The sequence below is a fragment of the Saccharothrix coeruleofusca genome, assembly GCF_014648515.1.
Classification (GTDB): domain Bacteria; phylum Actinomycetota; class Actinomycetes; order Mycobacteriales; family Pseudonocardiaceae; genus Actinosynnema; species Actinosynnema coeruleofuscum.
Genome location: NZ_BMRG01000003.1, coordinates 705,719 through 746,341, shown reverse-complemented (window position 1 = coordinate 746,341; position 40,623 = coordinate 705,719). Strand labels below are relative to the sequence as shown.

Annotated in this window: 44 protein-coding genes and 1 pseudogene; 23 read left to right on the top strand and 22 right to left on the bottom strand. The window is 72.3% G+C overall.

The window, feature by feature from the left end; translation table 11 throughout:
* The 4 genes from IEZ00_RS12140 to infC all read right to left on the bottom strand — a co-directional run.
* Positions 1 to 579 (bottom strand): TrmH family RNA methyltransferase (locus IEZ00_RS12140; RefSeq protein ID WP_229795514.1); only part of this gene is annotated, 579 nt, incomplete at its 3' end.
* On the bottom strand, positions 576 to 965 hold the full coding sequence (rplT, locus tag IEZ00_RS12135) for a 50S ribosomal protein L20 (protein WP_189223269.1): 390 nt from the start codon (positions 963 to 965) through the stop codon (positions 576 to 578). The genes rplT and IEZ00_RS12140, both read right to left, overlap by 4 nt.
* Positions 966 to 1,026: 61 nt before the next feature.
* Positions 1,027 to 1,221: a 50S ribosomal protein L35 gene (gene rpmI / locus IEZ00_RS12130; protein WP_189223268.1), complete on the bottom strand. Its 195-nt coding sequence runs from the start codon at positions 1,219 to 1,221 to the stop codon at positions 1,027 to 1,029.
* A gap of 71 nt (positions 1,222 to 1,292) precedes the next feature.
* Positions 1,293 to 1,892: a translation initiation factor IF-3 gene (gene infC, locus IEZ00_RS12125; RefSeq protein WP_189223267.1), complete on the bottom strand. Its 600-nt coding sequence runs from the start codon at positions 1,890 to 1,892 to the stop codon at positions 1,293 to 1,295.
* Between the two features lie 268 nt (positions 1,893 to 2,160).
* Between infC and IEZ00_RS12120 the strand changes: the two genes are divergently transcribed.
* On the top strand, positions 2,161 to 2,511 hold the full coding sequence (locus tag IEZ00_RS12120) for a DUF1844 domain-containing protein (RefSeq protein ID WP_189223266.1): 351 nt from the start codon (positions 2,161 to 2,163) through the stop codon (positions 2,509 to 2,511).
* 94 nt (positions 2,512 to 2,605) lie between these two features.
* Here the strand turns inward: IEZ00_RS12120 and IEZ00_RS12115 are convergent, their stop codons facing one another.
* Positions 2,606 to 3,208: a hypothetical protein gene (locus IEZ00_RS12115; RefSeq protein WP_189223265.1), complete on the bottom strand. Its 603-nt coding sequence runs from the start codon at positions 3,206 to 3,208 to the stop codon at positions 2,606 to 2,608.
* A 48-nt stretch (positions 3,209 to 3,256) separates the two neighbouring features.
* Between IEZ00_RS12115 and IEZ00_RS12110 the strand changes: the two genes are divergently transcribed.
* Positions 3,257 to 5,545 carry an ATP-binding protein gene (locus tag IEZ00_RS12110; protein WP_189223356.1) on the top strand — a complete coding sequence of 763 codons (2,289 nt, stop codon included), beginning with the start codon at positions 3,257 to 3,259 and terminating at the stop codon, positions 5,543 to 5,545.
* Between the two features lie 110 nt (positions 5,546 to 5,655).
* Here the strand turns inward: IEZ00_RS12110 and IEZ00_RS12105 are convergent, their stop codons facing one another.
* The 3 genes from IEZ00_RS12105 to IEZ00_RS12095 form a co-directional block, all read right to left on the bottom strand.
* Positions 5,656 to 6,036, bottom strand: a complete 381-nt coding sequence (locus IEZ00_RS12105) for a RidA family protein (protein WP_189223264.1) — start codon at positions 6,034 to 6,036, stop codon at positions 5,656 to 5,658.
* Positions 6,037 to 6,133: 97 nt separating this feature from the next.
* Positions 6,134 to 6,883 carry an IclR family transcriptional regulator gene (locus IEZ00_RS12100; RefSeq protein ID WP_189223263.1) on the bottom strand — a complete coding sequence of 250 codons (750 nt, stop codon included), beginning with the start codon at positions 6,881 to 6,883 and terminating at the stop codon, positions 6,134 to 6,136.
* Entirely contained in the window at positions 6,880 to 7,848 is a 969-nt protein-coding gene (locus IEZ00_RS12095; protein WP_189223262.1) for a sugar kinase, read from the bottom strand. Before IEZ00_RS12095 ends, IEZ00_RS12100 begins: the two co-directional genes overlap by 4 nt.
* An 87-nt stretch (positions 7,849 to 7,935) precedes the next feature.
* Here IEZ00_RS12095 and IEZ00_RS12090 point away from each other — a divergent pair, with 87 nt between their 5' ends.
* The 3 genes from IEZ00_RS12090 to IEZ00_RS12080 are packed head-to-tail and all read left to right on the top strand — an operon-like array spanning position 7,936 to position 12,225.
* Positions 7,936 to 9,222 carry an amino acid deaminase gene (locus IEZ00_RS12090; protein WP_189223261.1) on the top strand — a complete coding sequence of 429 codons (1,287 nt, stop codon included), beginning with the start codon at positions 7,936 to 7,938 and terminating at the stop codon, positions 9,220 to 9,222.
* Positions 9,223 to 9,244: 22 nt separating this feature from the next.
* Entirely contained in the window at positions 9,245 to 10,834 is a 1,590-nt protein-coding gene (locus IEZ00_RS12085) for an N-acyl-D-amino-acid deacylase family protein (protein WP_189223260.1), read from the top strand.
* Positions 10,831 to 12,225, top strand: a complete 1,395-nt coding sequence (locus IEZ00_RS12080) for a GntP family permease (RefSeq protein WP_189223259.1) — start codon at positions 10,831 to 10,833, stop codon at positions 12,223 to 12,225. The genes IEZ00_RS12085 and IEZ00_RS12080 overlap by 4 nt, the downstream gene beginning before the upstream one ends.
* Before the next feature lie 67 nt (positions 12,226 to 12,292).
* On the opposite strand, the gene IEZ00_RS12075 is transcribed toward IEZ00_RS12080, so the two are convergent.
* The 3 genes from IEZ00_RS12075 to uvrA form a co-directional block, all read right to left on the bottom strand.
* On the bottom strand, positions 12,293 to 12,619 hold the full coding sequence (locus IEZ00_RS12075; RefSeq protein ID WP_189223258.1) for a hypothetical protein: 327 nt from the start codon (positions 12,617 to 12,619) through the stop codon (positions 12,293 to 12,295).
* Positions 12,620 to 12,749: 130 nt separating this feature from the next.
* Positions 12,750 to 13,232, bottom strand: coding sequence for an SRPBCC family protein (locus tag IEZ00_RS12070; RefSeq protein WP_189223355.1), 483 nt, complete (start codon positions 13,230 to 13,232; stop codon positions 12,750 to 12,752).
* 66 nt (positions 13,233 to 13,298) lie between these two features.
* The gene (gene uvrA / locus IEZ00_RS12065; RefSeq protein ID WP_189223257.1) at positions 13,299 to 16,169 is read right to left on the bottom strand and encodes an excinuclease ABC subunit UvrA; all 2,871 of its coding nucleotides are present in this window, start codon (positions 16,167 to 16,169) and stop codon (positions 13,299 to 13,301) included.
* A gap of 227 nt (positions 16,170 to 16,396) precedes the next feature.
* On the opposite strand from uvrA, the gene IEZ00_RS12060 reads away from it, so the two are divergent.
* A complete protein-coding gene (locus tag IEZ00_RS12060; RefSeq protein ID WP_189223256.1) occupies positions 16,397 to 17,188 on the top strand; it encodes a maleylpyruvate isomerase family mycothiol-dependent enzyme in 792 nt (263 codons plus the stop codon).
* A gap of 101 nt (positions 17,189 to 17,289) precedes the next feature.
* Here the strand turns inward: IEZ00_RS12060 and IEZ00_RS12055 are convergent.
* Positions 17,290 to 18,225: pseudogene (locus IEZ00_RS12055) on the bottom strand (acyltransferase family protein); the annotation flags it as partial.
* A 133-nt stretch (positions 18,226 to 18,358) separates the two neighbouring features.
* Between IEZ00_RS12055 and IEZ00_RS12050 the strand changes: the two are divergent.
* Entirely contained in the window at positions 18,359 to 19,036 is a 678-nt protein-coding gene (locus IEZ00_RS12050) for an MBL fold metallo-hydrolase (RefSeq protein WP_189223255.1), read from the top strand.
* Between the two features lie 63 nt (positions 19,037 to 19,099).
* Here the strand turns inward: IEZ00_RS12050 and IEZ00_RS12045 are convergent, their stop codons facing one another.
* The 4 genes from IEZ00_RS12045 to IEZ00_RS38090 form a co-directional block, all read right to left on the bottom strand.
* A complete protein-coding gene (locus IEZ00_RS12045) occupies positions 19,100 to 20,494 on the bottom strand; it encodes a DUF4365 domain-containing protein (RefSeq protein WP_209621410.1) in 1,395 nt (464 codons plus the stop codon).
* 324 nt (positions 20,495 to 20,818) lie between these two features.
* Positions 20,819 to 21,223 (bottom strand): type II toxin-antitoxin system VapC family toxin, encoded by a 405-nt coding sequence (locus IEZ00_RS12040; RefSeq protein WP_189223253.1) that lies wholly within the window; start codon positions 21,221 to 21,223, stop codon positions 20,819 to 20,821.
* On the bottom strand, positions 21,216 to 21,494 hold the full coding sequence (locus tag IEZ00_RS12035) for a type II toxin-antitoxin system Phd/YefM family antitoxin (RefSeq protein WP_189223252.1): 279 nt from the start codon (positions 21,492 to 21,494) through the stop codon (positions 21,216 to 21,218). Before IEZ00_RS12035 ends, IEZ00_RS12040 begins: the two co-directional genes overlap by 8 nt.
* Before the next feature lie 67 nt (positions 21,495 to 21,561).
* Complete coding sequence (locus tag IEZ00_RS38090; RefSeq protein WP_189223251.1) at positions 21,562 to 22,089, bottom strand: AAA family ATPase; 528 nt, start codon at positions 22,087 to 22,089, stop codon at positions 21,562 to 21,564.
* A 355-nt stretch (positions 22,090 to 22,444) separates the two neighbouring features.
* On the opposite strand from IEZ00_RS38090, the gene IEZ00_RS12025 reads away from it, so the two are divergent.
* Both IEZ00_RS12025 and IEZ00_RS12020 read left to right on the top strand, forming a co-directional pair.
* Positions 22,445 to 23,089, top strand: a complete 645-nt coding sequence (locus tag IEZ00_RS12025) for an ArsR/SmtB family transcription factor (protein ID WP_189223250.1) — start codon at positions 22,445 to 22,447, stop codon at positions 23,087 to 23,089.
* Positions 23,090 to 23,202: 113 nt separating this feature from the next.
* Entirely contained in the window at positions 23,203 to 24,612 is a 1,410-nt protein-coding gene (locus IEZ00_RS12020) for an alpha/beta hydrolase family protein (RefSeq protein ID WP_229795467.1), read from the top strand.
* Positions 24,613 to 24,615: 3 nt separating this feature from the next.
* Here the strand turns inward: IEZ00_RS12020 and IEZ00_RS12015 are convergent, their stop codons facing one another.
* Positions 24,616 to 27,627: an AfsR/SARP family transcriptional regulator gene (locus tag IEZ00_RS12015; RefSeq protein WP_189223249.1), complete on the bottom strand. Its 3,012-nt coding sequence runs from the start codon at positions 27,625 to 27,627 to the stop codon at positions 24,616 to 24,618.
* 127 nt (positions 27,628 to 27,754) lie between these two features.
* On the opposite strand from IEZ00_RS12015, the gene IEZ00_RS12010 reads away from it, so the two are divergent.
* On the top strand, positions 27,755 to 28,009 hold the full coding sequence (locus IEZ00_RS12010; RefSeq protein ID WP_189223248.1) for a hypothetical protein: 255 nt from the start codon (positions 27,755 to 27,757) through the stop codon (positions 28,007 to 28,009).
* Positions 28,010 to 28,014: 5 nt separating this feature from the next.
* On the opposite strand, the gene IEZ00_RS12005 is transcribed toward IEZ00_RS12010, so the two are convergent.
* The 3 genes from IEZ00_RS12005 to IEZ00_RS11995 all read right to left on the bottom strand — a co-directional run bounded on the left by IEZ00_RS12005 (position 28,015) and on the right by IEZ00_RS11995 (position 30,527).
* Positions 28,015 to 28,578 carry a hypothetical protein gene (locus IEZ00_RS12005; protein WP_189223247.1) on the bottom strand — a complete coding sequence of 188 codons (564 nt, stop codon included), beginning with the start codon at positions 28,576 to 28,578 and terminating at the stop codon, positions 28,015 to 28,017.
* A 149-nt stretch (positions 28,579 to 28,727) separates the two neighbouring features.
* The gene (locus tag IEZ00_RS12000; RefSeq protein ID WP_189223246.1) at positions 28,728 to 29,330 is read right to left on the bottom strand and encodes a DUF7711 family protein; all 603 of its coding nucleotides are present in this window, start codon (positions 29,328 to 29,330) and stop codon (positions 28,728 to 28,730) included.
* Positions 29,331 to 29,387: 57 nt separating this feature from the next.
* Positions 29,388 to 30,527, bottom strand: a complete 1,140-nt coding sequence (locus IEZ00_RS11995) for an aminotransferase-like domain-containing protein (protein ID WP_229795464.1) — start codon at positions 30,525 to 30,527, stop codon at positions 29,388 to 29,390.
* Between the two features lie 319 nt (positions 30,528 to 30,846).
* On the opposite strand from IEZ00_RS11995, the gene IEZ00_RS11990 reads away from it, so the two are divergent.
* The 3 genes from IEZ00_RS11990 to IEZ00_RS11980 are packed head-to-tail and all read left to right on the top strand — an operon-like array spanning position 30,847 to position 32,291.
* A complete protein-coding gene (locus IEZ00_RS11990) occupies positions 30,847 to 31,038 on the top strand; it encodes an alpha/beta fold hydrolase (protein WP_189223245.1) in 192 nt (63 codons plus the stop codon).
* 60 nt (positions 31,039 to 31,098) lie between these two features.
* A complete protein-coding gene (locus tag IEZ00_RS11985; protein WP_189223244.1) occupies positions 31,099 to 31,407 on the top strand; it encodes an ArsR/SmtB family transcription factor in 309 nt (102 codons plus the stop codon).
* Positions 31,407 to 32,291 (top strand): SRPBCC family protein, encoded by an 885-nt coding sequence (locus tag IEZ00_RS11980; RefSeq protein WP_189223243.1) that lies wholly within the window; start codon positions 31,407 to 31,409, stop codon positions 32,289 to 32,291. The genes IEZ00_RS11985 and IEZ00_RS11980 overlap by 1 nt, the downstream gene beginning before the upstream one ends.
* 34 nt (positions 32,292 to 32,325) lie before the next feature.
* On the opposite strand, the gene IEZ00_RS11975 is transcribed toward IEZ00_RS11980, so the two are convergent.
* Positions 32,326 to 33,171 carry an ADP-ribosylglycohydrolase family protein gene (locus IEZ00_RS11975; RefSeq protein WP_229795462.1) on the bottom strand — a complete coding sequence of 282 codons (846 nt, stop codon included), beginning with the start codon at positions 33,169 to 33,171 and terminating at the stop codon, positions 32,326 to 32,328.
* Positions 33,172 to 33,267: 96 nt separating this feature from the next.
* Here IEZ00_RS11975 and IEZ00_RS11970 point away from each other — a divergent pair, with 96 nt between their 5' ends.
* The 6 genes from IEZ00_RS11970 to IEZ00_RS11945 all read left to right on the top strand — a co-directional run bounded on the left by IEZ00_RS11970 (position 33,268) and on the right by IEZ00_RS11945 (position 36,335).
* Positions 33,268 to 33,675 carry a helix-turn-helix transcriptional regulator gene (locus IEZ00_RS11970; RefSeq protein WP_189223242.1) on the top strand — a complete coding sequence of 136 codons (408 nt, stop codon included), beginning with the start codon at positions 33,268 to 33,270 and terminating at the stop codon, positions 33,673 to 33,675.
* Positions 33,676 to 33,698: 23 nt separating this feature from the next.
* Positions 33,699 to 34,112: a VOC family protein gene (locus IEZ00_RS11965; RefSeq protein WP_189223241.1), complete on the top strand. Its 414-nt coding sequence runs from the start codon at positions 33,699 to 33,701 to the stop codon at positions 34,110 to 34,112.
* 72 nt (positions 34,113 to 34,184) lie between these two features.
* The gene (locus IEZ00_RS11960) at positions 34,185 to 34,631 is read left to right on the top strand and encodes a DUF309 domain-containing protein (protein WP_189223240.1); all 447 of its coding nucleotides are present in this window, start codon (positions 34,185 to 34,187) and stop codon (positions 34,629 to 34,631) included.
* A gap of 2 nt (positions 34,632 to 34,633) precedes the next feature.
* Complete coding sequence (locus tag IEZ00_RS11955) at positions 34,634 to 35,257, top strand: GNAT family N-acetyltransferase (RefSeq protein WP_189223239.1); 624 nt, start codon at positions 34,634 to 34,636, stop codon at positions 35,255 to 35,257.
* Between the two features lie 43 nt (positions 35,258 to 35,300).
* Positions 35,301 to 35,483 (top strand): hypothetical protein, encoded by a 183-nt coding sequence (locus tag IEZ00_RS11950; RefSeq protein ID WP_189223238.1) that lies wholly within the window; start codon positions 35,301 to 35,303, stop codon positions 35,481 to 35,483.
* A 96-nt stretch (positions 35,484 to 35,579) separates the two neighbouring features.
* Positions 35,580 to 36,335 (top strand): EI24 domain-containing protein, encoded by a 756-nt coding sequence (locus IEZ00_RS11945; RefSeq protein ID WP_189223237.1) that lies wholly within the window; start codon positions 35,580 to 35,582, stop codon positions 36,333 to 36,335.
* Between the two features lie 122 nt (positions 36,336 to 36,457).
* Here the strand turns inward: IEZ00_RS11945 and IEZ00_RS11940 are convergent, their stop codons facing one another.
* Complete coding sequence (locus IEZ00_RS11940) at positions 36,458 to 37,264, bottom strand: S1 family peptidase (RefSeq protein WP_189223236.1); 807 nt, start codon at positions 37,262 to 37,264, stop codon at positions 36,458 to 36,460.
* A 161-nt stretch (positions 37,265 to 37,425) separates the two neighbouring features.
* Here IEZ00_RS11940 and IEZ00_RS11935 point away from each other — a divergent pair, with 161 nt between their 5' ends.
* The 4 genes from IEZ00_RS11935 to IEZ00_RS11920 all read left to right on the top strand — a co-directional run.
* Entirely contained in the window at positions 37,426 to 37,800 is a 375-nt protein-coding gene (locus IEZ00_RS11935; protein WP_276515706.1) for an FKBP-type peptidyl-prolyl cis-trans isomerase, read from the top strand.
* Between the two features lie 121 nt (positions 37,801 to 37,921).
* Positions 37,922 to 38,449, top strand: coding sequence for a YbaB/EbfC family nucleoid-associated protein (locus tag IEZ00_RS11930; RefSeq protein ID WP_189223234.1), 528 nt, complete (start codon positions 37,922 to 37,924; stop codon positions 38,447 to 38,449).
* A 20-nt stretch (positions 38,450 to 38,469) separates the two neighbouring features.
* Positions 38,470 to 38,772 (top strand): type VII secretion target, encoded by a 303-nt coding sequence (locus tag IEZ00_RS11925; RefSeq protein WP_189223233.1) that lies wholly within the window; start codon positions 38,470 to 38,472, stop codon positions 38,770 to 38,772.
* Positions 38,772 to 40,623, top strand: a 1,852-nt coding sequence (locus IEZ00_RS11920; RefSeq protein ID WP_506347063.1) for a WXG100 family type VII secretion target, incomplete at its 3' end; no start/stop codon positions are given. The genes IEZ00_RS11925 and IEZ00_RS11920, both read left to right, overlap by 1 nt.

Below are 40,623 nucleotides of genomic sequence, written 5' to 3'. Positions count from 1 at the left end.
CTCGTCCGCCGACCGCGCGCGGGCCAGCGGCAGGTGGAACACGCTGCCGGTGGACGCCCGCACGCACTTGCCGTTGTGCGGGTCCACCGCGTCGCCCGCGAACACCACGGCGTCGGCCCCGGCCGCGTCGGCCACGCGGACCACGGTGCCCGCGTTGCCCGGATCGGCCACGCCGTGCAGCACCGCGACCAGTCGGGCACCGGGCCGCACCGCCTCCGCGAGCGGCACGTGCACCAGGTCGCACACCGCGATCAGGCCCTGCGGCGTCACGGTCTCCGACAGCGCCGCGGCGGCCTTGTCGGTCACCCCGCTCACCGGCACGCCCGCCTGGACGGCGTCGCGCACCAGCTCCGGGTTGCGATCGGCCGCGACCGCGGTGACGAACAGCTCGTGCACCCGCCCCCGCCCGGCGGCGGCCCAGGTGAGCGCCTCGCGCACCGCCTGGGCGCCCTCGGCGAGGAACCGCTCCGCGCGGTCGCGCCCGGAGCGGCGGGTCAGTCGCCGAGCGGCAACGACCCGGGGTGTCCGCTCGGTGAACGGAGCATCCCCGGGTCGTGGTGCGCGCTGATCGGTGCTCAGGCGTTGTCCTGAGCGGGCGCGTTGACGTCGCTGGGCAGCGCGGCCTTGGCCAGCTCCACCAGCGCGGTGAACGCGGCGGGGTCGCTGACGGCCAGCTCGGCCAGGATCTTGCGGTCGACCTCGATCTCGGCCAGGCGCAGGCCCTGGATGAAGCGGTTGTAGGTCATGCCGTTGGCACGGACACCCGCGTTGATGCGCTGGATCCACAGCTTGCGGAAGTCGCCCTTGCGCGCCCGGCGGTCCCGGTAGGCGTAGTTGAGCGAGTGGAGCACCTGCTCCTTGGCCTTGCGGTACAGCCGCGAGCGCTGACCGCGGTAACCGCTGGCCAGCTCAAGGGTGGTACGGCGCTTCTTCTGGGCGTTCACTGCCCTTTTGACGCGTGCCACGGGTCCATCCTGTCGATCTCATGGGGCCGAAGGCCCCGGTGTTCGGGGGAAAGCGGGTGGATCAGATGCCGAGCAGCTTCTTGATCCGCGACACGTCGTTCTTGGCGACCTCGGTGGTGCCCGACAGGCGCCGCGTCAGCTTGCTGGACTTCTTCTCCAGCAGGTGCCGCTTGCCCGCCTTCTCGCGGACGATCTTGCCGCTGCCGGTGACCTTCACGCGCTTGGAGGTCCCGCTGTGGCTCTTGTTCTTGGGCATTTCCGTCCTCGTCTCATGCAGCCACCAGATGGGGGCGGCCATGCTTGCTCCGGGGCGCAGGGCCCCGGAGGTCACTCCTCGCCGGACTCCTCCGCGGTGCCGCTGTCCTGCTTCACCGGTCGGGTCTTCGTGTTCTTGTGCGGGGCCAGCACCATGATCATGTTGCGGCCGTCCTGCTTCGGGTTGGACTCGACGAACCCGAGCTCCGCGACGTCTTCGGCCAGCCGCTGCAGCAGCCGGTAGCCCAGCTCCGGACGGGACTGCTCACGACCCCGGAACATGATGGTCACCTTGACCTTGTTCCCGTGCGACAGGAAGCGGGCCACGTGGCCCTTCTTCGTCTGGTAGTCGTGCGGGTCGATCTTCGGGCGGAGCTTCTGCTCCTTGATGACCGTCAGCTGCTGGTTGCGGCGGGACTCGCGGGCCTTCTGCGCGCTCTCGTACTTGAACTTGCCGTAGTCCATGAGCTTGCAGACCGGCGGCCGAGCCTGCGCGGCGACCTCGACGAGGTCGAGGTCCGATTCCTGGGCGAGTCGGAGCGCGTCCTCGATGCGAACGATCCCGACCTGCTCGCCGTTCGGCCCGACCAGACGAACCTCGGGCACGCGGATGCGGTCGTTGATGCGCGGCTCGGTGCTCGCGGGAGCACCTCGGTTCGAGGGACTTGTCATTCACGTCCTTTGTGACTCGTTGTGCGCCAAAGACAAGAGGCCCCACACCTGCCCGGTGTGGGGCCCGCTCTTCCGACCGATCGCACAACGAAGGGCGCAGTCCACCCCTCGAGGGACCGGACCCGGCCACCTGCTCGAAGCGGCAGACTCGGGTGGGAGCGGGGCTCCACTTGCCGTCCCCGCACGTGCGGGGACTGGTCGCGGGAGAATAGTAGCAGACGGTCCTTGTCAACCCCGAACCGGCGCGGTGGCGGAGGCGGTTGCGACAATGGCCGACGTGACCGACCTGCCTTCAGACAACGTCCGCGAGCTGTCCGATGTTCCCAGCATCGAGGTGATCAGCAAGGCGGCGATCATGCTGCTGTCCGCCGCCGCCGAGCGCCTCGGCCTGGCCGACGAGGACCCCGACACCAGCCCCCGCCGCGACCTCGACGAGGCCCGCAGGCTGATCACCGCGCTGGCGGGCCTGGTCACCGCCGCGACCGAGTACCTCGGCCCGCACGCCGCCCCGCTGCGCGACGGCCTGCAGTCGGTCCAGCGGGCCTTCCGCGAGGCGTCGGCCGTGCCCGACGAGCCGGGCCAGGGCCCCGGCGAGAAGTACACCGGCCCGGTGTACTGACCGCACCCGGCGATGCCCCCTCCGGTACGTCTGCAAGTACTACCCGAGGGGGCTCGCGCAGGCCGGTGACTACTACCCGCCGGACGCGCTGTGGCTAGCGCGGCGGGCGCAGGCCCGCGGCGGCCAGCTGACCCGCCGCCAGCGCCCGGATGACCTCCGGGTCGCGGCGGCGCCACCCCTCCACCGGGTCGCCGTCGAACGCGGCCAGCCTGCGCAGCGACAGCTCGTTGAGCGCCCGCAGCGCCAGCAGGTCCTCCCGGCCGGTGTCCCGCAAGCGCTTGGCCGCACCCGCGCGGCGGGCGTAGCGCACCCGCAGCGGCAGCCAGCTGACCAGCAGGAACGCCACCGGCAGCGCGATCAGCGCGATGGCCAGCCACTGCGCGGTGCTCTCCACCGCCTCGATCTGGGTCTGCCCCGCGCCCACCATCGACCCGCCCGCGTCCTGCCCCCGGCCCAGCGCGTCCGCCAGCCGCCCGCCCACCAGCGGCACGTCCCGCGCGCGGTCGGCGGCGTCGCGGAAGGTGTCGCTGAGCCCCTGCCCCGCCGACACCAGGCCGTCGCCGGGCGCGCGCAGGCGCAGCACCCCGTCGCGCACCCCCAGCGCCAGGTCGACCCAGAACCACACCCACGCCACGGCCAGCAAGTCCGCCAGCACCTGTCGGCCCAATCGGGCAGGGCGGTCCGCGTACCACGTCATGGCGCAAGCATTACCAGCCCGGCGCCGGCTAGGGTCGGCCGAGTGGCGATGACGTTCGGCGAGCTTCTGCGGGAGCACCGGCTGCGCGCGAAGCTCACCCAGGAGGAACTGGCCGCGGGCTCCGGGGTGAGCGTGCGCGCCATCAGCGACATGGAACGCGGCCGGGCCAAGGGCCCGCAGCGCCGCACGGTGGAGGCGCTGGCCCGGCTGCTGGCGCTGACCGAGCCGCAGGCGCAGGCGCTGATGGCCGCCGCGAAGGAGGGGCGGGCGCGCAAGCAGCTGCCGGTGGCCCCCAGCGCGCTGCCCCCGGACCTGGTGGACCTGACCGGCCGGGAAGCCGAGCTGGCCGCGCTGGCCGACGCCGCGGACCGGGTGCGCGGCACCGGCGTGGTCGTGGTGCACGGCCCGCCGGGCGGGGGCAAGACCAGCCTGGCGGTGCGCGCGGCCTACCAACTGGCCCCGCGCTTCCCCGACGGCTGCTTCTTCTTCAACCTGCGCGGCATGGACGCCCGGCCGCTGCACCCGTCGGAGGTGGTGCACCGGGTGCTGCTGGCGCTGGGCGTCGCGGAGAACCGGATGCCCCCCACCGAGGCCGAGCGCTCGGACCTGTACCGGGAGCTGCTGCGCACCCGCTCCACCCTGACGGTGCTGGACAACGCGTCGGACGAGGCGCAGGTGCGGCCGCTGCTGGCCACCGGCGCGCGGTCGTTGGTGCTGGTGACCAGCAGGCAGGTGCTGGGCGGGTTGGAGGCGCCGGTGCGGCTGGGCCTGGACGTGCTGACCCCGAGCGCCTCGCTGGAGCTGCTGGCGGGCATCGCGGGCCGCGACCGGGTGGCCGCCGAGCCGGAAGCCGCCACCAGGGTCGCCGCGCTGTGCGGGCACCTGCCGCTGGCGCTGCGCATCGCGGGCAACCGGCTGGCCAGCCGCCCCCGGTGGACCGTGGCGCACCTGGCGGGCCAGCTGGGCGACGAGCGGCGCAGGCTGACCGCGCTGACCGCGGGCGACCTGCAGGTGCGCACCGCCTTCGAGATGTCCTACCGGCAGCTCAGCGACAAGGCCGCGGTGCTGTTCCGCAGGCTGTCGCTGGTGCCGGGGGCCGACTTCACCCCCGACCTCGCCGCCGCGCTGGCCGACGTGGACCGGTTCGCCGCCGAGGACACCCTCGACGAGCTGGTGGACATGAGCCTGCTGGACACCGCCGAGGTCTCCGGCCGCTACCTGTTCCACGACCTGATCCGGGTCTTCGCGGGCGAGCGGCTGGCCGACGAGGAACCCGCGCCGGTGGTGGAGCAGGCCAGGGGGCGGATGGTCTCCTGGCTGCTGGCCACCGCCACCGCCGCGGGCGGCTTCTTCGCCCCCGAGGGGCGCCAGTCCCCCGTCGGGAACCTGCGCGACGCCGACGACGCCGACGCCTGGCTGGCCGCCGAGACCGCGAACTGGCTCGGCGCGCTGCGCTGGGCGAGCGAGCACGGCGGGCACGCCGAGGTGCTGGCACTGGCCACCGCCATGCACTGGTACTCCGACCAGCGCGGCAGCGGTCAGACGTGGGCGGAGGTGTTCACCGCGGGCGTCGCCGCGGCGCGGGCGCTGGGCAGCGTGCGCGACGAAGCCGTCCAGCTGAACTTCCTGACCTGGACCCTGGCCGTGCTGCTGCGCAAACCGCAGGAGGCGCTGGCGCTGCACGAGCGGGCGTGGCAGGCCGCGGTGGCCGCGGGCGACGTGCGCGAGCAGGCGTGGGCCATGCACTACCGCGCGGTCTCCCACCTGCGCTCGGGCCGCCTGGAGGAGGCCAGGGACAGCGCGGTGCGGGCGCGGCAGCTGTTCCACGACGCGCGCTACCCGCTGGGCGGGCACATCGCCGCGTCCTGCCTGGGACTGGTGCTCAACGGTTTACAGCGCTACGAGGAAGCCGCCGAGCTGCACCGGGGGCTGGTCGCCGACATGCGGGCCAACGCGCTGGGCCTGGCCCCGAGGATGCGCGACGAGATGGTCGCGGCGCTGCTGGTGCGGGTCGGCCAGAGCCTGGTCGAGCTGGGCGACTGGGAGGAGGTCGCCGAGGTGGCGGGCGAAGCCGCGGAGCTCGCCCGCTCCGCCCACGCGCCGAGCAGCCAGGGCGATGCGGCCTACCTGCGCGGGATCGCCCTGCACCGGCTCGGTCGGCTGCCGCAAGCCAAGACCGAGCTGGAGCGGGCGCTGGCCGTGATGACCGAGCACCGCGATGCGCGCCTGGCACTGGTGCTCGACGCCCTGGCCGCCCTGCACGGCGACCTCGGCGACCCGGACGCGGTCGGGGAGTACCGCGCGCGGGCCGCCGAATCGAGGTCACCCGATCGGTGATGCGTTCTTCGCCATCGCCGTGTCGTCCTTCCATGACATGCGATCCGGGTTACCCCCAGTCAACCGCCGCGAGGGCGCGGGCACCACGCAGAACAACCGGCAGAACTGCGTCAGTCGCCCAGCACGGCCAGCGCGTCGATCTCGACCAGCAGGCCGGCGGGCAGTCCGACGTAGACGGTGGTGCGCGCCGGGTACGGCTCGGACATGAACTGGTTGTAGACCTCGTTCATCTCGGCGAAGTGCGCGGTGTCGGTCAGGTAGACGCGCAGCATCACCACGTCGTCCAGGCTCGCGCCGCCCGCCTCCAGCACGGCCACGACGTTGCGCAGCGCCTGGGCGGTCTGCTCGGCGACGGTCTCGCCCACGACCGCCCCCGTGGCGTCGAAGGCGACCTGGCCCGCCACCTGCAGCACGTTGCCCTTGCGGACCCCCTGGGAGAACTTCGCGACGGGGGCGGGCGCCTGCTCGGTGCGGATCTCGGTCTTGGGCACGAATCCTCCTGTGTTCGATCGACCCGGCTCCGCCGGGTCGGGTGAGGCCGCCTGGAAGTCGGCCTCGCGTGGTGGTTGGGGACGGTGGTCCGGTGGTCTAGGGGCGGGGGGACCAGCCGCACTCGACGGAGGCGGCTCGGGCGGTGGCCAGGAGATCGGGCAGGTGGCCCATGAGGCCGTCGTAGTCCAGCAGGACTTTGGGCACCGACATCGAGACCGCGGCCACCACCTCGCCGCGGGCGCCGCGCACAGGGGCGGCGATGCAGTGGATGAAGTCCTCGTGCTCGGCGTTGTCCACGGCGTACCCGCGCTCCCGCACCTTGGCCAGTTCCGCCAGGTAGGTCTGCGGATCGGTGATGGTGTTGGCGGTCAGCGGCACGTAGTCGATCGCGGCGGCGACCTTGCGGCGCTCGGTCTCCGGCAGGTCCGACAGCAGCACCTTGGCCACCGCCGTGCAGTGCAGCGGCGCGCGTCTGCCGATGCGGGAGTACATCCGCATCGGGTGGGTGCTGTCGTACTTGTCGATGTAGATGACCTCACCGTCCTCATAGGACGCGAGGTGGACGGTGTAGCCCAGCCGCGAGTTCAGCTCGCGCAGCGCGGGTTCGGCGCAGCGCCGCACGTCGCGCTCCTCCAGGGCGCGGTGGGCCAGGTCGAACAGGGCGGTGCCCAGCCGGTAGTGGTGCACGCCGTCGCGCTGCACGAACCGGTGCGCCTCCAGGGTGCGCAGCAGCCTCAGCGCGGTGGACTTGTGCACGCCGATGACACCGGAGAGCTCCTCCAGCGTCTTGGGCCCGGTCGCCAACTGGCCGACCAGCGTCAGCGCGCGGTCCAGGCTCTGGCTCATCGGCGTCTCCTCAGGTGCGCGGCGGCCCAGGTCTCCGGGTCGGCGTCCAGCAGCGGCGTGGTCACCTGACCCGGCAGCGGGTCGCCGACATCCTCTCTGGTCAGCAGCGCCGCGGCGGCTTGGAGGTGACCGGCGCGCAGCCTGCGCGCGGGCGGTTCACCCGCCAGGTGGGCGGCCAGGTACCCGGCGGCGAACGCGTCGCCCGCCCCGACCGGCTCGACCACCTCGACCTTGAGGGCGGGCTGGAAGGTCGTCGTGCCGCCCTCGGCCAGGGTCGCGCCGTGCTCGCCCTGCTTGACCACGAGCGTGCCGGGGCCGGGCAGCAGCCGCCGCAGCCGCGCGGGGTCTCCGGTGCCCCACACCAGCTGGGCCTCGTCGGAGCCGGTCAGCACGATGTCGGCGGCGTCGGCCAGCTCGCGCAGCACCGAGGGGTCGCGGTCGCGCCACAGCGCGGGCCGCCAGTTCAGGTCGAAGGACACCAGCACGTCGCGGGGCCTGGCCACGATCGCGCGCAGCAGCGCCAGGCAGCTGTCCGACAGCGCCGCGGTGATGCCGCTGACGTGCACCAGCGCCACGCCGTCCAGGTCCAGCCGGTCCAGCACCTCCGGGCCCATCGCCGAAGCCGCCGAGCCGCGCCGGTAGTAGCGCACCGGGCTGCCCGCCGCGTCGGCCTCCTTGACGTAGAGGCCGGTGGGCCGGTCGGGGTCCACGCGCACACCGGTGACGTCCACGCCCGCGCCGCCGACGGCGTCCAGCACCGCGCCGCCGAAGGCGTCGTCGCCCACCGCGCCGACCCACCGGCTGCGCACGCCCAGGCGTGCCAGGTGGACGGCCACGTTGGACTCGGCGCCGCCGATCGCCCGCGTCCACGTGCGCGCGGCGCGCACCGGTCCGGGCTCGGCGGGGACGAGGACCGCCATGGTCTCGCCCAGGCACACCACGCCGCCCGAGACGCTGTAACGCATCCGTGTCCTCCGGATTTCACTCGTTGACTGGGCGGCGAGCCGAATGTTACACACGTCCACATCACATCGCGCAATACCCGTTGCGAGATGTGCAACGTGAGGAGCGGACTCGTGGATCTCGACCGCGACGCCGTCGCCGCCATCCGGCAGGAGCGGATCGACTGGCGGTTCAAGGGCGTGCCCGCCGACGCCTTCGGCTCGACCGTCGGTGAGCTGGCCGCGCGCGGGCCCGACCTGTTCACCGACGGCTTCGTCGGCCCGCTGGTGGTGCTGGACGCCGACGCGCTGGAGCACAACCTGGCGGTGATGGCGCGCTGGTGCGCCGAGCACGGCGTCGCGCTCGCCCCGCACGGCAAGACCACCATGGCCCCGCAGCTGTTCGCCCGGCAGTTCGACCACGGCGCGTGGGGCATCACCGCGGCCAACACCAGCCAGCTGCGGGTCTACCGGGCCTTCGGCGTGCGCCGGGTGCTGCTGGCCAACCAGCTGGTCGACCCGGCCGGGCTGCGCTGGCTGGCCGCCGAGCTGGCCGCCGACCCGGCGTTCGAGTTCACCTGCTGGGTGGACTCGGTGGCGTCGGTGGAGCGGATGACCGAGGCGCTGGGCCCGGTCGAGCGGCCGGTGGACGTGCTGGTGGAGCTGGGCGCGCCCGGCGGCCGGACCGGCGCGCGGGACCTGCCGACCGCGCAGGCCGTGGCACGGGCCGCGGCGCAGAGCCCGGCGCTGCGGCTGGCGGGCGTCGGCGGCTACGAGGGCGCGCTGGCGCACGACGCCTCCCCCGCCGCCAAGGCCGCCGTGGACGGCTACCTGGAGTCGCTGCGCGAGCTGACCGTCTCGCTGCGGGAGCTGTTCGAGGTCGACGAGCCCGTGGTCACCGCGGGCGGCAGCGCGTACTTCGACCAGGTCGCGGCGGCGCTGACCCGGCCGTGGCCGTTCCCGGTGCGGCCGGTGCTGCGCAGCGGCGCGTACATCACCCACGACGACGGCTTCTACCGGGGCATCTCGCCGCTGGGGCGCACGCCCGGCGCGCAGCCGTTCCGCTCCGCGCTGCGGGCCTGGGCGCAGGTCACCTCGCGTCCGCAGCCGGACCTGGCGCTGCTGACGCTGGGCAAGCGGGACGCCTCGTTCGACGAGGGCCTGCCCGAGCCGCAGGTGGTGCGCGGCCGCGACGGCGTGCAGCGGCCGCTGGAGGCGGAGGTCACCGCGCTCAACGACCAGCACGCGTTCCTCAGGCTGCCCGAGGACTCGCCGGTCGAGGTCGGCGACTGGATCGGCCTGGGGCTGTCCCACCCCTGCACGGTGTTCGACAAGTGGCAGCTGATCCCGGTGGTGCGCGGCACCACCGTGGTCGACCTGATCCGCACCTACTTCTGAACCTACTCCTCGGGGAGGCCGCGTGGACATCGTCTACCGGGGCGCGCTGGTGGCCGACGGCACCGGAGCGCCCGCCTACCAAGCCGACGTCGGCGTCGCCGACGGCCGCATCGCGGGCATCGGCCGCGGCTTGGGGGGCAAGCGCGTCGTCGACGCGGACGGCCTGGTGCTCGCGCCGGGCTTCATCGACATGCACTCGCACTCCGACCTGCAGGTGCTGGCCGAACCCGAGCACATGGCCAAGGTCAGCCAGGGCGTCACCACCGAGGTGCTCGGCCAGGACGGGCTGTCCTACGCCCCGGTGGACGACGAGGTGCTGGCCACGTTGCGCGGCCAGCTGGCAGGCTGGAACGACGACCCGCCCGGCTTCGACTGGGACTGGCGCTCGGTCGGCGAGTACCTGGACCGGCTCGACCGCGGCATCGCGGTCAACGCCGCCTACCTGGTGCCGCAGGGCACGCTGCGGATGCTGTGCCTTGGCTGGGAGGACCGCCCGCCCACCGAAGCCGAACTGGACCGGATGCGCTCGGTGCTCGCGCAGTCCCTGCGGCAGGGCGCGATGGGCCTGTCCTCGGGGCTGACCTACACGCCCGGCATGTACGCCGGGACCGCCGAGCTGGTCGAGCTGTGCAAGGTCGTGGGCGAGCACGGCGGGTTCTACAGCCCGCACCACCGCAGCTACGGCGCGGGCGCGCTGGAGGCGTACGCGGAGATGGTGGCGGTGTCCAGGGAATCGGGCTGCCCGCTGCACCTGGCGCACGCCACGATGAACTTCCCGGTCAACGAGGGCCGCGCGGGCGAGCTGCTGGCGCTGCTGGACGAGGCGATCGCCGCGGGCGCGGACATCACCCTCGACACCTACCCGTACCTGCCCGGCGCGACCTACCTGTCCGCGCTGCTGCCCAGCTGGGCCACCGAGGGCGGCCCGGAGGCCACCCTGGCCCGCCTGTCCGATGTGGACACCCGTGAGCGCGTCCGCGCGGAGATCGAGGACACCGGCTCGGACGGCTGCCACGGCGTGCCGGTGGACTGGGACTCCATCGAGATCAACGGCGTGCGCCGGGAGGAGAACGCGCACCTGGTCGGGCGCAGCGTCGCCGAGTCCGCGCGCGTGGCGGGCCGCCCGCCCGCCGAGCTGTACTTCGACGTGCTGATCTCCGAGCGGCTGGGCACGTCCTGCCTGATGCACGTGGGCCACGAGGACAACGTGCAGGCGATCATGCGCCACCCCGCGCACACCGGCGGCAGCGACGGCCTGCTGGTCGGCGACCGGCCGCACCCGCGCGCCTGGGGCACCTTCCCCCGCTACCTGGCCCGCTACGTGCGCGAACTGGGCGTGCTGGGCCTGGAGGAGTGCGTGGCGCACCTGACCGGGCGGGCCGCGCGGCGGCTGCGGCTGACCGACCGCGGCCTGGTCCGCGAGGGCTACGCCGCGGACCTGGTGCTGTTCGACCCCGACACCGTGGCCGACACCGCCACCTTCGACCTGCCCCGGCAAGCCGCCGCGGGCATCCCCCACGTCGTCGTCAACGGGGTACCCGTGATCGACGACGGCAGGCGCACCGACGCCCTGCCTGGCCGTTCCCTGCGAAACCCCCGGAGCCGCGCGTGATCGACTGGTTGCAGCACTCGACCGGAGGGCTGCTGACGCTGGCCGCGCTCAGCATCGCCCTCCTGCTGTTGCTGATCATCAGGTGGAAGGTCGAACCCTTCATCGCGCTGATCGTGGTCGGCCTGCTGGTCGCGCTGGCGGCGGGCGTGCCCACCGAGACCCTGGTCGGCTCGGCGCAGAAGGCGTCGGACTCGCTGCTGGAGAAGGGCTTCGGCGGCATCCTCGGCCACATCACCGCCATCATCGGCCTGGGTACCCTGCTCGGGGCGATCCTGGAGGCCTCCGGCGGCGCGCAGGTGCTCACCCGCAAGCTGCTGACGTTGTTCGGGGACAACCGCGCGCCGCTGGCGATGGGCCTGGCGGGCCTGATCTTCGGCGTGCCGGTGTTCTTCGACATCGGCATCTTCGTGCTCGCGCCGCTGGTGTACGTGGCCGCCAAGCAGAGCGGCCGGTCGATCGTGCTCTACGCGATGCCGCTGCTGGCCGGCCTGTCGGTGATGCACGCGTTCATGCCGCCGCACCCCGGCCCGGTGGCCGCGGCGGGTCTGCTGGGGGTCAGCCTCGGCTGGATCATCATCATGGCGCTGGCCGTGGCCATCCCGTCGTGGCTGGTCGGCGGTGTGCTGTTCTCGTCGTGGATCGGCAAGCGGCTGACCGTGCCGGTGCCCGAGGAGATGCTGGCCGCCGCGGAGAAGGCGCGCGGCGAGGGTGCCCGCGACGAGCCGCCGCTGTCGCTGGTGCTGGGCATCATCGCGGTGCCGCTGGTGCTGATCCTGGCGGGCACGTTCGGCAGCATCCTGCTGCCCAAGGGCTCCACGCTGCTGGGCGTGTTCACCTTCTTCGGCACGCCCGCGGTGGCGCTGACCATCGCCGTGCTGCTGGCGTTCTGGCTGCTGGGCTTCCGCCGCGGGATGACCCGCGAGCAGGTCACCGAGCTGTCCGCGGCCTCGCTGCGGCCGGTGGCGATGATCCTGCTGGTGGTCGGCGCGGGCGGGTTCTTCGGCGCGGTGCTCTCGGCCACCGGCGTGGGCAAGGTGCTGGCCACCGAGCTGTCCGACCTCGGCCTGCCGGTCATCGCGCTGTCCTACGTGATCAGCTGCGCGCTGCGGATCGCGCAGGGCTCGGCGACCGTGGCCATCGTGACCACCACCGGCATCGTCGCCCCGGTGGTGGCCGACCTCGGCTACTCGCAGCCGCAGCTGGCGCTGGTGGTCATGGCCATCGCGTCCGGCTCGATCATCGCCTCGCACGTCAACGACGGCGGCTTCTGGATCGTGTCCCGCTACTTCGGGCTGTCGGTCAAGGAGACGCTGCAGACCTGGACGGTGCTGGAGACCATCCTGTCCGTGGTCGGCTTCGCGGTGGCGGCACTGCTGAGCCTGGTGGTCTGAGCGTCCCCCGGCCAACCGCGGAGAACCCCCTGCGCCCTCCCTCGCAGGGGGTTCCCGCCTCCGGGGGTCAGCCCGCCTTCTTCCCCTCCGGAGTGGCGGCGAACCGGCCACCACCCAGGCCGTGGCCATTGGCCTCGCCGCACGACTCGTCGCCGGAAGAGGTGCGGGGCGGCCACTTCACCGCGCACGCACCGTCGCAAGTAGACGCCGAGGGGTTCGCACTGCCCTCGTCGAACCGGTACAGCGTCGTGCTGTCCTTGTCGGTCAGCACGGCGCCCAGGCCGCCGAGGGTGGCCCGCACCGCACCATCGCGCCGCGCCTGGCCGCAGGCGGTGAGCAGCGCGGCACCGATGGGGGCGACCGCCCCGAGCGCCACCGCACGTGTGCGGGTCATGGTGAACCTCCTCGCGGTCGCCGCGTCCGTCCCGGCGACCGGCTCACCACATGCACGTACCGCGGCCCGGAGCGGTTCACCACGATCTACGGCAAGTACCACCCGGCGTCTCCGGGCGGGCCGGTGACCACTACCCGGCCTCCCGAACGCGGGACTGGCGCGCGGCCCGCAAACCCGCCAGGTAGGTCTCCAGTCCGCGCCGCCCGTGGCGCATCATCAGCTCGTGGTTGGCCTTGAGCAGGGGCCGCGCGGGCAGGCCCAGCAGGCGCAGCAGCGGCTTGCGCACGACCACCTCCTGGTCGTAGACGACCCTGGTGCCCTCGCCCTCGGGCAGCAGCGTCCAGCCCACCGTGCCGTCGAGGTCGCCCACCAGGTCCGCGCGCAGCAGCAGCCGCTCGCGGTCGCTGGTGTTGTGGTGGACCTCGAAGACCAGGTCGTAGGGCAGCAGTGAACGACAGCGCAGCTCGGCGGCCTGCTCGCCGATCTGGCGGCCCTCGCGCACCTCGGGCCACCAGTCCAGGTAGCCGCGCAGGTCGGCCAGCACGTCGTAGACCTCGCCGGGCGGAGCCGCCACGGACCAGACGCTGCGGAAGCGGTAGGAGTTCACCGGCATGACCACCGTGTTCACCCCGGCGGGGGCGCGCAAACCAGAACCGGCCGCGCCCCCACCGGGGTCGTGTCACGCCGAGGCGCGGACCCCCAGCACCTCGCGCAGGAACTCCGCGGTGTGGCTCTCGGCGACCTCCGCCACCTGCTCCGGGGTGCCCTCGGCGACCACCGTGCCGCCGCCCGAGCCGCCCTCCGGCCCCATGTCCACGATCCAGTCGGAGGTCTTGATCACGTCGAGGTTGTGCTCGATCACGATCACCGTGTTGCCCTTGTCCACCAGGCCGTTGATCACGCCCAGCAGCTTGCGGATGTCCTCGAAGTGCAGGCCCGTGGTCGGCTCGTCGAGGATGTAGACCGTCTTGCCCGTCGAGCGCTTCTGCAGCTCGCTGGCCAGCTTCACGCGCTGGGCCTCACCGCCGGACAGGGTCGGCGCGGGCTGACCCAGCCGCACGTAGCCCAGGCCGACGTCGACCAGCGTCCGCAGGTGCCGGTGGATGGCGTTGATCGGCTCGAAGAACTCCGCCGCCTCCTCGATCGGCATGTCGAGGACCTCGGCGATGGTCTTGCCCTTGTAGTGCACCTCCAGCGTCTCCCGGTTGTACCGGGCGCCCTTGCACACCTCGCAGGGGACGTAGACGTCGGGCAGGAAGTTCATCTCGATCTTGATGGTGCCGTCGCCCGCGCACGCCTCGCAGCGCCCGCCCTTGATGTTGAACGAGAACCGACCCGGCTGGTAGCCGCGCACCTTGGCCTCGGTCGTCGCCGCGAACAGCTTGCGGATGTGGTCGAACACCCCGGTGTAGGTGGCCGGGTTGGACCGCGGGGTGCGGCCGATCGGCGACTGGTCGACCTGCACCAGCTTGTCGACGTGCTCCAGGCCCTTGATCCGGGTGTGCCTGCCGGGCACCTGGCGGGCGCCGTTGAGCTTGTTCGCCAGCACCGTCGCCAGGATGTCGTTGACCAGCGTCGACTTGCCCGAGCCGGAGACACCGGTGACCGAGACCAGGCAGCCCAGCGGGAACGACACGTCGATGCCGCGCAGGTTGTGCTCGCGCGCGCCGACCACGGTCAGCTGGCGCTTCTTGTCGACCTTGCGGCGCGTGGCGGGCATCGGGATCTGCTGGCGCCCCGACAGGTACGCGCCGGTGATCGACTCCTTGTTCTTCAGCAGCGCCTTGTACGGGCCGCTGTGCACCACCCGGCCGCCGTGCTCGCCCGCGCCGGGACCGATGTCGACCACCCAGTCCGAGGTGCGGATGGTGTCCTCGTCGTGCTCGACCACGATCAGCGTGTTGCCCAGGTCGCGCAGCCGGGTCAGGGTCTCGATCAGCCGGTGGTTGTCGCGCTGGTGCAGGCCGATCGACGGCTCGTCCAGCACGTAGAGCACGCCCACCAGGCCGGAGCCGATCTGCGTGGCCAGCCGGATGCGCTGCGCCTCGCCGCCGGACAGGGTGCCCGACGCGCGGTCCAGCGACAGGTAGTTCAGGCCCACGTCGAGCAGGAAGTGCAGGCGGGCCTGGATCTCCTTGAGCACCGCGCCCGCGATCATGGCCTCGCGCTCGCCCAGCTGGAGCCCGTCGAGGAACTCCGAGCACTCCGCGACGCTCATCGCGCAGACCTCGGCGATGGACTTGTCACCCCGCGTGGCGTGGTGCAGCGTCACGGCCAGGATCTCGGGCTTGAGGCGGGTGCCCTGGCACGTCGGGCACGGCACCTCCCGCATGTAGCCCTCGTACTTCTCCTTCATGTACTCGGACTCGGTCTGCTCCTGGCGGCGCTCCAGGAACGGGATGACGCCCTCGAAGTTGGCGTAGTAGGAGCGCTCGCGGCCGTAGCGGTTCTTGTAGCGGACGTTGACCTGCTCGTCGACGCCGTGCAGGACCGCCTTCTGCGCCTTGGCGGGCAGGTTGCGCCACGGGGTGTCCATGCGGAACCCGATGGCCAGGCTCAGCGACTCCAGCAGCCGGGTGAAGTACTCGGCGGTCTGCCCGCTGGCCCACGGCGCGATCGCGCCCTCGGCCAGCGACAGCTCGTCGTCGGGCACCACCAGTTCCGGGTCGACCTCCTTGCGCACGCCGATGCCGGTGCACACCGGGCACGCGCCGTAGGGCGAGTTGAACGAGAACGACCTGGGCTCCAGGTCCTCGATCGCCAGCGGGTGGCCGTTGGGGCAGGCCAGGTTCTCGGAGAAGCCGCGCACCCGGTACGGGTCGTCCTCGGGCAGGTCGACGAACTCCAGCTCGACCAGGCCGTCGGCCAGCCGCAGCGCGGTCTCCACCGAGTCGGTCAGCCGCTGCTTGGCGCTGGCCTTCACGCTGAGCCGGTCGATGACGACCGCGATGTGGTGCTTCTCCTGCTTCTTGAGCTTGGGCACCTCGCCCAGCGCGTAGACCACGCCGTCGACCTTGGCCCGCGAGTAGCCCTGCGACTGCAGGTTGGCGAACAGGTCGAGGTACTCGCCCTTGCGACCGCGGATGACCGGGGCGAGCACCTGGAACTTGGTGCCCTGCGTCATGGCCAGCACCTGGTCGACGATCTGCTGCGGGGTCTGCTTGCTGATCGCCTCGCCGCAGGTGGGGCAGTGCGGCTTGCCCGCGCGGGCGTAGAGCAGCCGCAGGTAGTCGTAGACCTCGGTGATGGTGCCCACGGTCGAGCGCGGGTTGCGGCTGGTCGACTTCTGGTCGATCGACACCGCGGGCGACAGCCCTTCGATGAAGTCGACGTCCGGCTTGTCCATCTGACCGAGGAACTGCCTGGCGTAGGCCGACAGCGACTCCACGTAGCGCCGCTGGCCCTCGGCGAAGATCGTGTCGAAGGCGAGGCTCGACTTGCCCGAGCCGGACAGCCCGGTGAACACGATCAGGCTGTCCCTGGGCAGGTCGAGGTCAACGCCTCGCAGGTTGTGCTCGCGTGCGCCGCGAACGACAAGGCGGTCCGCCACTTACGGTTCCCTTCGACTTCTGCGATCCCCGAACACGCGTTCGAAAAAGCGTACTGGACCTGATGCTTCCCCGACCGAGGAGGGTGACGCCCCATGCTAGGGCCGACCACCGACAAAAACCGGCCCGCTTCCGCCCGATCGTGCGCCAACGGGTCTACCTAGGGGTGGGCAACGCCCCTACGCTGGAGCGATAGGCCATTCGGCGGCCGATCGGGGATGAGGTGCCCATGAGCTTCGCTGATGCAGCCCAGGTCCACTCCACCGGAACGAGCGTACCCGCGCCGCGCGAGCAGTCCGCGGCCGCGCAGGACGCGGTCGCCGGGCTGGCCGAGGTGGAGGTGGCCACGTCCGCCCTGTACGCCGCGGTCGAGGGGCTGGACCAGGTGGCGATGCGCGGACCCAGCCTGCTGCCCGGCTGGAGCCGGGCACACGTCATCACCCACCTGGCCCGCCAGGCCGACGCCCTGGTCAACCTGCTGACCTGGGCCAAGACCGGGGTCGAGCACCAGATGTACCCCAGCGCGGCGGACCGGGACGCCGACATCGCCGAGGGCGCGATCCGCTGGCCCCAGCTGCTGCGGGCGGACCTGGACGCGGCCTGCCAGCGGTTCGCCACCGCCGCGGCCGAGCTGCCCGCCGGGGCGTGGGAGGCCGAGGTGGCCCACCTGCGCGGCCCGCTGCTGGCCCACCGCGTCCCCTGGCTGCGGCTGCGCGAGGTGTGGCTGCACCTGGTCGACCTGGACTGCGGCGTCGGCTTCGCCGACCTGCCCCCGCACCTGGCGGAGTGGTTCGTGGACGAGGCGGTCGGCCAGTACGCCGACCGCCCCGACGTGCCCGCGGTGCGCCTGGAGGTGCGGCTGCCGGACGGCCGTCAGCGCAGCTGGGAGTTGACCACCACGGGCAGTGACGCGTCGACCTCGCTCAGCGGCGCCGCGGCCGACGCGATCGGGTGGCTGACCGGCCGCCAGGACGGCACCCGGCTCGACGGGACGGCGCCCGCGCTGCCCAGCTGGCTGTGAAGGGTGAGCCTGCCCGCCAGTAGCAAGCGCACCAGCACGGGGCGGTGGCTGGTGGTGAGCAGCCGGTAGACGGGCCGCTCGACGAGCTTGGTCAGCAGCCAGCCCAGGGCGACCGCGACGCCGGTGAACGCCACGAGCTGCACCCACGGCCCGAACCCGGTCAACCGCTCCATCACGACGTAGCCGATCTCCTGGTGGACCAGGTAGACGCCGTAGGAGATGCCCGCCAGCCACTGGACGGGCCGGGCCAGCACGCGCACCGGCCAGACGTCCCAGTCCGGACCGGCCGCGGCGGCGCACACCCCGACCAGCAGCACGCCCAGGCCCAGCGTCGACTCCAGGTCGGCGCTGTGCACCCACTGCGCCCCCAGCGCCGCCGCGAGCAGCACGATCAGGTGTCCGTCGCCGAGGCGCCCCTTTGACCACAGCCAGATGCCCACGCCCGCGGCGAACAGCTGGGCCCGGTGCACGCCCAGGCCGTCGTAGAAGGTGCGCACCAGGCCGGGCTCGACCGTCCACAACCGCAGCACCAGCGGCCCCAGCACCAGCCCCCACAGCAGCGGCGGCAACGCCCGGCCCCGGACGCGCGAGGCCAGCAGGGCGCCCGCGACGAAGCCGGTGACCTGCACCGGGAGGGTCCAGTAGGAGAAGTCGACCAAGCGGACGTCGGGGAACCAGTTCTGCAGCATCAGCACGTTGAGCAGCAGGTCACGCGGCTCCAGGTGGCTCCAGCCCTGCGGGGCCAGGTAGCGCAGCACGCCGTAGGTGCAGGTGGCGGCCACGGCGTAGGCGGGCAGCAGGCGGGCGAGGCGGTTGCGCAGGAAGCGGGCGCGGTGCCCCTTGGCCAGCGAGGCGCAGGTGAAGAAGGCGGAGATCACGACCAGGGCGCTCGCCCCCATCTCCAGGGAGACGGTGAAGGCCGGGGAGCCGATCTCGGGGTGAGCGGAGGGACCGGCGTGGGTCGCGTGCTGCAGCAGGACCGCCAACACGGCGAGAACGCGCAGGACGTCCCAGTTGATCCGACGAGTCTTGGGCACGGGGTGGAGAACCTGTTCGGAGCGTGTTCGAGTGATTACGGTCGGGGGCGATCGTTAACAACCCTAACGGGCAGAGCTGTGAGCACCCTGAAGATGTGCGCTTGACACGCCCGCGCGGCTACCGTCGGCGATCGTGGACGTACTCGAGCACTACACCGGTCACGTCGAGCCGGGCGGACCGGCCACGCGACGGACGCTGGACGCCCTGACCATCACGAAGGTGTCGGTCGGGCCGATGGACAACAACGCCTACCTGCTGGTGTGCCGCGCCACCAACGAAGCGCTGCTGATCGACGCGGCGGCGGACCCGCAGCGCATCTCGGACGTGGTGGGGCACTCGGTGCACCGGCCGCGGCTGAAGACCGTGGTGACCACCCACCAGCACGCGGACCACTGGGGCGCGCTGGGCGCGGTGGCGGGCGCGAACGGCTCCAACACGGTGGCGCACGAGCTGGACGCCGGGGTGCTGCCGGTGCCGCCGGACCGGTTCGTCACTCAGGGTGATGTCATTCACGTCGGCGAGGTGCCGTTGGAGGTCATCCACCTGCGCGGGCACACGCCGGGGTCCATCGCCCTGCTCTACCGCGACCCGGCCGGGCACCCGCACCTGTTCACCGGCGACTCGCTGTTCCCCGGCGGTGTCGGGAAGACCACGTCACCGGAGAACTTCACCTCGTTGATCAACGACGTGTCGTCGCGCGTCTTCGACGTGCTGCCGGACGAGACGTGGTTCTACCCCGGTCACGGGGACGACTCCACCCTGGGGCGTGAACGACCTCACCTGGACGAGTGGCGCTCACGCGGCTGGTGAGCTGAAGAACATTCCGGACGGGGCCGCCTGAGTCGTCAGGCGGCCCTTTTCGCTGCAGACAAGCTAAACGGGAGGCGCACCGGAGCGCGGCTTGGCGGACGCCTTCCGGGCGAACAACTCCCCCAACCAGAAGGTGTCGCCCAGCGTCAGCCGATCGAAAAGCACGCAGACGGCTCCGGGAGTGTCCTCGGAATCCCAGATTGCCGAAACATCCCTGCCGCGTTCGTTCCCGTGCCGACTCAGCCAGTAGATCCTGTCGCCCGGCTTGAGCTGGAAAGCCCTGACGATCTCCCGGTTCGACGACATGCGAGTGCTCGGTTGTCCGATCCGCGCCCCGAAACCGTATTCGGCAGTCGGCCGGGGACATCGCCAGACGATCCGGAACTGCTCGTCAATCGGCAACGCGGCCGAGCCCACGTGCACGTCTTTGACCAGGTAGAACGTGACGAGCCGACGCGCCTTGTCCGACATCTCGGGCCACGTTCTCGAGAGCGCCTCGGCACACACCTCGGCATCCGACTCCAACTCTGCGGCGATGGCAGCCAGGTCATGGTCGGTCGCGGTCTCGGCGTGGAGCGCCTGGATTGACCGGGGCAAGGCGTCGAGTTGAATCCAAAGACGGCGTTCAACTCTTTTGGCTACGTAGTTGTCACGTGCGTCGATGTTGGTTCGAAGCGGCGGATCGTCGACGGCGGGTTTACGAGCCCGCTCAGTCGCGTCGAAGCAGGCCGCCAGCCACTGCGCCTCGGCCATGTGCAGTATTATGTCCGCCACTATGGGAACACCGGAAAAAACGCCTGACCGACCGTCGGGATGCAGATGTTCGGGGCCGATATGTACCGGCTGCCAGTCGAGGTCGCTGTGCAGCAGGGTTGCAAATCCCTCACCCCGGCGCTGCCAAAAAATCAGGTCTTCCCCGTACACGTTCACATGGTGTCGCACGATATCTGATGGACTGAACTCGACGCCCGCCTTCTCACCTAACCGAGCCTGGATGATTCGGCTTCCCCGATAACGGCTCAGGTAGCGTCTGACCTCGGCGACAAAGTCCGCAATGGATTCATCGTCCAACTTCTGGTCCGGGCTGATGGTGATCGCATTGAGCACCTCGCCGTTGCGCCGAGCCGACAGCAACTGTTTGGTGGCATTGGCCCAGTAGAGACCGTCGGTGTCCGGGTCGTGCACGACGCAGAGCACCGGGAGGTTGCCATCGGCCCAGGTGCTGCCATGGTCACCGATCGGCACGGCGTACCCATCAGCCCTGCGCCACGAACGACCGCCCTTGACCTGGATCTTGACCAGGTCGCCGGTGACCTCACCGTCCTCGGTGAACGTGACGTGTTGGTCCTCTCCGAAGTCGTTCTGGCCGTCCACCTCCTGAACTATGTGATTGTGTCGCTCCAGAAGCGTCCGCAGCGCGTTGACCGCCGCACGGCTGGGCCTGCGAGCATCAGGCACCTTCGGCAATGGAACCTCCGGTTCACGGTGCGCGGCGACCGGACAGGTGGCCCGCGACAGGTTGGGTGCGGTGAGGGTAGTGGCTCATCGCAGTACGTCGATCCGACGTGTTCGTCCAGGCATGGACCCACTGCTGCGAGGTCCCGACGATCGTGCTCGTGCAACTGCGTCACATCACGCTTGAGCATCGACTTGGCGATCCCGCCTGCCCTGAGACACTACGACGGCCGCCGGATCGGCACGGCCTCCGTGCGGTCAGGCAGCCCTGCAACCACTCCTCAGCCTCACTCCGCTCGCCGCGGCTCCAGGTCTCCGGCCCGCTTCTCACACCTCGACGATCTCGACCATGCCCTCAAGTCCGGCGAAGTCCTTGGCGTTGCGCGTGTACAGCGGCAGTCCGCGCGCGGAGGCGATGGCGGCGATCATCAGATCCAGGCGGCGCGGTTTCGGGTCCCGGTTCGCGTCCAAGGTCAGCGCCACCAGCGTGCCGAAGCGGGCAGCGGCCTGGCTGTCGAACGGCAACGGCTCGAACTCCGCGATCGCCGCGCCCAACTTCTCGGTCCGCGCGGCCCGTGTGGCGGCGTCCTTCGCCATCGCCACACCTTGGTGCAGTTCGGCCATGGTGATCGCGGTCAATTCGGGAATCTCCGGCAGCGCCGCCGGATCGAGCAGGCCCAGGTCGATGTAGGCGCAGGTGTCCAACACACCCGACTCGCGCCGCTCAGCCACGGCCCCGCTCCCAAGGGTCGTCTCCACCGATCCGGTCCTCGCCACCGAAGAGGGCGTCGGCCTCACGCCTCATGCGGTCGTGATCGACCTGCGGCAGCCTCCGGTGCCGCTCCACCAGTTCCTCCGCCGTCCAACGCCGCCTGCGGGGCAGGGGGCGCACCTCCGCGATCTCCACACCGTTGCGGGTGACGTGGTAAGTCTCCCCCGCCTCGACCGCGTCCATGACCGCAGCCGAGTTGTTGCGGAACTCCCGTTGACTGATGACCTTCACAGGCCAAGCGTAGCCCTACGTAGCACTTCGAGCTACAAGCGCTGGACCTCTTCACCGGTCACGTGATTCACCCTTCCTCGGCGGTGTCGGCATGAGCACGTCGCCGGAGAACTTCACCTCGCTGATCAACGACGTGTTGTTGGACGAGACGTGGCTCCACCTCGGCCACGGGGACGATTCCGCCCTGAGGCGCGAACGACCTCGCCCGGACGAGTGGTGTTCGCGCGGCTGGTGATCGGTTCTCGTGCCGCTTCCGGAGAGCCAGGAAGGTCTCCTGCGCACCGAGCCGCTCCCCCGCCGACAACGGCCACAGCAGCAAGCGTCCGGCACGGCCCGCCAAGGTCTCCGAGAGGCCCTTGTCCGCCGGGTAGTTGGTCGATCCCGTCAACAGCAGTTGACCCCGTGCACGATCGCGGTCGGCTGCCTGCTTCACCGCGAGCAGGAAGCCGCGCCCCGCACGCTGGAACTCGTCCACCGCCGCCGGCCGGGGCAAGGCATCCACGAAATCGATCGGATCGTCCGTCGCGCGGGCCAACACGCTCTCGTCGTCGAAGCTGAACCACGCGCGCCCAGGCAGGTCCAGCAACTCAGCCACCCTCGAAGTTGCGTTGCGCTGCACGAAAGCACTCACGGACGCGGGCTAACCGACAGAACGCGGATGAGCTGACCGACAAAACGCGGATGCACCAGCCGTCAGAACGCGGCACAGGTGGACGACATGCTCGGTCGACTCTTGAAGCGTCGCTGATCGGGGACGTGTCGTCGTGGATCTTCGACGTGCTGCCGGACGAGATGCCGGGCCGACCCGCCACGGCGATGAGCCCCTCGGGCATGAACGCCTCCACCTGGACGAACGGTGCTCATAGAGGCGCAGAGCCGAACCGTCGAGCCTGATCGGCTCGACGGAGGACCTACTTGCAAAGACAGCTTTGCAAAGCTACCTTTGCACCATGGTCGCGCCTCGTGAGATCACCGACGTGGTGGAACTGCGGGCGCTGGCGCACCCGTTGCGCCAGCGCATCCTGCGGCACTTGGCGCGGCACGGTCCGGCGACGGCCAGCACCCTGGGCAAGGCGCTCGGGGAGAGCAGCGGCGCCACCAGCTACCACCTGCGGATGCTGGCCAAGCACGCCTTCGTCGAAGAGGTGCCCGAGCGCGCCCACGGGCGCGAGCGGTGGTGGCGTGCGCCCGTTCAAGACCTCAGGGTTCCCCGCGCGCCGCGAGACCCGGAGGTGCGGGCCCTGCTGGAGCAGCTGAACCAGTTCAAGCTGGCCGCCGACCAGGAGCTGTTCGCGGAGTTCCTGCGACGGCGGGGGGAGCTTGGCGAGTGGGCCGACGCGCTGCCGTACTCGCGCGGCTCGATCCGGCTGACGCTGCCCGAGCTGCACCAGTTCTTCGACGAGTACATGGCGCTGCTCAAGCGCTACCAGCGGCCGGAGGAGGAGACACCCGTGGATGCGCGTCGCGTCGCCGTCCGGTTCTTCGCCTTTCCGCTGCCCGACTCCGACGCAGCACAGCCCGACGCAGCACAGCCCGACGCAGCACAGCCCGACCCAGTACAACCCGACGCAGCACAACCCGACGACCGCCGCTGAGCGGACCGGGGCCGCCGAGCTGGCACTCGGCGGCCCCGGCAGTCGGAAGCCGCAGTACCACGCCGTTTCCGGCGTGCTCCTCGTACGAGACCTCCTCGGGAAGGAGAGCACCTGTGCTCCCCGAAAGCAACTCGCCGATCCGGCGCGCCCTCCGTCGGCTGCTCGCGACGACAGCCGCCATCGCGGCGCTGACCGCGCTGTCGCCACCCGCCCAGGCCGCGCCGGACGGGTTGACCGAACAGGACATCACCTTCTCCAGCGGGGACCTGCCCCTCCGCGGCACGGTGATCGCCCCGACCGCCTCCCCCGGTGTGCGCAGGCCCGCCGTGGTGATGGTGCACGGTTCCGGCCGGGTGTCGCGGGAGGGCTACCGCCAGGAGGCCGAGGCGTTCGCCCGCGCGGGCATCGTGACGCTGGTCTACGACAAGCGGCCCAGGAAGTCCAAGTCCGACGTCGACTTCGAACTGCTGGCCGACGACGCGCTGGCCGGGTTCCGGGCGCTGCGGGGGCGCGCGGACGTCGACCCCGCCATGACCGGGCTCTGGGGCGTCAGCGAGGGCGGCTGGGTGATCCCGCTGGCCGCCGCGCGGTCGACCGACGTGGCGTTCCTGGTCGCGGTCGGCGCGTCCGGCGTGTCGCCCGAGCGCCAGCAGTCGTGGAACCTGCGCAACCGGCTCACCGGCCTCGGGGTGTCCGGTTCGATGGTGGACACCGTCTCGCGCACCGCGATCGGCCTGGTCGTCGGCGCGGGGCTGTTCCCCGAGGCGGGCTACGACCCGGCGCCCGCGCTGGCCAGGGTCACCCAGCCGGTGCTCGGCCTGTGGGGGGAGCAGGACCGGGTGATCCCCGGCGGCGAGAGCATGCGCGTGTTCCAGGAGTCGCTGGACCGGGGCGGCAACACCCGCTACACCCTGCGCACCGTGCCGGGGGCCGAGCACACGATGCGCGTCTCCGCCGACGGGATCCGGCGCGGCGACGAGGTCTCCCCGGAGTACCTGGGGCTGGTCGGCTCCTGGGTCAACGGGCTGGCCGCGGGGCCGCCCGCCGCCAGCACCGGTCCGCTGCCCCGGCAGGAGGGCCGGACCGCGGCCGTCGAGCCGGTCTCGCCCGGCGCGCAGCTCGCGGCTGTCGCGGTGCTGCTGGTGGCGTTCGCGGGGTACGGGTTGAGCGCCGCTGTCCGGCGGTTGCGCGGGCGGCGCGGCGCACCGCCGGTCCGGCGACCGGCGCGCTGGCTGGCCACCTCCGGGCTGCTGAGCGTCCTGGGGCTCCTGGGCTACCTGGGCTACCTGTCGACCAGCGGCGCCAAGACCCCCGGCGCGGTGGTGCTGGGCCGCCCGGTGCCGTGGCTGGGGCTGCAGTTCCTCGCTCTGGTCGTCGTGGTCGCCGCGATCACCACGGCCGTCGCGTCGTGGCGGGCCAGGTCCCGGCTGTCCCCGGCGCACCGGGCGCGTCTGGGCCTGCTGCTCGCCGGTGGCGCGGTGTTCCTGCCGTGGGCCCTCCACTGGGGTCTGCTGGTGCCCTGACGGTCATGCCTCGATCCGGGCCGCGCGGTCGGTGTCACCGATGCGCAGGTACACCTCTCGTGCCTCGGCGAACGCGCGCCGCGCGGCCACCCGGTCCACCCGCTCGTACGCGCGCCCCAGCGACTCCAGGGCGGCGGCGTGGTAGGAGTGCCACCCCCTGGTGCGCCACAGGGTGACGGACTCCTCCAGGTGCGCCACGGCGTCGTGCGGCCGGTTCTCCTCCAGTGCCAGCAACCCGAGCAGCTCCAGCCCTTGCGCCGTGTGGTGGGTCATCCGGTGGCGGCGGCTCAGCGCCAGCGAGCGCTCCACGTCGCGGTGCGCCCGGTCGCGGTCCACCCGCAGGTGCAGGCGCGCGGACGCGAGCAGGGTCAGCACCTCGGTGTAGGAGTCGCGGTAGGCGCGGGTGATGGCCAGCGACCGGTCCAGCATGCGCCTGCTGGTCTCGAACTGGCCCGCCTCCCCGTAGCCGATGCCCGCGAACTGCAGCGCCGTGGCCTCCCAGCGCGGGTTGCCCAGTTGGCGCGCGTGGACGAGCCCGCGCTCGACGTGCTCGATGGCTGTGGTGAGCCCGCGGCTGTCGAAGTGCGCCAGGCCCAGCGCGAGCTCGGCTCGGGCCGACCCGCCGACGTGGTCGGCGCGGGCGGCCAGTGCCAGCGCGGTCTCCGCCACGGCGATCGCCTCGGCGTGCCTGCCCGCGGCCGTCAGCGACCACGAGTGCATCACGGCCACGTCCGCCGCGCCCGCGTCGTGGCCCAGCTCGGCGAACAGGTCCCACAGCGCGAGGGCTTCCACGCGCAGCCGGTCCATCGCCTTGCCCGGCCCGTCCGCGATCCAGGTCGTGACGTCGAGCAGCCCGCGCCGCATCACCGCCTCGCCCAGCCGGTGGCCGTGCTCGACGCACACGTCGAGCACCTCCCGGTTGAGCGCGAGCCAGTCCGAGTACATGCCGCGCAGGTCGAAGTACTTCTCCAGGCAGCCCGCGAGGTCGAAGGCGAGGTCGACCAAGCGGGCGCGGCAGGCTTGGCGCACGGCGGCGAGCAGCGCCGACCGCTCCGCGTCGAACCAGGTGTCCGACCACTCGGGTGACAGGTCGGGAACCAGGTCGCCCACCGGCGGGCGGTGGGCGTCACCGCTGATGCGCGCGTAGCAGGGGCCGGGCACGAACTCGGTCAGCCGCTCGGCGAGCGCCAGCCAGCCGCCGAGCGCCCGTTCCACGGCGCGGGCGCGGTCGGCGGCCGTCTCCTCGGCTTCGGCCCGCTCGACCGCGAACAGCCGGACCAGGTCGTGGCAGCGGTACCGGTACTGCCCCACCGGGTCGACCTCGGACACCGTCAGCAGGTGGGCGTCGACCAGTTCCTCGGCGTGCTCGACCGCCTCGTCGAGCGGCAGTTCGAGCAGCACCGCCACCACCCACGGCGGGAAGTCCGGCACCTCGACCAGCCCGAGCAGGCGCAACAACCGCCGGGCGGGTCCGCTCAGTCCCGCGTAGCTCATCGCGAGGGACGCGCGCACCTCCAGGTCGCCGATCGCGAGCCGGTCGAGCCTGCGGCGCTCGTCGCTGAGCTGCCCCACCAGGTGGTCCAGCCGCCAGGTGCGCCGCGCGGCCAGTCGTGCCCCGGCGATCCGCACCGCGAGCGGCAGCCCGCCGCACAGCGCGACGATCCGCTCCGCGGCGGCGGGTTCGGCCGCGACGCGCTGCGCGCCCACGAGCTTCGCCAGCAGCGCCACGCCCTCCTCGGTGGTGAACACGTCCAGCTCGACCCACTCGACGCCTTCCGCGGCGGTCGGCTTGGCGCGGCTGGTGATCAGCACCGCGCACGTCCCCGTGCCCGGCAGCAGCGGGTAGATCTGGCCCGGCGTCGTGGCGTTGTCCAGCACGACCAGCATCGTCCGACCGCGCAGCAGCGTCCGGTAGAGGTCGCCTCGTTCCGCGTGGTCGACGGGGATGGCGCGGTCCGGCACGCCGAGCACCCGCAGCAGCCGGGCGAGCACGTCCCCCGCGGCGGCGTCGCCGAGGTCGGCCCACAGCTGGCCGTCCGGGAACCGGTCGGCGACCCGGTTCGCGACGTGCCGGGCGAGCGAGGTCTTGCCGATGCCGCCCATCCCGATGATCGCCACGACCCGGCCACCGGTGATCGACCGCTCCACCAGCGCCGCGGACTGCCCGGCGCGGTCGGTGAAGTCGTGCACGTCCGGTGGCAGCGTCGCGGGCGCGGACCACGTGATGGTCTCGGCCGGTCCTTCGCCGGGATCGCCCGCCTCGACCCGCAGCAGCTCCGGGTCGCCCGCCAGCACGCGCTCGCGCAGCTCGACCAGGGCGGCCCCTGGGTCGACCCCCAGTTCGTCGGCCAGCACCCGGCGGGTCCGGTCGAAGCAGGCCAGCGCGTCGGCCGTGCGGCCAAGCCGGTGCAGGGCGAGCACCACCTGACCCGCGACCCGCTCGTCGAACGGGTCCTCGGCGGCGCGGGCCGAGGCGATGGCGAGCGCGTCGGCGTCGCGGCCGCAGCGCAGCAGCAAGTCGCACAGGGCGAGCCGGGCGGCGGCGTGCTCGCGCTGCAGGGTGTTGCGGTGCGTGGTGAACCAGGCGCTCTCGGCCCCGCTGAACGGCTCACCCCGCCACAGCTCCAGCGCCCGCTCCAGCACCTCCGCCGCGCCCGCCGGGTGGTCGACCGCCCTGGCTTGCGCGACCAGCCTGCGAAACCGGTGCACGTCCACCCGGTCGGGGTCGACCCGCACCGCGTAACCGCCGGGATGCCGCTCGATGAGCACGTGGTCCGGGAACGCCGACAGGGCGCGGCGCAACCGGGACAGGTAGCTGTACAACGTGGTCTGCGCGCTGAGCGGGGCGTCCTCGCCCCAGACCCGCTCCAGGACGCGCGCCACGGGCACCACCCGGTCCGCGTCGACCAGCAGCGCCGCGAGCACGTGCCGCTGCTTCTGGTGCCCCAGGTCGACCTCGTCGGGCCCCAGCCACGCCTGGACTTGTCCCAGCAGGCCGAACCTGATCTCCGCCACCCGCACCTCCCCCGCGGCGCCAGGCTACTCAGGCGCCGGAACCGCCACCACGTTTCCAGGTGCGCCGGGCTGGAGCCGCCGCCGGTTGGGCCTGACCTCGGGCCCACGGGCGGGAGATCATCGGTTCATGCTGGAGTTCAACGAGGACAACGGTTCCTACGAGTGGTGGATCGCGGCCAACCCGGACCAGCACGTCATCGACGCCGAGCGCAGCCTGAACCCGAGCGCGATGGTGCTGCACCGCGCCAACTGCCGCACGATCAGCGGCACTCCCCCGCGCGGCACCACGTGGATCGGGGAGCAGGTCAAGATCTGCGGCACCCGGCGTGAACTCGAAGGCCGCTACCCCACCGCGCGGCCCTGCGCGGTGTGCCTGCGGTGAGAGCGTCAGCGCCGCGTCCTCGCGCGGAGGAGTTGACCGATCACCAGGCACAGCAGCGCCCCGAAGATGAGCAGCACGCCGTTCTGGCCCTGCACGGCGGACCGCGTCGACGCGGGCGCCGCGAGCGCGCCCACCACGAGCGCCCCGGCGACGACAGCGATCAGCCCGAGGACGGGGGTCGGGGTCGCCCGCACGCTTCGCGGCGTGCAGCGCAGGAGCGAACGACTCGCGTAGGCGGCGAAGGACAGGCTCGCTCCGCGCCGCCGCCACCGCGCGAACAGGCAAGCCGCGACCAGCGCGAGCAGAACCGCGTCGGCCGCGAGGGTCGGGGGCAAGCTGTCCCGCCCCACCGACACGTTGATGAAGTAGGCGATGAGGCCCCCGGTCATCAACAGCGACGACGACGTCACCACCCAGCCGAACAGGATGCCCGGCACCCGGCCGGTCGGGCCGCTGCGTCGCCCCCGAGCACGTCGAGGACGCCCCGCGAAGTGGATGTGGACACCACCGCTCACCGCGCCCGCCTGCACTGAAACACCGTGCACGTCACCGTCGAGCTCATTGCTCACGGCGCGGTGCCCCGGCATCTCGTCCGGCCCGCCTAACGGCGCTCGATCAGCCATCCGGTCGCTCCAGTACCGCGTTCGCCAAAGGGGGTCCGCGCCTTCCATCGCGTCCGCGCGCCGTCCCGTTAGCCTCGGCCGGGCGGCGAGCGCGCCTAGTTCCCCGGATCGGCCAACGCGTCCCACACGTCCACGTAGCCCGCGCCCGCGCTCCACATCGCGTCGGAGATGGGCGTCAGCTTCCCCGGCGCCCAGCGCTTCTCCTCGTACACACCGGTCCAGTGGCGCAGGGCCCGCAGGCTCACCGCCAACTCCTCGCCCAAGCGCTCGCGCAGTTCCTCCGCGCTCGGCGCGGGGGTGCGGACGCTGTCACCGCGCCCTTGGGCCAGAGCGGTCAGCGTCTGCTCGGCCACGCCGTTCTCCACGTCCCAGACCAGGGCGGGCCGTTCGACGCGGTGATTCCACACGGGAGCGCGCGCCGACCGCCACAGGGGCGAGATCGGGTTCTTGTCCAAGCGCGTCGCCTGCGCCCAGTGGTCCGCCCCGGCGGGCTTGCCCAACCAGGGCACCTCGTCCACGGGCAGGTCGACCACCAGCGCGACCTTCACCCAGTCCAGTTCTTCCGTCGAGCCCAGGACCTCGCCCACCGCCCACAGCTGGACCACCCGCAGCCGGAAGATCGAGGACGACGCCCTGCTCATCTCGTCGCACTTGGCCGCCAACTCCCGCAGGTGGTGCACCGCTCGTGTCCGCTTCACGCGGACATCCTCGCCCGCCGAGCGGGCCCGAGCACCACTGCCCGCCCCGTGCGCCGATCAGCTCAGCGCGAGCCCCAAGCGGCGCACCCCTTCCGCGATGTCCTGCACCGTGTTGGTGGTGAACGACAGCCGCAGCGTCGCGCGGTCGGGGTTCACGGCGTGGAAGGGCGCTCCGGGCACGAACGCCACGTCCCGCGCCAACGCCTTGGGCAGCAACGCCTGCGTGTCGACCTCGCCGGGCAGACGCACCCACACGAACATGCCGCCGTCCGGGTCGGTCCACCGCGCGCCCTCGGGCAGCGCTGACGGCAGCGCCTCGATCATCGCGTCACGACGCGCCCGGTACGCCGCGCACAGCCGTTCGACGTGCGCGGACAGGTCGTTGGCCGCCAGGTACGCGGCGGCGGCGGCCTGGTCGGTGGCGGAGGTGTGCAGGTCGGCCGCCTGCTTGACGACCACCAGGGTCCGCAGGAGGGTCGCGGGGGCGCGCAGCCAGCCCAGGCGCAGCCCCGGAGCGCCGACCTTGGAGAAGCTGCCCAGGTGCAGCACGCGTTCGCTGCTCGCGGCCAGCGGGGCCACGGGCGTGCCGCGGTAGCGCAGCTCGCTGTACGGGTCGTCCTCCACGACCCACAGGCCGTGCCGCTCGGCCAGCCGCGCGACCTCGGCGCGCCTGGCCTCGGCGAGCGTGCGGCCGGTCGGGTTGGCGAAGGTCGGCACCAGGTAGAGCAGCTCGGGCCGGTGCCGCTGGACGACCTCGGCCAGCGCCGCCGGGTCCACGCCGTGCTCGTCGCCCGCCACGGGGACGACGCGCGCGCCCGCGAGCTGGAAGCACTGCAGAGCGGCCAGGTAGGTCGGCTCCTCCACGGCGACCACCGCGCCCGGTTCCAGCAGGGCGGTGACCACCAGGCTCAGCGCCTGCTGCGAGCCGGTGGTGATCAGCAGGTCCGCGGCGTCGGTGGGCAGACCGCGCGCGGTCATCCGCGCGGCCACCAGGGCGCGCAGGTCGGGGTCGCCCTCGGTGGGCGCGTACTGCAGGGCGCGGCGGGACAGGGCCTGGTCGAACGCGGCGCGCAGGCCGTCGAGGTCGAACAGCTCGGGCGCGGGCAGGCCGCCCGCGAACGAGATCACCTCGGGTCGGGCGGTGAGTGCGAGCAGGTCGCGCACGGGGGAGCTGGTGACGGAGAGGGAACGCGGCACGGGAGTCCTCGAATCGCTACGGGGAGGGGCTCGCGGTCGTGCCGCCGATGGGCAGGCCCTCAGGGGTTCGAGGAACCTGTTGCGCAGCTTACCTCTTCACCACCACTACCTCGGCGAGCCGCTGTGGTCGGGCGTGCGGTCGCGCCGTCGCCCGTCCCCGACGGGCGGACGGGGCGGCCCCACCGGCTGAACCCACCGGTCCGGACGGCAGGTGATCACCTTTCCGGGTGAACAACCGGGTCCGCTGTTCGATCCGCCCCGGTTTCTGTCGGACCTCTGCCGTAGACCTTGACCCGAGCACCCGATCAAGGAGGTCCCGATGTCCGGCTACACCACCGTCAGCGGCGTGCGCACCCGGCACACGGCCATCGGAGAGGGCGATCCGCTGGTCCTGCCGCACGGCGGGTTCAGCGATTCGCGCGACTTCGGGCCGAGCCCGGCGCGGCTTGCCGACCGGTTCCGGCCGCACCTGCCCGACCGGCGCTGCCGCGCGCCCGCCTCGCCGAACTGACTCGATCCACGTGCCCGGCACCGTTGACACCGTACATACGGAGGTGGCTATATTGCCGATATGACATCTACGTTCGCCGTGCTGGCCGACCCCAGCCGGAGGCAGATCCTCGACGTCCTGCGCGGGGGTGAGCGCCCGGTCAACGACCTGGTCGACGGGCTCAACCTCGCCCAGCCCACGGTCTCCAAGCACCTGAAGGTGCTCCGCGAGGCCGGCCTGGTGGAGGTGCGGCGCGACGCCCAGCGCCGGTGGTACCGCCTGCGGCTCGAACCGCTGGCGGAGATCGACGCCTGGCTGGCCCCGTACCGCGAGCTGTGGGACAGCAGCTTCGACGCCCTGGAGCGGCACCTGGACGAGATGGCCGACTGATGGACGCGCGACTGGAGACCATCGGAGGCAAGCCCGTCCTGCGCGTGGAGCGATTGCTGGCGCACCCTCCCGCCAAGGTGTGGCGGGCGATCCGCGAGCCCGCGCAGCTGGCGCACTGGTTCCCGGCGACCGTGGAGGTCGACGGGGTGACCATGCGGTTCACCTTCCCCGAAGGCGGGCCGACCGGGTCCGGCGAGGTGCTGGAATCCGATCCGCCCAGGGTGTTCGCGTTCCGCTGGAACGAGGACGTCCTGCGGTTCGAGCTGCTGCCGTGCGACGAGGGCTGCCTGCTGGTGTTCACGCAGGTGATCGGTGCCGGACCGCTGGGCGCGGCGCGCAACGCGGCGGGCTGGGCCACCTGCCTGGACGCGTTGGACGACCGGCTGGCGGACCGACCGCACACGCCGACGACCGACTGGCTGCCGCTGCTGGAGCGGTGGGTCCGCGAGTTCGGCCTGGACCAGGGCGAGGCCGAGGGCGCGCGGGTGCGCTTCGCCCGCGACCTGATGTGGCGGTCGCCGGACGAGCTGTGGGCGCTGCTCACCGAGGGCGCGCGGCCCGAGGTCGGCGGTCCACCGCCTGCGCGGGCGGCCAACCCGCACGTGGAACCGGGACCGGTCACGGCCGTGGAAGCGCCGCGGCTGCTGGAGTTCGACTCGCCGCGGGGCCGGGTGCGGTGGGAGTTCGAGCACGACCCGGAGCGGGGCACGACGGTCGTGCTGACCCACGAGGTGTCCGACCGGGCGGCGGTGCCCACCGCGCTGGCCGCCTGGCACGTGCACCTGGAGTTGTTCTTCGCCGCGCTGTTCGGCGAGATCCGCTGCCCGTGGCCGCAGGACAGGACCGAGGAACTGGAGGCGCACTACCGGATGAGAACCGAATAGCGGCGCGGGCCGTGCGCGGGCCGTGCCTGGGCGATCAGCCCGCGAGCAGCCGGGCGTCCAGGCGTGCCAGGTGGTCGCGGCCGTAGGGGCCGTTCTCCAAGTCGGTGAACAGCACCTCGGGCAGGTCCGCGCGCACCAGTGGCGACCGTGAGGCCGCGGCCATGGCCACGGTCGCCACGGTGTCGACGTCGCCGGTGAACGCGACGCAGTCGCGCAGCAAGCCGCTGAGGGTGTCGTTGGCGGACAACGCGGTCAGTGCCGCGCGGACGCTCATCTCGCCCTTGGGGCCGACCTTGCCGCGCCACGGCCGCGCCCACGTGGCGGAGTCGAGCTGCCGGTCGATCCAGCGCCCGATCCCGTCCAGCGGACCGAGTTCGTGGTGGCAGTAGTGCACGGCCAGGGCCGCCGCCTGGGCCGCGGCGACGCCGGAGGGGGTGTCGTGGGTGAGGCGTGCCTGCACCGAGGTGTGGTGCAGGACGTCCGGCACGGTCGGCAGCAGGCCCAGCGGGCCGGAGCGCATCGCCGCGCCGCTCTTGTCGCTGTCGGGGCGGATGCGGGCGAGGAACTCCTCACCGGTGCGCACCTGCGCCAGGAACGCCTGGAACCCGCGCGCGTACCCTTCGCGCGGGTCGCGGTGGAACGCCTCGACGAACCGGTCGGCGATGGCCGAGGGCGTCCACGGCCCGCCGTTGACGAGCAGCTCGGCGAGGGCGAGGGTCATCTGGGTGTCGTCGGTGTACGCGCCGGGCCGGATGCCCAGGTGCCTCGGGTGCTGGACATAGCCCGTCAGGGTGTTGCGCTCGGCGATGAGCGACGCGGGCGCGTACTCGAAGCCCGCGCCGTACGCGTCGCCGATCGCGAGCTCCACCAGCATGGTCATCAGCCCCCGTGCCGCTCGTCCGCGCGCGGACGGGGATTCTGCCGCACCCGGCGGAATCGGGCGTGCGAATGACCGCCCGTGTGCCATGATCCCGTGGTGACGCGCGAGGAGCTGGCCCACCTGCGGCGGGCCCGCGACCTGATGGACCGGGAGTACGCCAGGCCGTTGGACGTGCCCGCCATGGCCCGGACCGCGCTGATGTCGCCATCGCACTTCGCCCGCCAGTTCAAGGCCGCCTACGGCGAGACGCCGTACAACTACCTGATGACCCGGCGCATCGAGCGCGCGAAGGCGTTGCTGCGCCGGGGCGACCTCACCGTCACCGAGGTCTGCCTGGCGGTCGGCTGCACCTCGCTGGGCTCGTTCAGCTCGCGCTTCACCGAACTGGTGGGGGAGCCGCCCAGCGCTTACCGGGCGCGCTACCACGACGACGTCGCGGTGGTGCCCGCCTGCTGCGCCAAGGTCGCCACCAGACCGAGCAGATTTCGAGAAGCGGGCTCCTGAGCGCCGCCCCTACCGTCGGCGGCATGACCATCAAGTTGTCGCACACCATCATCCAGGTCCACGACCAGGACGAGGCACTGGCCTTCTACCGCGACGTGGTCGGCCTCGTGCCCTGCGTCGACGTGACCATGGACAACGGCTACCGCTGGCTCAGCCTCGGTCCCGCCGACCAGCCCGACGTGCAGATCGTGCTGGAGGACGTCACGGTGGGCCGCGCCCCCGCCGACGCGGAGGCGTTGGGGAACCTGCTGGCCAAGGGCTCGCTCAGCGCGGTGATCTTCGCCGTGGACGACTGCGACGCGTTCTTCGAGAAGGCCCGCGCGAGCGGGGCCGAGGTCATGCAGGAGCCGGTCGAGCAGCCCTACGGGGTGCGGGACTGCGCGTTCCGCGACCCGTCCGGCAACCACCTGCGGTTCGCCGCCCCGCTCAAGCGCTGATCAACGGCGCTGATCAACGACGTGATCGACAGCGGCGGTGCGCCGGGCTGTCCTCCGTGACACGATCACACCGTGGAGGACAGCCCGCGAGACCGCGACGAGGCCGGTCGCGCCCGCAACGCGCGCCCGCGCGACGGCCTCGGCCGCCCCCTGCCCTACGGCGCTGCCGGTGTCGAGCGCCAGCCCGAGGGCGTGCCGCGCGCACCGGCCGAAGCGCTCGCCGAGGCGCAGCGGCTGCTCGACGAGGGCAAGCCGTTCCACGCGCACGAGGTGCTGGAGGATGCCTGGAAGGCGGCCCCCGAGCCGGAGCGCGAGCTGTGGCGCGGCCTGGCGCAGCTGGCCGTGGGGCTGACCCACGTCGCGCGCGGCAACCCCAGGGGTGCCGACGCGCTGCTCAGCCGCGGCGCGCGCAACATCGAGCCCTACCGCGAGGACCCGCCGCACGGCGTGGACGTGGCGGGGCTGGTGGCGTGGGTTTCCGGGGGGTCGACCGGGGTTCCCCGGCTGAGGAGGGGGTAGCCGTGCGGATCAGGCCGTACCGGGACAGCGATCACGAGGCGGTGGGCGAGATCTGCGTCCGCACCGCCGACGCGGGTGGCGACTCCCGGCACATCTACCCGGACCACCGGCTGATGCCCAGCATCTTCGCGTGGCCGTACACCTACCTGGAGCCGGATCTGGCGTTCGTCGCCGACGACGGCGAGCGGGCGGTGGGCTACGTCCTGGGCACCGCGGACACCGCGGCGTTCGTCAAGGCGTTCCGGGACCAGTGGCTGCCCAGGGTGTCCGACCGGTACCCGCCGCCGACCGGCGAGCCCACCTCGCCGAGCGAGGTGATGATCGGGCTGCTGCACGACCCGGCGCGGATGGTGGTGCCGGAGCTGGCCGCTTACCCGGCGCACCTGCACATCGACCTGCTGCCCGAGCACCAGCGCTCCGGTCACGGCCGGGCCCTGATGAACGCGTTCCTCACCGCGTTGCGGGACAAGGGCGTGCCCGGTGTGCACCTGGGGATGCTCAGCGTCAACACCGGGGCGCGCGCCTTCTACGACCGGCTGGGCTTCCACGAGCTGGCCGTGCCGAACGCGGGCCCGCTGACCTACCTCGGCCTGGAAATTGGGCCGAATGCCCGCTTCGGGGACTGAGCGGCCGGGTAACAGGAGGTCACCTACTCCCTAGGAGGCTCCTGTGTTCGCGATCATCGCAGCGGTCATCTTCGGGTTGGCCCTCCTGCTCGACCTCGCCGACGCCTCGCTCGGCGCGGTCGTCAACGGCGGCACGCTCATGCTGGCGGGTCTGCTGTGCGTCGCGCTGCACCTGGCGGGCGTCGGGGCGGGCGCGCGTTCCTTCGCCTTCCGCAGGCGGCGCTAACGCCTCCCGCCGGAGCAGACGTGGTGGCCGCGTTCCCCGCCGAGGGGACGCGGCCGCTCGACGTCGGACCGGTGCCGCGCTGGGTATGCTCCGCCGGTGATTCGGGACTTCACCGCGGGTATCGCCTTGTTCGCCAGGGGCTTCGGCCTGGTCTTCAGCAGGCCGCGGCTGCTGCTGATCGGCGCCGTCCCGGCGGTGGTCACGACCGCGCTGCTGATCGGCAGCGTGGTGGCGCTGGGCTACTGGGTCGACGACCTGGCCGTGTGGGTCACCCCGTTCGCCGAGCTGTGGGATCCGCCGCTGCGCTCCGCGGTGCGGTTCCTGGCGGCGGTGTCCATCCTCGGCGCCTACCTGGCGGTGGGGCTGCTGCTGTTCACCGCGATCACGCTGGTGGTGGGCGGCCCCTTCTACGAGCACATCGCCGAGACCATCGAGGACACCGAGCTGGGCGGTGTGCCGGAGGCCGAGCGGGTGAGCTGGTGGCGGTCGGCGTCGGTGGGCGCCCGCGACGCGGTGCTGCTGGTGGGTCTGGCGCTGCTGTGCGCGTTCCCGCTGTTCCTGGCCGGGTTCATCCCGCTGATCGGGCAGACCGTGGTGCCGGTGCTCGCGGTGTGCGTCAACGCCTCCCTGCTGGCCGTCGAGCTGACCGGCATCCCGTTCACCCGGCGCGGGTTGCCGCTGGACGTGCGGCGGCGGGTGCTGCGCCGCCGCCGGGCGCTGACGCTGGGCTTCGCCGTGCCCGCGTACCTGCTGTGCCTGATCCCGCTCGCGGCGCTGGTGGTGATGCCCGCGGCGATGGCGGGCGGCACGGTGCTGGCGCACCGCCTGCTCACCGAGTCCGAGATCGGCTGAAGGGCGTCCGCGCGCCCGCCTGGCTCGGCTCGTAGTCGCGGTCCTGAGTGGACGCCGCACGGAGCCGGAAACGTTGCGCGCCGGGGGAGCACGGTGCTCCCCCGGCGCGCGGCAGGGGTCGGTCAGGCGTTGATCTGCGCCTGGATCTCGGTCGCGTAGGCCGAGACCCGCGCGTAGACGCCGGGGTAGCCCGCCGACGCGCAGCCCTGGCCCCACGAGGTGATGCCGATCAGCTTGCCGCCCGCGACCAGCGGACCGCCCGAGTCGCCCTGGCAGGTGTCGGTGCCGCCCTGGGTGTACCCGGCGCACACCATGTGCGCGGACTTGTAGCTCGTGCCGTAGGAGCTGGTGCACGAGGTGCTGCTGACCACCGGCACGCTCGCCTTGAGCAGGTAGCGCGAGGCCGAGCCGCCCGAGGAGGTGGTGCCCCAGCCCAGGATGGTGGCGGACGTGCCCGCCGCGTACAGGCCGGTGTCGGCGGAGGTGGCGAACGGCAGGGTGGCGTAGTTGAGGTTGCGGTCCAGCGTGAGCACCGACACGTCGTAGCCCTGGGTCGCGGTCCGGTAGCTCGGGTGGATCCAGATCTTGTTCACCCGCGCGACCACGCCCGCGGTGGAGTTCTTGTCGTCGCGGCCCGCGACCACGCGCACGGCCGAGGCCGAGTCGCCCACGGTGCAGTGGGCGGCGGTGACGACCTTGTTCGGGGCGACCAGGGTTCCGCCGCAGTACTGCGAGCCGCTGGAGGTGGCCAGGTAGACCACCCACGGGTACTGGCTGGTGCTGGCGCGCGTGCCGCCCACGATCATCGGGCTGACGCCGCTGTCGGTGGTCGGCTGGGCCGAGGCCGCGCTGATGCCCGAGACGGGCAGCAGCAGCGCGGCCCCGAGCACCACCAGCCACGACCGCAGGCGGCGCAGGGTTTCCGCCATGATCATCTCCTTCGGTTGTCCACCCCGGCGAGGGGGTGTGCACAGCGCAACAGAGCCACCACGGCGCGCACAAGATCCAGTGGTCGTAGGCCATTCGGCCGTCTTGACGGGGACGTGGTTGACTCCCCTCGACCCGTTGCAGACGCGTGAGGAGTGTTGTGATGGCCCTGAGCAAGCCCGAGGTCGAGCCGCACCAGGGGCCCGCGCCCACCGACCTGGTGGTGGAGGACCTGGTCGTCGGCGACGGGCCCGAGGCGGCGCCCGGCCAGTTCGTCGACGTGCACTACGTCGGGGTGGCGCACTCGACGGGCAAGCAGTTCGACGCGTCCTGGGACCGCGGGGAGGCGTTCAGCTTCCCGCTCGGCGGTGGCCGCGTCATCGCGGGCTGGGACCGCGGCGTGGTGGGCATGAAGGTCGGCGGCAGGCGCAAGCTGGTCATCCCGCCGCACCTGGGCTACGGCGACCGCGGCGCGGGCGGCGTGATCAAGCCGGGCGAGACGCTGGTCTTCGTGGTGGACCTGCTCGGCGTGCGCTGAGCCGGGCGGCCCGGTTCCGCGCTGCTCCGATCGGAGCATTTGACCGGAGTGCGGAACCGGGCCCGTCCCCGCTGCGTCATCCTCACGAGCACGAACCGGTCATCAGGGGGGTGAGGACGTCGTGCCCGAGGACATCGCCGGGTCCGAGCGGATGCTCCAGCAGTGGCAGCAGAGCATCCAGCAGAAGGCCGAGCGCTACCAGGACATGGCGGCGCGCGTGCGGGGCATGACCATCACCGAGGCGTCCAGGGACGGCGCGATCCGGCTCACCATCGGCTCCAACGGCATCCTGACCCACCTGGAGATCGCCGAGTCAGCCCGCGACAAGCGGATGGCCGAGGTCTCCGCCGAGGTGATGCGGACGCTGCAAAAGGCCCAGTCCCGCATCCCGGAGCTGCTGCGGCAGGCGATGGTGGAGACCATCGGCACCCGGGACGAGACGGCCAACGTGCTGTTCGACGAGGCGAAGCGGAACTTCCCCGCGCCACCCGCCGAGGAGGAGCCGCCGCCGGTCAACCGGGAGCTGCGGTTCGGCATCGAGGACGACCACCCCGCCCCGCCGCCACCGCCGACCACGCGCCGCCCGCCGCCCAGGCCGCGCGGGCACGATGACGACGACGACTTCGGCGGGCAATCGTTCTTGTCCTGACAGGACTTCCGGGGGATGACGTGGCTGGTTTCGAGATCGTCGCCGAGACGCTGGAGGCGCACGGCAAGCAGTTGGCCGACCTGAGCTCCCGCTTGCAGGGCGCCGTGGACGCGGCCAGGACGGTGAGCATGCCCACCGACGCCTACGGCATCATCTGCCAGCCGTTCCGGATGATGCTGGACCCGGTGGAGCAGTGGGGCCTGGACGCGCTGGGCGGCGCCGTGGAGGCGATGGAGGCCGCGGGCAAGGCGGTCCAGGACACCGTGCGCCAGTACCGGGAGATGGAGGAGTCCATCCGGGACAGCTTCAAGGGCGGTGAGTGATGCCGCCGGAGAACGACCTGGTGGCCGCCCCGCCCGCGGAGTCCGGCTCGTTCTTCACCGCAGGCACCGGGGACAACGGCTGGGCCACGGGGATCTCCATCGCCGAGTCGGCGATGGACACCTTCAACGGCATCAAGGACGGCAACTGGGTCGAGGCCGGGCTGGGCATGGTCGGCCTGGCCGCGGACGCCGCCGCGATGGCGGTCGACCCGTTCGGCACGCTGCTGTCCTCGGCGGCGTCGTTCCTGATGGAGCACATGCAGCCGCTCAAGGAGATGCTGGACTCCTTGGCGGGCGACCCGCCGGTGATCGAGTCCTACTCGACCACGTGGAACAACGTGGCCACCGAGCTGGGCAAGATCGCCGAGGACTACGCTGCGGCGGTCAAGTCCGGCACCGAGGGGTGGACCGGCGCGGCGGCCGAGCAGTACGCCGCCAACTCCAAGGTGCACGGCGACGCGCTGGCCGGGGCGGCCTCGGCGGCCGGGTCGGTGGGCACCGTGGTCGGGCTGATGGGCATGGTCGTGGGGTTCGTGCGCGAGATGGTGCGCGACCTGATCGCCGACCTGGTGGGCAAGCTGATCGCCTGGGTGCTGGAAGCGGTGTTCACCCTGGGGTTCGGCACGCCGGTGATCGTCGCCCAGGCGGTGACCGCGATCTCGAAGTGGGCGACCAGGATCGCCAAGCTCATCCAAGACCTGCTCAACACCATCAAGAAGGTCTCGCCGCTGCTCAAGCGCCTGGTCGAGGTCTTCGAGAAGGTCATGAAGGTGGTGGGCAAGCTCGCGGGCAAGGCCACCGGCCTGGACGTGCTCAGCCCCAGCAGCGTCAGGCACGGCGGGTTCCTGCAGACCGGCCGCGCCGACATCGACACCCCCTCCGGCTCGCGCGGCGGCTCCGACAGCGGCTCACCCAGCGGTTCCGACAACGGTCCAACCAGCAGCACCCCATCCAGCAGCACCCCATCCAGCAGCACCCCATCCAGCAGCACCCCATCCAGCAACTCCCCATCCAGCAACTCCCCATCGAGCAGCTCCCCGTCCGGCAGTTCCCCCGGTGACCGCGACGCGCCCGGCTCCACGCCGTCCTCGGCGGACCGGCCCGGCAGCGGCAGCACCACCACTTCGGCCACCACCCCCGCCGCACCAGAGACGAGCGGCCCGCCCCGCACCGGACGCACACCGGAAGCCGACCACACCCCCAGCGGCAGATCCGGCCCCGGCAACACCCCCGGCGGCCCGGACACCGACACCCCACCGCCGCGCAGCACGCCCGACCCCACCTCACCCGGCCGCGCCCCTCTGGGCGAACAACGCGGCGGGCCGATGGGACAGCCCAGCCCGCACAGCGGTGGCGGCTCACCGACCCCGCACAGCGGCAACACCGGTTCGCCTTCGCCGAGCACGTCCCCAGGCCCTTCCCCGAGTCCGTCGCGGGTGGACCAGACCCACTCCGCCACCGCAGCGGCACCCCCGACTCCCCCGCGCGCCGACCAGCCGCACACGTCGGCTCCGCCGAACACCACTCCGCAGGGCGGTACCCCCACTCCGACGCCAGGTCACGCCCCCGGCGGCAACTCCCCCGGCAGCTCGCCCGGCGCCGGTTCGCCTCCCGGTGCCAGGCCCGGCGGCGGAGGCGGCTGGAGCGGCACTCCCGGCAGCCGTGGCGACCTCGGTTCCAGCGTCTCCAGCGGACGCGGACCCGAAAGCCCGCGCCCTTCCTCCTACGGCCCCTCCCACGCCGGTTCCCCTTACCCCGGCCCCTCGCACACGAGCCCTTCCGCCACCGGCCCATCACATCAGGGCTCGCCGCACTCCGTGCCGCACACCACCACCCCATCCCACGCGGGGC

Excerpts from the sequence above, each read along its gene's own strand:
- IEZ00_RS12100 (WP_189223263.1), bottom strand. The coding sequence starts at position 6,883 with ATGAGCCAGAGCCTGGACCGCGCGCTGACGCTGGTCGGCCAGTTGGCG.
- IEZ00_RS11980 (WP_189223243.1), top strand. The coding sequence starts at position 31,407 with ATGGACGCGCGACTGGAGACCATCGGAGGCAAGCCCGTCCTGCGCGTG.
- IEZ00_RS11965 (WP_189223241.1), top strand. The coding sequence starts at position 33,699 with ATGACCATCAAGTTGTCGCACACCATCATCCAGGTCCACGACCAGGAC.
- IEZ00_RS12025 (WP_189223250.1), top strand. The coding sequence starts at position 22,445 with ATGGTCGCGCCTCGTGAGATCACCGACGTGGTGGAACTGCGGGCGCTG.
- IEZ00_RS12095 (WP_189223262.1), bottom strand. The coding sequence starts at position 7,848 with ATGCGTTACAGCGTCTCGGGCGGCGTGGTGTGCCTGGGCGAGACCATG.
- IEZ00_RS12115 (WP_189223265.1), bottom strand. The coding sequence starts at position 3,208 with ATGACGTGGTACGCGGACCGCCCTGCCCGATTGGGCCGACAGGTGCTG.
- IEZ00_RS12075 (WP_189223258.1), bottom strand. The coding sequence starts at position 12,619 with ATGACCCGCACACGTGCGGTGGCGCTCGGGGCGGTCGCCCCCATCGGT.
- IEZ00_RS12090 (WP_189223261.1), top strand. The coding sequence starts at position 7,936 with ATGTGCAACGTGAGGAGCGGACTCGTGGATCTCGACCGCGACGCCGTC.
- IEZ00_RS11990 (WP_189223245.1), top strand. The coding sequence starts at position 30,847 with ATGTCCGGCTACACCACCGTCAGCGGCGTGCGCACCCGGCACACGGCC.
- IEZ00_RS12010 (WP_189223248.1), top strand. The coding sequence starts at position 27,755 with ATGCTGGAGTTCAACGAGGACAACGGTTCCTACGAGTGGTGGATCGCG.
- rpmI (WP_189223268.1), bottom strand. The coding sequence starts at position 1,221 with ATGCCCAAGAACAAGAGCCACAGCGGGACCTCCAAGCGCGTGAAGGTC.
- IEZ00_RS12120 (WP_189223266.1), top strand. The coding sequence starts at position 2,161 with ATGGCCGACGTGACCGACCTGCCTTCAGACAACGTCCGCGAGCTGTCC.
- IEZ00_RS11935 (WP_276515706.1), top strand. The coding sequence starts at position 37,426 with ATGGCCCTGAGCAAGCCCGAGGTCGAGCCGCACCAGGGGCCCGCGCCC.
- IEZ00_RS11975 (WP_229795462.1), bottom strand. The coding sequence starts at position 33,171 with ATGACCATGCTGGTGGAGCTCGCGATCGGCGACGCGTACGGCGCGGGC.
- IEZ00_RS12070 (WP_189223355.1), bottom strand. The coding sequence starts at position 13,232 with ATGCCGGTGAACTCCTACCGCTTCCGCAGCGTCTGGTCCGTGGCGGCT.
- IEZ00_RS12110 (WP_189223356.1), top strand. The coding sequence starts at position 3,257 with ATGACGTTCGGCGAGCTTCTGCGGGAGCACCGGCTGCGCGCGAAGCTC.
- IEZ00_RS11985 (WP_189223244.1), top strand. The coding sequence starts at position 31,099 with ATGACATCTACGTTCGCCGTGCTGGCCGACCCCAGCCGGAGGCAGATC.
- IEZ00_RS11940 (WP_189223236.1), bottom strand. The coding sequence starts at position 37,264 with ATGGCGGAAACCCTGCGCCGCCTGCGGTCGTGGCTGGTGGTGCTCGGG.
- IEZ00_RS12060 (WP_189223256.1), top strand. The coding sequence starts at position 16,397 with ATGAGCTTCGCTGATGCAGCCCAGGTCCACTCCACCGGAACGAGCGTA.
- infC (WP_189223267.1), bottom strand. The coding sequence starts at position 1,892 with ATGACAAGTCCCTCGAACCGAGGTGCTCCCGCGAGCACCGAGCCGCGC.